This is a genomic window from Spirosoma sp. 48-14 (assembly GCF_001898575.1).
Lineage (GTDB): Bacteria > Bacteroidota > Bacteroidia > Cytophagales > Spirosomataceae > Spirosoma.
The window spans coordinates 46,350-103,179 of record NZ_MKUD01000044.1; the positions used below are offsets into that span (position 1 = coordinate 46,350).

Here is a 56,830-nt window from a genome sequence, read left to right on the forward strand (position 1 = left end):
GAAAAAACGACGTCCGAAACGGCCGTAACGGCCGACCCAAAAGCCGCTGGCGTGTCGATCAACACAGTGACTGTCAAGAAAGAATATACCGACGGCACCAAACTGACGGAGGTTACCAAAACTAAAATCCTGGCCGACCCATCTGCCGAGCCAGCCAAACCGGAGATCAAGAAAACCATTACCATCAACGATAGCGATCGCTGGACGCTGATCTGGCTGGTATTTGTTCAGGTCATTTTTGTGACGATGGTGTACGGCCCAATCGCGGCTTTCCTGGTCGAAATGTTCCCGACCAAAATCCGGTACACGTCCATGTCGCTTCCGTATCACATCGGTAATGGCGTTTTTGGCGGATTGCTTCCCGCTGTGGCAACCTATCTGGCAACTAAAGCGAAGGACGCTAACACGGCCGCCGAAAAAGCCGGTGAACTCCTTCCTAATGCGGCTCCGTATCTGGAAGGGCTTTGGTATCCGATCATCGTAACGGCTGTTTGTCTGGTTATTGGGGTCTTCTACATCAAAGACAAACGAGTAACGGATTAAGATTTACCCCTCCCCAACCCTCCCCTGAAATCAGGGGAGGGAGGCTTTCCGATATTGTCAACATTACATAAAATCATTTACAAAATCCTCGTACCGATAATCATCATGAACGCGATAAAACGAATTCTGGGTATTGTATGGCTGGCGATAGCTGCGCTGGCTGGTTATTTCGGTATTTTTCAGTTTGGGCTGCCCAAGCTGGCTACCGGCAAGCAGGAAGACCTTGTCTTTGGTATCATTATTCTATTTGTACTGATGCCGATCATTGTCGGCGGACTGGCTGTTTTCGGCGTTTACGCACTCCAGAACGAGTATGCCGACGAAGCGTAACCTCACCCCCGCCCCTCTCCAGTTTTAGGAGAGGGGTTTCAAAAACGGGTCTCTGTTAATTCAACACTAGCCGTTACAGAGTCCACTTTTTCAGCTTCCCACCGTGAAACGTGCCCGCCTTATTTTTTTAAGTCTGCTATTTGTGCTGCTGTTCAATGAGCCGGTGATTTCCATTGTCAACCAGCCCGTTCTGGTAGCCGGGTTGCCCATGCTGTATGCTTATGTGCTGGGCGTTTGGGCCTGTATGATCGGCTTGATTGCGCTGGTACTATACCGTTCACGTTCGGCCGACGACCCGTCCAACTCCGATGAATAGCCTTACGATAGTTGTCTGCTCGCTGTTATATCTGGGGCTGCTGTTCGGCATTGCCTTCTGGGCCGAACGTCGGGAGCGGACACTGGTCGCCCGGCAGAAACAGAGCCTCCTCAACAATCCCTACATTTACGCCCTGTCGCTGGCCGTTTACTGTACGGCCTGGACGTTCTATGGGAGTGTGGGGCAGGCGGCCACGCAGGGTATCAACTTTCTGTCGGTCTACATAGGCCCAACGCTGGCGGCTCCACTCTGGTGGATTGTGCTTCGGAAAATCATTCGCATCTGTAAGATTCACCGGATCACCAGTATTGCCGACTTTATTTCGGCTCGTTACGGTAAAAATCGGGGGCTGGGGATTCTGGTAACCGTTATCTGTGTGGCCGGTATTATTCCGTATATCTCCATCCAGCTAAAGGCTACAGCCGTCAGTTTCGCCCTGCTGTCGGGCCAATCGTCGGCTACGCACGCACCCTCGTTCCTGACCGATCAGGCGTTTTACATGACGCTGCTGCTGGGCGCATTCACCATTTTGTTTGGTACGCGGAAGCTTGAAGCCACCGAACGGCACGAAGGACTCGTAACGGCCATTGCCTTCGAGTCGCTGGTGAAGCTGATTGCGTTTCTGTCCGTAGGTTTGTATGTCACGTTTGGTCTGTTCGATGGGCCAGGGGATATTTTTGAACGAGCCAGCCAACAACCTGCCTTACAGGCCAGCCTAACCTTTGGTCCGGGGCATTCGTCGGCCGACTGGTTCTGGTATACGCTTCTATCCATTCCAGCTATTCTGTTCCTGCCCCGGCAATTTCAGGTGGCGGTTGTCGAAAATGTGGAGGAACGCCACCTCAATAAAGCCATGTGGCTGTTTCCACTCTACCTGTTTCTGATTACGCTGTTTGTATTGCCCGTAGCGTTTGGCGGTAAATTATGGTTTGGCAATACAGGGCTCGATGCCGACGGCTATGTTCTTTCGCTCCCGTTGATGACAGGCCAAAAGGGCCTGGCGTTGCTCGCTTACATCGGTGGGTTGTCGGCCGCTACGAGCATGATTATCGTGGAAACCACGGCCCTGAGCGTTATGATTAGCAATAATGTGGTGATGCCCTGGCTGGTTAGCCGCCCGGCCTGGCAACTGAAACTGGGCAATCAATCGAGTCGGTTTGTGGTGTACACTCGTCGGCTGGCCATTCTGACCCTGCTGCTGATTTCGTATGGGTATTACCGCGATGTATCGGACCGATTTTCGCTGGTTTCGGTGGGTATGATTTCCTTCGCGGCAGTAGCCCAGTTCAGCCCGGCCATTATTGGTGGCATCTGCTGGAAAAATGGGGCTCAGGCTGGGGCACGACTGGGCCTTATTGTCGGTACCGCTATCTGGTTTTACACCCTGATTGTGCCCACGCTGATCCCGGTTTTATTACCCGAATCATTACTGACCGACGGCCCATTTGGGCTGAGTTTTCTGAAACCACAAGCCCTGTTTGGACTGAACAGCCTAACCCCTATTGCTCACTCGGTATTCTGGTCGCTGTTTTTCAATGTGGGTTGTTATGTCTGGGGCTCCATCAACCGACCTCAAACGGCACTCGACCACAATCAGGCTATCCTGTTTGTCGATGTGTTTCAATTCAACCGCCCGTCCGAAAATACCGCCATCTGGAAGGGAAAAGTATCCGTCGATGCCTTACGCAAGCTGCTGATCACATTTTTTGGACCTGAACAGAGCCAGCAAACGCTGGAACGATTCGCTCGGCGCAACCGCCTGATTGATCGTCAGTCGTATGCCGATCCGGGGCTGGTAACGTTCACCGAAACAATGCTGGCCGGGGCCATTGGTACCGCTTCGGCCCGGATTCTGGTATCGTCTATTGCCAAAGAAGATCCAATTACGGTCGATGAGATTATCCGAATTCTGAAAACATCGCAGGAGCTGATGACCGTCAATAAAGAGCTGGAACGCAAATCGAATGAGCTGCAGCAACTGACCCAGCAACTTAGCGAAACCAACGAGCGGCTGAAACAGATGGACCAGCAGAAAGATGAGTTTTTGTCGACCATCACCCATGAGATTCGCACACCCATCACCTCCATTCGGGCGTTGACTGAGATTCTGCACGATAACGACGATGTCGATACCGCCACCCGGCAACAATTTCTCGGAACGGTCATCAAAGAATCGGAACGGCTTACCCGGCTCATCAATCAGGTACTGGACCTCGAACGGTTCGAATCAGGCCGAATGCGGCTTCACCTGGAACCCCTGCTCCTGCGCGACGTGATTAAAGATGCCGTTGAAGCCACCGCCCAACTGGCTTCGGAAAAATACGTGACGGTTCAGTTCCTGGCCAATTGCCCGCCTACGCCCGTCGTGGCCGACCGTGACCGGCTCATGCAGGTGCTGATCAACCTGTTATCGAACGCCATCAAATTCTGCGAACCCGAAAAAGGCCACATTATTGTCCGGCTGATTGTGGAAGGGGCTACCTGTAAAGTAAGCGTATGCGACAATGGCGCGGGCATTGATCCGGCACTCCATTCGCTCATTTTCGAGAAATTTTACCAGGTGCAGGGCGATCATCGAAAACCGAAAGGCAGCGGGCTGGGATTGGCGATCACGAAAAAAATCATAGAATTGCATAACGGTAGTATCGACGTAGACAGCCAGCCCGGACACGGTTCGGTGTTTACCTTCCAATTGCCGTTATCCACAGGGTAGCCCTTCCGGTTTTCGGTATCAGTCAGCGTAGTAACGCCCTGTTCCTGACTACCGACGGGAACCGTAAATCGAGCGTTATGGCTAATGTACTGATCGCCGACGATGAGCCGAATATTCTGCTGTCGCTGGAGTTTTTAATGAAAAAAGAAGGGCATAAGGTGTTCATTGCCCGCGATGGTGGTGAAGCGTATGAGTTGCTGCAACACCACAAACCCGATCTGCTGATGCTGGACATTATGATGCCCCGCATGAACGGACTCGAACTGTGTAAGTATGTAAAAAGTACCGATGGGTTTCAGCATAGTAAAATCATTATTCTGAGCGCCAAGGGAAAAGAGATCGATATACAACGCGGATACGAATCAGGGGCCGACCTCTATGTAGCCAAACCCTTTTCGACCCGCGACCTGGTTGCCAAAGTAAATCAACTTCTGTCGGCCTGACCCCTGGCCCACTACGTCTGTTTGTCATGGCGTTACCTGGGGAAGCTGTCAGAAACTAAACCCCAATGACCATGGAAACGCAGACGCTTTCCTATCTCAACGAGTACCGGCGTAGCCTCGACGACCCAGCCGCCTTTTGGGCCGAACAGGCCGGTGAAATCCCCTGGTTTCGCAAGCCGGGCCGCATCTTATCGACCGACTCGGCCGGACTGACCCGCTGGTTTGCCGGGGGGAAACTCAACACCTGTTATGCCGCTGTCGATTACCATGTCGAAAATGGCCGGGCCGATCAAACGGCCCTGATTTATGACTCGCCCGTTACCAATACCGTCCGTCGATTCACCTATACTGAACTCCGCGACGAAGTAGCCCAACTAGCCGGTACCCTAAAACGATTAGGTGTGCAACGGGGCGATACGGTGGTGATTTACATGCCGATGGTGCCCGAAGCGGTGTTTGCCATGCTGGCCTGCGCCCGTATCGGTGCCATTCATTCGGTAGTGTTTGGCGGATTTGCCCCACACGAACTAGCTTTACGCATCGACGATGCTCATCCCAAAGTAATCCTGTCGGCATCCTGCGGTATCGAGTTCGACCGGGTAATCCCCTACAAACCCCTGCTGGACGAAGCGCTACGGCTGGCCTCTTTTTCGCCTAAACACTGCCTGATTTTACAACGTCCCATGCAGGAAGCCGAACTAACCCCCAGCCGAGATCTGGACTGGGCGACGGCGGTTCGGCAATCGCTTATGGCTAATATCGTTCCGGTCAATGCGACCGACCCGCTGTATATTCTGTACACATCCGGCACTACGGGTAAGCCCAAAGGGATCATCCGCGACAATGGTGGTCATGCTGTGGCGCTGAAATACAGCATGCGGGCTGTGTACGATGTCCAACCCGGCGATACGTTCTGGGCCGCTTCGGACCTAGGTTGGGCTGTTGGGCACAGCTATATTGTTTATGGGCCTTTACTCCACGGCTGTACGACTATTCTGTTCGAAGGCAAACCCGTTCGCACACCCGACGCGGGTACGTTCTGGCGGGTGATCCAGCAACATGGAGTCAAGGCTTTTTTTACGGCGCCAACGGCGTTTCGGGCCATCAAAAAAGAAGACCCGGAAGGTTTACTCCGCCAGCAATACGACTTATCATCCCTGAAATACGTGTTTGTGGCCGGTGAACGCTGCGACCCACCCACGCTACATTGGCTGGAACAAACGGTAGGGGTTCCAGTCATCGACCACTGGTGGCAAACCGAGTCAGGCTGGCCGATGGTTGCCAATCAGATGGGCATTGAATCGGTCCCCGTCAAGGCTGGTTCGTCGACTCGTCCGGTAGCGGGGTTCGATTTACAGATTCTGGACGAACATGGTCAGCCACTCGGCCCCAACGAAGAAGGATACGTTTGCCTGAAACTGCCGCTGCCCCCCGGTTGCCTGCCAACACTGTGGAACGACACGCCCCGTTTCCGTCAATCGTACCTCAGTCGGTTTCCAGGCTATTACCTCACGGGCGATGGTGGATTTGTCGATGCCGACGGGTATGTGTTTATTATGGGCCGTGTCGATGATGTGATTAATGTGGCCGGGCATCGACTATCGACCGGCGAAATGGAAGAGATAGTGGGTAACCACCCAGCCGTCGCCGAATGTGCGGTAGTCGGTATTGCCGATGAACTGCGCGGACAGCGACCGATTGGCCTGGTTGTCCTCAAAGACGGTATCTCGACGGAAGAAGGCACATTGGAGAATGAATTGGTAACCATGATTCGCGATACGATTGGAGCCGTTGCGTATTTCCGGCAGGCAACCATCGTCAAGCGATTACCCAAAACGCGCTCGGGCAAAATCCTGCGAAAAACCATTCGCCAGATTGCCGATGGCGAACCCTTCACAATGCCTTCTACGATTGATGACCCGGCCATTCTGGATGAAATCAGGAACCGCTTATCGGAACGGAGCATCGGCAATGCCTTCGCGTTTGCCGGTTTGTAACTACCGAGAAAGGCTTTGCCCAACGCATTCTATCAGACTAGTGACTGATTCTATCAAAACGCGTATATCTATAGCAATTTAGCAATTTTCGACTTCAGAAATTCCAACCGTTTGGCTGTATCTTCCTACTTTTACTTGTCCTTAGTTATTCCGGCCGGACGGTATCGGCGATCGACCAGCCAGCATAAACCCTTTTGTACCCATGCGTATCAGAACCTTTGACGAATATCAGTCAGCATACAACCACAGTGTTGAAGACCCGGAGAGCTTTTGGGCCGAAATTGCCCAGGAATTTCAATGGCGCAAGCCCTGGAAAAAAGTACTACAATGGAATTTCCAGCAGCCCGATGTAAAATGGTTTTTGGGCGGTAAACTCAACATCACCGAGAATTGCCTGGACCGCCATGTGCACGAAAAGCCGAACTATCCGGCCATTATCTGGGAACCAAACGACCCGGCTGAGCCAAGTGTTACGTTTACCTATAAAATGCTACACGAGTATGTGTGCCGTTTTGCCAACGTCCTGAAGCGCAATGGTGTACAAAAAGGTGACCGGGTTTGTATCTACATGCCAATGGTGCCCGAACTGGCTGTTGCGGTACTGGCCTGTGCCCGTATTGGTGCTATTCACTCGGTGGTGTTTGGCGGGTTTTCGGCCCAGTCCATTGCCGACCGCATCAATGATGCTAAATGCTCGGTGGTGATTACCTCCGATGGTGCGTTACGGGGTAACAAAGCCATTCCGATGAAAGATACGGTCGATGATGCGCTGATCGGCTGCCCTTCGGTGAAACGAGTTATCGTGCTCACCCATACCCGCACCGCCGTTTCGATGCTGAAAGGTCGCGATGTGTGGTGGGAGCAGGAAATGAAGCAGGTCACTTCCGACTGCCCAGCCGAAATCATGGACGCCGAAGACCCACTATTTATTCTATATACTTCAGGGTCAACGGGTAAGCCCAAAGGGGTAGTTCATACCTGTGGAGGCTACATGGTATTTGCCGCCTACACCTTCCAGAATGTATTTCAGTACGAACCCGGCGATGTCCATTTCTGTACTGCCGATATTGGCTGGATTACGGGGCACAGCTACATAGTTTATGGCCCGTTGCTGAACGGAGCTACCTCACTCCTGTTCGAGGGTGTACCGACCTGGCCCAATGCCGGACGGTTCTGGGATATTGTCGACCGTCATCGCGTTAATATTCTGTACACCGCCCCAACGGCTATCCGGTCACTGATGGGATTTGGGTTGGAACCGCTGGAAGGTAAAGACCTGAGTTCGCTCCGGGTTTTAGGCTCCGTTGGCGAACCGATCAATGAAGAAGCCTGGCACTGGTACGACGAGCACATTGGTAAAGGCCGCTGCCCGATTGTCGATACCTGGTGGCAGACCGAAACGGGCGGCATTCTGATCTCTCCGCTGGCGGGTATCACCAAAACCAAACCAACCTTTGCCACGCTACCGTTGCCGGGTGTGCAACCTGTTCTGGTGGACGAAAATGGCAAGGAGATCGAAGGCAATGGCGTGAGTGGGAACCTGTGCATGAAATTCCCCTGGCCAGGTATTTTACGAACGACCTGGGGCGACCATGAGCGATGCCGCACCAATTATTTTGCTACCTATCCGGGCTTATACTTTACCGGCGACGGCTGCCTCCGCGATGAAGATGGCTATTACCGCATCACAGGTCGGGTTGATGACGTACTGAACGTATCAGGCCACCGGATTGGGACGGCTGAGGTCGAAAATGCCATCAACATGCACACAGGTGTAGTGGAAAGTGCCGTCGTCGGTTATCCGCACGACATCAAAGGACAGGGCATTTACGCTTATGTGATTACCGAAAGTGATCCCGATCATAGCTCTGACCTGATCCGCCGGGATATTCTGGCTACGGTAAGCCGCATTATCGGTCCCATCGCCAAGCCCGATAAAATTCAGTTTGTCAGTGGGTTGCCCAAAACTCGCTCGGGCAAAATCATGCGTCGAATCCTGCGTAAGATTGCCGAAGGCGATGTCTCGAATCTGGGCGATACCTCCACCCTACTCGACCCCAATGTAGTGGAAGAGATCAAAGCGGGAGCGCTAATTGAAATAAAAGCCTGACCGGGCTAACCGAGTCATAAAAAATGGGCGTTGAGATTGATCTCAACGCCCATTTTTTATGATTGTAATTCCTGTTCTTAGGGATTCGGAATCGCTTTTACTTCGATCTTGGCACCATTGGCCGTCGAGAACCCGTACGATTTGATAAGAGCCAACCAGCTTTGATCGCTCGGGTCAGTAGAATTACCAGCAATCTGGCGGCTGAAGTTTAGGTTGGTTTCGGTCAGGTTATCAAGCGTCCAGGTGTCAACCGATCCTGACGAACTGGTAAGAATAAATGCCGTTTCACCGGTGTTGAATTTCCAGGTTCCTGTTGTCGTCGTACCGGGTAAAATCACCTGCGAAAACGACTTATCAGATTTGAAGTTCATATACGACGACGAAAAATCGACCAGGTTACCAGCACCGCCCCCTTTTGTGTAAGCCGTTACGGGTATCGTTCCTAGGGTGACCGACGCCGTCTGGAACTGCCAGTTACGCGCGATCAGATCCGATTTGGTTTTCGCGGCAGGTGTATCATCTTTTTTACATCCCCAAAGAAGCGTTGCGCTTACGAAAAATAGAGCAAAAAGCTTTTTCATGATTTGGTTACTAAAGAGAAGTTTAGTGAATTCTTTACCCAAAGTAAGTGAATAAATAGGAAACCTACTGTGCTTTAGTGAGTAAAAAAATAGCCGAGCACTCCAGAATTACACACAACTCGTTCAGAAACTCTCCTACACTATTGATTATGAACCTTTTTTCATACAAATCAACTCCTTACGCAGTCGCTAATTCACGCGGTTTGTGCGTGGTGTTCTGGCGGTAGAATATCCGGTAAATGATTGGAAAAATCAGCAGTGTCAGAACAGTTGCGGTTATCAGCCCACCAATCACTACGATAGCCAATGGTTTCTGAGTTTCAGAGCCAATACCGGTCGAGATAGCCGCTGGAAGCAAGCCAATGGCCGCCATCAACGCCGTCATTACGACCGGGCGAATACGCGTCTGTACTCCTTCGCGAATGGCTACATCAAGCGGCATTTTCTGTTGGCGGTTATTATTAAACACCGAAATCAGGATAACGCCATTCTGTACACAGATGCCAAACAGCGCAATAAAACCTACCCCGGCCGAAATACCGAAGTTCATACCCGTAACGTGCAGGGCCAGAATGCCTCCAATCAGGGCGAAGGGCACGTTAAGCAGCACCAATCCGGCATCTTTTGCATTGCCAAAGAGAACAAACAGAATGACAAAAATAGCCGCCAGACTCAGCGGAACCACCTGCCCAAGCCGCTTGGTAGCCCGAACCTGATTCTCAAACTCGCCCGTCCAGTTGATTGAATACCCTTTAGGCAAATTTTTTAAAGCGGCATTGACCCGCCGTTGGGCATCGGCAATCGTGCTCCCCAGGTCACGCTCGCGCACCGAAAACTTCACCCCGATGAACCGTTTATTATTATCACGGTATACAAAAGCCGGGCCGGTAACTTCCCGAATCGTTGCAATTTCCCGCAAAGGAATTTTGTTGCCGCGCAGGGTGGGCACCATGAGTCGCATGATATCGTCTTCGGTTTTTCGATAACTTTCGCCGTAGCGTACCCGAATATCGAATTTGCGCTCTCCTTCGTACAGAATCGACGCGGTTTTACCCCCAATTGCCATTTCGATCACGGCCTGGGCGTCGGCCGTCGAAACGCCATATAAGGCCATTTTCTGATCGTGAAACAAGACACTGATTTCGGGCTGGCCAATATTGCGGAGAATACCGACATCTTTTACACCGGGCACATCGTGAATAGCGGCCAGGACGGTGTTGGCCAGTTTGTTCAGCTCGTTCAGATCATCGCCAAAGATTTTTACGGCATTGCTGGCATTCATTCCGGCCACGGCTTCGGCCACGTTGTCGATGATCGGCTGAGAGTAATTGTAGTTGATCCCCTGAAACTGTTTCAGCTTCGCATCCATTTCTTCAATCAGCTCATCGGTCGTAATTTTTCGCGTCCAATCGTCTTTGGGCTTGAGATTCACCTGCATCTGCACATAGTAAAACCCCGACGGGTCCGTCCCATCATTGGAGCGGCCCGTTTGCGACAAAACCCCATTAACCTCTGGAAATTCCATCAGTTTTTTACGCAGTATCCGCACCATGCCAACCGTTTGATTCAACGAACTACTCATCGGCAATTTAGCCTCTACCCACAATGCCCCTTCGTTGAGTGTCGGCAGGAATTCGGTACCCAGGAATGTGGCGGAGAAAAACGTAGCCACCATAAATGCGATAGCCGCCAGCATACTTACCCAACGATTTGTGTAGCACCAGGAAAAACCCGCCATCACAATCCGGTTGAAGAAATTGACCAGCGGATTGTTTTTCTCCCGCACATTTTTCTTCAACAGGATCGAACAAAGGAGCGGCACCAGCGTCAGGGTAAATAGCAGGGCACCCAACAAAGCGAAACCAAGCGTCCAGGCCAGTGGAGAAAACATCTTGCCTTCTACTTTCTGGAACGAGAAAATGGGCAACAAAGCGGTGATAATGATGAGTTTAGAAAAGAAAACAGCCTTCCCTAACTCGCCACCCGTTTTCTTGATGAGCCCTAGTTTACTCATCCGATTGAACCGGGTCATACCCGCCTGATGAGCCAGGTGATCGAGCGCCACAAAAATCCCTTCGACCATCACAACCGCACCATCAATGATAATCCCAAAATCGACCGCACCCATCGACAGTAAGTTTGCCGACATACCCCGCATCCGCAGACACATAAACGCGAAGAGCAGAGCCAGCGGAATAATGATCGACACAATGACTGTCGTTCGCCAGTCGGCCATGAACAGGAACACAATGACCGTGACCAGTATGATGCCTTCCGTGAGGTTGTGCAAAACGGTTTTCGTACAGAAACTGATCAGGTTATCACGGTCGTAAAACGTCACCATTTTCACATCCGATGGCAGGATACGGGTATTCAGCTCGTCAATTTTGGCCTTGACTCTTGCCAGTACCTCACTCGGGTTTTCGTTCTTCCGCATCACAACGATCCCTTCGACCACATCGTCATCGTCGTTAAGGCCAACCTGACCAACACGCGGGAAATTTGATTCGGCTACTTCGGCCACGTTTTTCACCAGTACCGGGTTCCCGTCCAGATCTTCCACGATCAGGTTTTCGATATCCTGAATGGACGTAAGCAGGCCAATTCCCCGCACGACATACGCCTGTCCGTTTCGCTCAATGACATCGCCCCCTACATTAATGTTGCTACGGGTGACGGCCTGATATACTTCGAGTGGCGTAATGTCGTATTTAGCCAGTTGCGTTGGGTTAACCCGGATTTCGTAGCTCTTATCCCGTCCGCCAAAGGCCACCACATCGGCCACGCCCGACACCGAACGAAGCTGACGGTCGATGACCCAGTTGTGGAGCGTGAGCAGTTCGCGGCTGTCGCGGGTAGCGGATTTGAGGGTAAATCGGAAAATTTCGCCCGTTGGCCCGTAAGGTGGCTGTACCTCTGGCTCAACGCCATCCGGAAGCGACACGGTACGAAGCTGGTTGTTGACCTGTTGGCGGGCAAAAAAGTCTTCGACATCATCTTCAAATATGATTTTGATGATGCTCAGCCCGAACATGGTAATGGAGCGCACGTTGGTTTTACGTTGCACCGAATTCATCGATACTTCGATAGGCACCGTCACGAATCGCTCGATTTCTTCCGCAGAGCGCCCTTTCCACTCCGTCACGACAATAATCTGGGTATTGGTAACATCGGGGAAAGCTTCAATAGGCGTGTTCAGGTAGCTGGCAATACCGGCCACCACCAGCCCAAAAGTCATGAAAAAAATGAAGAAGCGGTTCTTGAGTGAAAAACCGACAATATTGCGGATGAATTTATTCATGAACAGCTTTTAATCGTTTATGGCGTCGTAAACCAGAAGCTGGTTCTGGGAAATAACCCGTTCGCCGGGTTTCAGGCCGGTTTTGATGTAGGCAATATCCCCAATGGTTTTCAGCACATTTACTTCGCGGGTTTCGATATCGGAGCGACTCTTGAACACCATAACGAAGTGTTTCGACTGATCGAAAATAACCGATCCTGCCGGTATAGTAGCCAGTTTACCCCCATCCTCATAGCGCAAGGTAACCGTTGCGTGCATTTCGGGCCGGAGTTTCAGCCCTGTATTCGTCAGCCGAATCCGAACGGTCATGGCTTTGGTTCCGGGGTCCAGCACGGTATACATTTTATCGACCTGCCCTTTAAACAACTGATCGGGATAACTCAGTGTCTGGATGGAGGCATCCATGCCAATCCGAACCCGACCGATATCGCTCTCATTAACATTGGCCAGTACCCATACTTCGGAGATTTGCCCAATGGTAAACAGGTTATCGGCATTGTCGGACCGAAGCTGCATACCCCGGTTCACATTCTTTTCAATGACATAGCCATCAATAGGTGCTTTTACGGTATAGATCGACGTTTTGCCCAAGCCGTAAATGCGAGCAACTTCTTTTACCCGATTGGCTTCCGCCTGCGCTTTTTCAACCTCTTTCTGAGCCGCCACCACTTCACGTTGCGATACCAGTTTGGTTTCGAACATATCCTGTGCTACCCGCAGGTTTTTCTCCGCCAGCAGTAAATCTGACTGAGCCTGAATGCCTTGCCGCTCAATATCAGCTACTTCGCCCGACCGGATCAATGCCAGTGTTTGCCCTTTACGGACGTAATCGCCCAATTCGACTTTTACATCCTCCACATTGCCACCCACCAGCGGGAAGACTTTGATAACCCGGTTTTCATCGGCCACGACCTTACCCACCAGCGTCAGTTCGCTCCGCACAGGCTGCATGACCGTGCTATCCAGGCGAATCCGATGCATCATGGTATCGGACAGCATAAAGGCTTTCTGTTCTTCCTGCGCAGGTTTGGGCGCACAGCCCACCAATACCGCTAATCCACTAACTAGCAGGAAACTAAGGCAAATACAGCGATTCATAAATAGTCTGTGGTTTTGTTGGTATTCGGTTTAGGCTGGTCCGACGCAGGCATTGCTACACGTCGGTCCTGACCTATCCCATTTATCGAAACAAATCGGTCCCGACCAGGTAATTTAACTCTTCATAGGCACTGATTCGGTCAGCCTTCAGTCGGTTAAGCTGGCGAATGCTATCGTTGTACGCTTCGATCAGGTCGACAAACTCAATCAGGCTGAGATTGCCTTTCTGAAAACTGGTAATGACACCCCGGTTCAGCTCATCAAATTGATTGGTGAATTGTCCTTCAACGGACTGCACCCGACGCTCAACTTCCTGTACTTTTTGCAAGGCAGTAGCCACATCGTTACTCACCTGAACGGCCTTCTGCTGATGCAGCTGTTTCTGATAACTGATCTGGCTCCGAGCCGCCCGAATGGCCCCCTGATTGCGGTTAAAAACCGGCACGTCGGCCGAAACAGACAATCCAACATAATTCTGGATATAACTCCCCGCCTGATCGTAGGTGCCACCCACGCGCAGGTCGGGCGTTGCCAGTGCGCGTTGCAGGTTGTAATTCAACTCAGCTTGACGGGTCAGGGACTCAGCGGCTTTCAGGTCGGGTCGATTACGGAGCGCCATTTGCTGAAGGGTATCCTCCGACTGATTGGGCAGGTGGTAACGGGGTAATAATTCGTTAAATACGCGTGGGCGAATGGGCTGATCCACAGATAACAGGGTTCTGAGTGCCCGCTGATCGTCCGCCAACTGAAACACGATTTCAGTCCGGTCGTTGCTGAGTTGAAAAAGAAGTGCTTTCAGTCGCAGCAGTTCACGAAGCGATATATTGTTTCGCTGGTACTGTTGTTCATACGCTGATACGGTCGTTTGGAGGGTAGCAATCTGCTGGTCGAAACGCGCTAATGTCTGCTCCTGAAAGTAAATGGAGAAAAATCGACTTCGGAGGTCGAAACGCAGGCCGCGCAATAGATCAAGCAGTTCAAATTCGGTCAATCGAGCCGCTTCCGATGCTAAGGCAATTCGTTTATTACGCTTTCCGGCCGTATAGAGCAATTGTTGAACCGAGATGATTTTCTCTCCCTGCCTTCCCACATCCAATACGCGACGGGCTTCGTTATTGTAAGCGCTGAGTTCAAGCGTTATGTTCGGATTATCGTATAAACTGGCCTGCAACACCTGCGCCTGACTGGCATCAATCCGAAAACGTTCGGCCAATAACAACAGATTATTTTTCAAAAACAGACTATCAGCCTGTCGAAGACTTATCCTGAGCGAATCCTGATGGGAAGTCGAAACGGTTCCAGGCTGGGCCTGAGTAAATTCCGCAGAAAGGAACACTAAAAAAGAAACGAATATCAGTAGCCGCATACGTTGACTGAACTTGGGCTACAAAGGTCTTTAATCCAAATTAATACAGAATTAAAGAAAGATTAGAGCAGCTTTAAAAAGAGATTAGAAAAACATTAGAAACACTTACGGTTTAGTTATTTATACTCTATCTATTTCGCTTAAGAATGGGCCTATAGTCACCTATTTGTCATTGATAATCAGAGCTATTTGAATCAATCTGAGTTAAATATAGCTGGTTACCTTTCTGCCTGGTCAGCATTAAAATCCTTTTAAACTAGATTAATCGTATGCTTTAATAACTTGATCAATAAGGTAAGTAGTCTTTATCTCGATTGCTTAGTAGGGTTTCAATTTGATTACAAATGAGGCAACGAAATGGTAAATGTACTCCCCTCTTCCACTTTACTCTCAACCGCCAATGTCCCCTGGTGAAGCTCAATCAATTTGGCACAAATGGACAAGCCAATACCAAACCCCTGGTAATCAAGCGCATTAGACGCTCTATAAAACGGCTCAAAAATATGAGCTATATCCTGCTCCGAGATGCCAATGCCCGTATCGCGGACTGTGATCCGACAAAGATGACTATCGGTGCCAATACGAACCTGAGCCGTTTGATTGGCCGAATACTTGCAGGCATTGTCGAACAAGTTTACGAAAACCAGTTTCAGCAGTTCCTCATTGCCTTCAATCAGCGTCTCCGTTTCGGTTTCCGGTATATTGTCGTAATCAACACTAATCTGATAGTGCGGTTTAGCGCTTACCAATTCGTCCTTTGCCAAAAAAATCACATCGTCGATTCGAATGGGTTGCCGGGTCACCTGATTGCTGGTTTCCAGGGCTCGCGCCAGGAAGAGCAAGCCATTGGTTAAGCCAATCAGGCGATCCGTATCCGATAGCAGATTGGTTAGAATATCCTGGTGCTCGTCTACGGTCAAAGGCCGACGCAACCCCAACTGAATTTCTGATTTGAGCGCAGCCAGGGGCGTCCTCAGTTCATGCGATGCGTGTGATACAAAACTTCGTTGCTGCTCAAAGGCCTGCTCAAGCCGGTACAGTACATCGTTGAAGTTCATCGCCAGCCTCGCAATTTCATCCTGCCGATTCCCTTCATCCAGACGCTGCTGGAGATTACGGGCCGTAATCGTGGAAACCTGCTGGTTAATCTGGCTAATCGGTTGCAGCGACTGCCCGGCAAAGAAAATACCCAGGCCGATGGTGATGCTAAGCCCAACCAGTAGTCCCCAACCCAGAGTAAGCTTGAGGTTTTCGAGTTTACTTTTACCAAACTGATCGTAGGCCGACGCTAATACGACCAGGTCACGCCCATTTTGCTGGTACAGCAATCCAACCAGTTCGTTGGGGCCACTATGCGTTTCAATTTCTTTTTTGTGCCGAACCTCGCTCAGAAAGGTAGATCGGTAGTAGATAACCTGATCATCAACGCTGGAATAAATCAGGTGGTTTTGGCCATCGAAAATCAGAACCTTCTCATCGAAAAGGGCTGTCAAGGTATTACGGTCGATAATTTTCAATAGCTCTCGATCCACCTCTTTTACCTCGATCAAAAAGCGCACCGTGGTTCGTGCTTTATTTTTCAACCGTTCGTAAAACTCCTCCTGCCGATACGTAGCCGACACCCAGTAAATAAGAATTGAAAAGAAAATAAGAATTGACGCTACAATTAGCGAGAACTGAAGGGCGATGCGGTTGCGGATGGTCATACAAAAGCGGACTTTATTCCTCTTTTAACACATAACCCAATCCCGGACGGGTGTGAATTAGCTTTGGCTCGAAATCGCGGTCTATTTTCTTACGAAGGTAATTGACGTATACCTCAACCACATTCGTTCCCGGATCGAAGTTAAGACTCCAGACGGCCTCAGCAATATCGGCTTTCGACAATACTCGGCCCCGGTTGCGCATGAAATAGTCAAGCAAAGAAAATTCACGAGCCGTCAGGTCGATCGGTGTTGCCCCTCGTCGAACCTCTTTGGTCGTTACGTTAACGGTCAGATTAGCGACCTGCCAGATTTCCTGACTCGACGGATTAGCGCTGAGTGCCGTCCGGCGAAAGCAAGTTGACACGCGAGCAAGCAACTCCCTGAAATCGAATGGCTTAACCAGGTAATCATCGGCACCCAAGGCCAGACCTTCTACCTTATCTTCAATTTCGCCTAGGGCCGTCAGCATAATGATGGGCAACTGGGGTTTCTCCGCCCGAACGCTCCGGCATACTTCAAACCCGCTCAACCCAGGCAGATTAATATCCAGGATAATCAGATCGACACCCGGCTGTAAAGCCATCTGCCTCCCATTGAGGCCTTCATAGACTACCTGCGTAGCGTATCCTTCTTCCTGAAGGCCCCGACTAATATTCTGAGCAATGCGCCGATCATCTTCAATAATCAGGATATTTTTCATGGTACCAACGGAGTAAACAAGCGAAACGCTTATGTAAATGTATAAAGAAAAGCTCCTCTGCCACGGTGGTCGCAACAGAGGAGCTTTCGATAAAACCGTATTGGTTTAGCCTTACTTGGTACCGTAGCGCTTGCGGAACTTGTCCACACGACCAGCAGTATCGAGCAGCACATTCTTACCCGTGTAGAAAGGGTGCGACTGCGAGCTAACTTCAATTTTTACGAGTGGGTAGGTTTTCCCTTCGAACTCGACACTATCTTTGGTTTGAACCGTAGAGCGCGTCAGGAATTTATAGTCGCTCGACAGGTCGTGGAATACCACATCGCGGTAATCCGGGTGAATGCCCTTTTTCATGATAAATCGCTGTTTCTTGTCATCTTCTCGGTTTCCGACCGAAAAGGACTGCAAAGGTAAGGTCTTTTTACGGGGAAAACAAAGACTTTTTACGGCTTCTTTAAAGCCAGCGAATCAATAGCCTAGATTGGTACCGTTGGGTAATAATCGTGTACTAAACGCTTGTTTTTGAGGTCATTTTTTCATATATTTCTACACCATTACGCTTCTTCTACGGCTTAGTCGAATCAATAATCGGCCATAAAAACCGTCAAATAAAAATTACTTTTTTTATTTATTAGAATATCATTTTAGTAGGCTATTGTTAAGTGATTCAGGATGATGGCTTAACAATTTCTTAACCTACTTACCAGAGTTGCACGTTTCAATGATTCCGTAAAATGGGCGAACCTTCTTGGTTGCTTTTCCGTCTATTTCAACAGAACTTTAACGTCTCGTAACAGGCATGCTTCTGGATAAATGGATAGCTCAATGAAGCGATTCATTATTTTCAATCTGGACAAGCCCACCACAAACACCGTAACTAAGTATAGCAATTCCGTAACACCACGTTCACTTTCATTTGTATCTAATCATCTCTCTTTACATAACTAGCCCAAACTTATCATGTTCGTAATCAAACGTGATGGCCGCCGGGAATCTGTCAAATTCGACAAAATCACGGCTCGAATCGAGAAGCTATGCTATGGCCTCGATCCAGCTTATGTACAACCCGTCGAAGTCGCCGTAAAAGTTGTCAGCGGCCTCTACGACGGCGTTAAAACGACAGAGCTCGACAATCTGGCGGCCGAAACAGCTGCTTCGATGACCACCAAACATCCGGATTACGCCATTCTGGCGGCCCGGATTGCCATTTCCAACCTCCATAAAGAGACCAATAAATCGTTTTCGGGCACGATCAAAAAACTGTACCACTATGAAGACCCCAAAACCGGCGAGAATGCATCGCTGATTTCGCGGGAAGTGTACGAAGTCGTTCGCCAGAATGCGGCTCTGCTGGACTCTACGATCATCTATGATCGCGATTACGGTTATGATTATTTTGGCTACAAAACCCTCGAAAAATCGTACCTGCTGAAGATTGACGGACGCATTGCCGAACGCCCACAGCACATGCTGATGCGGGTAGCCGTTGGAATTCACCAGGAAGATATTGACTCGGCCATTGAGACCTACAATCTGCTGTCGGAAAAGTGGTTTACCCACGCAACCCCGACGCTGTTCAACGCCGGTACGCCCAAACCCCAGATGTCGAGCTGTTTCCTGCTCACCATGCAGGACGACTCCATTGATGGTATTTATGATACCCTGAAACAAACGGCCAAGATTTCGCAGTCGGCCGGGGGGATTGGTCTGAGCATTCACAACATCCGGGCAACAGGTACATACATTAAGGGGACCAACGGAACCTCGAACGGGATCATTCCGATGCTGCGCGTGTTCAACGACACGGCCCGCTACGTGGATCAGGGCGGTGGTAAGCGGAAAGGTTCGTTTGCCATTTACCTGGAGCCCTGGCATGCCGACATTTTCGAATTCCTCGACCTGAAAAAGAACTCGGGCAAAGAAGAAGTCCGCGCCCGCGACCTATTCTATGCGCTCTGGACGCCCGATCTGTTCATGAAGCGGGTAGAAGCTGATGACGTTTGGTCATTGTTCTGTCCGCACGAGTGCCCCGGTCTGGCCGATTGCTATGGCGAAGAATTCGAAGCGTTGTATGAGCGTTATGAGCGCGAAGGCCGCGCCCGTCGGACCGTGAAGGCTCAGGAATTGTGGTTCAAGATTCTGGAATCGCAGACTGAAACCGGCACGCCATACATGCTCTATAAAGATGCGGCCAACAAGAAGTCGAACCAGAAGAACCTGGGAACGATCAAATCTTCGAACCTTTGCACCGAAATCATCGAGTACACGGCTCCCGACGAAGTAGCCGTTTGTAACCTGGCGTCGATTGCCCTGCCGAAGTTCATCAAGCGCGATCCAGACGGCATCATGCGTTTCGATCACCAGAAGTTGTTCGAGATTACGAAGGTAGCCACCCGCAACCTGAACAAGATCATCGACATCAACTACTACCCGGTTGAAGAAGCCCGTCGGAGCAACATGCGCCACCGGCCAATCGGTTTGGGTGTACAAGGTCTGGCCGATGCGTTCATTATGCTGCGGATGCCGTTTGAATCGGAAGAAGCGCGTCGCCTGAACGAAGATATTTTCGAGACGATCTATTTCGGAGCCATGACGGCTTCAATGGAGGCCGCTAAAGAATTCGGTCCCTACGAAACCTGGAAAGGCTCACCGATTTCGCAGGGTATATTCCAGTTCGATATGTGGGGGGTAAACCCAAAATCAACCCGTTGGGATTGGGAAAGCCTGCGCAAAAATGTGATCGAACACGGCGTCCGGAACTCGCTGCTGCTGGCTCCGATGCCTACCGCATCGACCTCGCAGATTCTGGGCAATAACGAGTGCTTCGAGCCGTATACGAGCAACATCTACACCCGTCGCGTATTGTCGGGCGAATTTGTCGTCGTGAACAAGCACCTGCTGAAAGACCTCGTAAAACTGGGTCTGTGGAACGATACAATGAAAAACAACCTGATTCTGGCCAACGGTTCGATTCAGGCGATTCCAGGCATTCCGCAGAACATCAAAGACCTGTACAAAACGGTTTGGGAGATCAAGCAGAAGCACATCATCGACATGGCTGCCGATCGGGGTGCATACATCTGTCAGTCGCAGTCGCTGAACATCCACATTCAGGATTCGAACTTCGGCAAGCTGACGTCGATGCACTTCTACGCCTGGAAAGCGGGCCTGAAAACGGGTATGTATTACCTGCGCACGAAAGCGGCTACCGATGCGGTGAAGTTCACTGTGGTACAGCCTCAGGCCGAGCCCCAACTCGAACCCGTAATGGCCGAAACAGCACCCGTCGAGAAACCCCTCAACTACGTACAGTACGCCAAGGAGCACGCCCAGAACGTAGCGCCTACTCCTGTACCAATGGTGACCGACCTCGAACAGCAATATGCCGCCATGACCTGCTCACTGGACGATCCAGAAGGTTGTGAGATGTGTGGTTCCTAGTAGCGTTTTAAACTATATGGTTAAGTTTTCGCTCCCGGCTGTGGTTAACATGGCCGGGAGTTTTTATTCAAATCATTTCAGAATTTTCAAGTCAAGGCTCATCCAAAATTCTATCAGTTTCTATAGCTATCCATTCTAAATCTGCGCTATATGGATTATCCTTAAGGTAACTAACCCAAAATGAAAGAACTTTCAAATAACGCGACTGTTTCTTCTTTATCTCTTTAAATAATTGTTGAAAATTTGCTGAATGTGGATCGTCATTTTCACTTTTGGATGTTTTTGTAATATCCCTGAGTTGATTAAAATCATGAGGCAAATTAAATTCAGTAAGTGATAATCCAACCTCTTCAGCTACAGCAATTATCCATTTCTCCTGAGCAGGCGAAATAAATATCAGATAATGATGTCTACTCGGATGTTTTAGCAGTTCTAATCTGTCTTTTACCTCAATAACGGTATCGAATTCTTCGGTATATTTTAGAATCTTTTTATCCTTATCAATCAGTCCTAAGGCAAAATCACCAGACAGCTTCTCCTGCATCTGCTTTACGACATTAGTGCATCCTTTTTGATGATTGTACCTACCCCGTGGCGGCACAGCTATTTTAAGAAGTTTCGTATCGATATAACATTCAGGAATAACGTGCAAATCCATTAGGATAAATAAGCTTCATTATTAAAAAATAAGTCAACGCCATATTGATGTACTTCCTTAATTTCATCCCTTGTTAGTGGCTTTGCCACTGTCTGGCCATCTTTAAAATCAACCATAAATATGGCTAAATCATCAATAGACCCTTCAAGAAAATCATTGACAATCAATGGACTATGCGTAACAATAAAAAACTGATTCGTTACTGACCGAATTACTTCCTGCGTAAACTCAGCAATGTAGGGAGGATAAGCATGAGCTTCTGGCTCCTCAAAAAGCAACACTGAATTTTCATTAGAAGCAACAGCTGTTTTATAAAATATAATACGTTGTAAAGTGTCAGCTATTGATGAATAAGGTAATAGAAAAACTTCATCGCCTTTATCTTTTAAAATCTTCAACGATTGACTGGATAAATCAGAAACTAGTCTTAATCCATATTGGCGAAACCATTGTGCATAAACCTCTTTAAGCTTAGGCATTAACTCCAAAACATAAAGCATGTTAGATCCAAATGGAGGCTGTAAAAAAGGAATTTTCAACTCTTTATATTTAACTCTTGGAGAGAATTCATATCGTTTAATATAGTTTATAAAATGGCGACTTTCTGTACCAAAATAATCAGAGAGTTTAAATTTTTGATCAATAGTATATTGTACAATATATGAACTATCCGGACTAAATCCACTATGGCTTCTATACTCATCAAAATTGAGTTTATTATTATCTCTTCTAGAAACAAATATTTCAGCATTTAGTCCTCCTGTTTGGCGATTGAAATCAATATGACAATTTTCTCTAATATCTTGTATCCCCATCAGGCCAACTCTAATAGAAATACCCTTACTGGTATCACCTTCATAAAAAAGCTCACGCTGACTCTCTAATCGAATAATTTCAGTCAACTTTCTTGGTGAATTCTCCCAAAGATATGGAAGGCTAAATAACGAAAGCGCTTCTAGTAAATTCGATTTACCGACATTTGGTCTACCTATAAACAGATTTATTCTTTTGAAATCTGACAACTCCAAATGGCGAATCGATTTGAAGTTATTGATCTCGACATAGTTGATAAAGTTATCCATATATGGCTGACGATTACGTGCTAAAGTTAATAACAAAAAAGACGGTCGCTTACACAACCGTCTTTTGCACTATAGATGTTTAACGCTAGGCATCATAGCTCAGTACGGGAGCCAGCCATCGTTCGATCTCGTCAACCGGCATATCTTTCCGCTGAGCATAATCCAGAATCTGGTCTTTGTTGATTTTACCGACGGCAAAATACCTCGATTCGGGGTGCGAGAAGTAGAATCCACTGACCGACGAGGCTGGGTACATGGCATAACTTTCGGTCAGTTCGATACCGATCTTACCAGCGTCCAGTAACTCAAACAAGGTGCCTTTTTCGGTATGATCGGGACAGGCTGGATAACCTGGTGCAGGCCGTATACCCTGGTATTCTTCCTTAATGAGTTGGTCGTTCGAGAACGTTTCACCCATTGCATAGGGCCAAAATTCCGTCCGTACGCGTTCGTGCATCCGCTCAGCAAAGGCTTCGGCCAGACGGTCGGCAATGGCTTTCACCATGATGCTGTTATAATCGTCGTGGTCGCGCTCGTATTTTTCCAGCAACGCTTCGATACCGATACCAGCTGTTACGGCAAACCCACCCAGGTAATCTTCGCGACCACTTTCGAGGGGAGCCACAAAGTCCGACAGGCAGTAGTTTGGCAAGCCCGGTGCTTTCTGGTTCTGCTGACGCAGGAAATGCAGGACCGTTTTGGTATCGTAAATTAATTCACCAACCGGACTTACCGCCGTTTGCGACTGCGTTCGACTGATTTTATACTCAATGTGTCGGTGCGATCCATGCCGTTCGCAGGGAATTTCGCGAACCTGTTCTTCAAACTCATGTAGCAGCACATCATCATCGGCAGCGTTGGCGGGGTAAAAACCGACTACCGCTTTTGCTTTCAACAACTTGCCGTCAATAATTTCCTGCAACAGTCGGTTGGCATCATCAAACAGTTGCCGAGCTTCTTTTCCCACCGTGGCATCCTCGAAGATGGCGGGGTATTTACCGTGTAGCTGCCAAGTCTGGAAGAAGGGCGTCCAGTCGATGTAACTTCGCAGCTCGGCCAGATCATAATCGTCAAAATAGCGGTTACCCAGGAAATTGGGTTTGGTCGGCTCAAAATTCCGCCAGTCGATGGGCGTCCGGTTCTGGCGTGCTTTGTCAATCGTCAGGCTGGCTTTCTCCTGCCGACGACGGGCATGATCATCGCGGAGTTTGCTATACTCTGCTTTTATTTCCTTAAATATATCCTGACGCGTTGCCAACTGTTCACTGGTCAGGCGCCCCGCCACCGGAACACTACGGCTGGCATCGAGTACGTGAACAACCGGCCCCTCGTAATGCGGATCGATCTTGACAGCCGTATGGGTCCGTGAGGTTGTAGCGCCACCAATCAGCAAAGGCAGTGTAAAGCCCTGACGCTGCATTTCTTTGGCCACACCAACCATTTCATCGAGCGAAGGGGTGATAAGACCGCTCAGGCCAATGATATCGACGTTGTGTTTGCGGGCTTCGTCCAGAATTTTCTGTGTTGGCACCATCACCCCGAGGTCAATGATCTCGTAGTTATTACAGCCCAGCACAACACCGACGATATTTTTACCAATATCATGGACATCACCTTTCACGGTTGCCAGCAGTATTTTACCCGCCGAGGACGATCCTTCACCCGATTTTTCAGCTTCGATGAATGGGGTTAGATAGGCGACGGCTTTTTTCATCACCCTTGCCGATTTGACCACTTGGGGCAGAAACATCTTCCCTTCCCCAAATAGGTCACCAACTACGTTCATGCCATCCATCAACGGCCCTTCAATCACATGTAGCGGGCGTTCGACTTGCTGACGGATTTCCTCCACATCTTCGTCAATGTAATCGGTAATACCTTTTACCAGCGCATACTTAAGCCGTTCGCGAACGGGTTCCGCCCGCCAGCTTTCGTCCTGAACAACAGCTTTTCCTTTCGCTTTTACAGTCTCGGCAAACTCAACGAGTCGTTCGGTAGCATCATCCCGCCGATTCAGCAGCACATCTTCGCAACGCTCCAACAAGTCTTTCGGGATGTTGTCGTACACTTCCAGTTGGCCCGCGTTTACGATGCCCATGTCCATACCTGCCCGGATGGCATGGTACAGGAAAGCGGAGTGCATGGCTTCACGCACCACATCGTTGCCACGGAAGCTGAATGAGATATTCGAAACCCCACCACTCACCTTCGCCAGCGGCAGATTTTCCTTGATCCAGCGAGTAGCATTGATGAAATCAACAGCGTAGTTATTATGTTCTTCAATACCCGTTGCAACGGTTAGGATGTTCGGGTCGAAAATGATGTCCTGTGGGGGAAACTCCACTTTATCGACCAGAATGCGGTACGCCCGCTCACAAATCTCAATCCGACGTTGGTAGGAATCAGCCTGCCCGGTTTCATCAAACGCCATCACGACCGTAGCGGCACCGTAGCGCTTGATGAGTTTTGCCCGTTCAATGAACGCTTCTTCGCCTTCCTTCAGCGAGATGGAATTGACGATAGCTTTGCCCTGAACGCATTTCAGACCTGCCTCAATCACTTCCCACTTCGACGAATCGACCATGATCGGAACGCGGGCGATGTCGGGTTCGGAGGCAATCAGGTTCAGGAACGTGGTCATGGCTTCAACCGAATCGAGCATGCCTTCGTCCATGTTCACATCAATCACCTGCGCTCCCCCTTCAACCTGTCCACGAGCGATGCTAAGCGCTTCGTCGTAATTCCCCTCTTTGATTAGTCGGGCAAACTTTTTCGACCCCGTCACATTGGTCCGTTCACCGATATTCAGGAAATTAGTTTGTTCCGTGACTTTTAACGGTTCCAGACCACTCAGTTTCTGATAGGGTTCAGCCTGTGGACGCTGGCGGGGCTTGTGTTTAGCGGCTGCCTGCGCAATAGCCTGAATATGGTCGGGCGTAGATCCACAGCAACCTCCAACGATATTTACAAAACCATCCCGGATAAAGCCTTCCACCTGAGCCGCCATTTCGTCGGGCGTCTGGTCATATTCACCAAACTCATTCGGCAAACCGGCATTCGGATAGGCAGAGGTAAAAAATGGCGCTTCTTTCGCTAAGGTCTGGATATATGGGCGCATCAGCTCGGCTCCCAGAGCGCAGTTCAGCCCCACACTCAACAACGGCAAATGCGAAACGGAGTACAGGAAAGCCTCCGTCGTTTGCCCGGAAAGGGTTCGTCCACTGGCATCCGTAATCGTCCCCGAAATCATGACGGGCAATACAGGGCGCTGTGGATTCAGATTAAAATACTTGTCGATGGCGAACATAGCCGCCTTCGCATTGAGCGTATCGAAAATCGTTTCGACCAGCAACAGATCAGCTCCTCCTTCAACCAGCCCACCGACCTGCTCATAATAAGTATCGACCAGTTCATCGAACGTAACCGCCCGGTACGCAGGATTATTAACATCGGGAGAGAGCGAGGCTGTACGGTTGGTGGGCCCCATAGCGCCCGCAACGAACCGAGGTTTATCGGGATTCTGACGGGTTACTTCTTCCACTACTTCCTTCGCAATCTTTGCTGACTGGTAGTTCAGTTCATACACCAGGTCCTCCATGTAATAATCGGCCATAGCAATGCTCGTGGCGCTGAAGGTATTGGTCTCGATGATATCGGCTCCTGCATCGAGATACTGGCGATGAATTGCCTTGATCACGTCTGGTTTCGTGATCGACAACAGATCGTTGTTGCCTTTTACATCGTGTGGAAAATCCTTGAATCGCTCACCCCGGTAATCGGCGTCAGTCAGTTTGTACCGCTGGATCATGGTGCCCATTGCACCATCGAGAACGAGAATCCGCTCGTTCAAAAGGTCGTATATCGTCTTCAAAGGCAGTTGTATAGTGCGATTGTCAGGAATACCAACAATCCGTGTCCTTAAAAAAGTCCAAAACCGCAAAAAGCTTAGGCACAAAAAGACAGGTAGCGGAGTGCTAACTTATCTGGCCCGGTTAGTTTACCGGGAGGAAATTGGCACCGAGTTTCAATAACCTCTTGGTTTTGAAAGGGTTGCCAAGACTTCATCGGGTCCGTCCCTCCGTCTTTCTGGATAAGCCTATAGCAAAAATAGATAAAAATAGGGTACACTCTACCTAAGTGTACCCTAAGATTCAGCAAATTATGTAGCGTGTACGAATTCTAAAATGGTTTAGCACGCTCAACAATCCGTTTATGGCGGCTACCCAATTACCAGGTTTGTTCTAAATCCTCTTTGGTATACTTGTGATTTCGTTCGTTGTAGAACGATTTTTGATCAGTGCGCTTAATAGCCAGCGGATTCTTGGCACTTAGCCGATAGAGTAACGCAATGGGCCATAAAAAGACGAAAAACAGAATGGAAAGAATGATTTTGCCGTTGATGTTTCCCAACACCTCCGCCAGTTTAAACCATGCTTTCACGATCAAATCACCTGCCGCCGGAATTGCCAGACTCAAAACACCAACCGCTGCAGCAGCATACAGCAACCAGGGCGACTTAACTATAAAATACAGTACTACCAGTCCAGTTACGATAACCAACTGCGCCTTTACCTTTTCAGAAACGTCCATGCCTAGAACAGCGTGTAAATGAACGGTGCAACGGCCGATCCGCCACCAATAACAATCAGAATACCAATCAGCAGCAACAGAATAATCATTGGTGCGAGCCACCACTTCTTACGCTGCTGCATGAATTTGATAATGTCCTGCAAAAATTCCATGATCTAATTTGTGTTTAGTTACTTGTATACCCGATTGATACGCTAACAATCTACCGTTTAGCCGTACTGTCGGCCGAAGCCATATGCCCCGTACCCGAATTGGACTGAACAAGGCTGAACAAAGCCTCTCCTACACGCTGATTCACCAACGCACTGGCATGACCATCATTGCGGCCAACTACACGGTCTTTCGGTTCAATATCACCCATCAATTTACCCGCTTCCAGCACAGGTACATTATTCTGCTGAAAGAATGACACAACGGGCTTAACGTATTCCGTTGTTTTTTCCAGGTTATGCGAAAATGGGAACAGTACAACGTAAAAACGAGCCTTGTTCTCTTTCGCATATGTCACAAATTTAGCCAGATCGCTCAAATGATCGTTAATAATCGCTGGCGTTCCATAAGCTGTACGGGCGTACGTATCGAACGGGGCAAAATTACCATGCGGAAACTGCCAATACAGATAATTGAGCAGATACGATTTAATGAACAGCGACTGAAATACCCGGGGGACATCAGAATAGGGCTCAAACGAAGCTGGTACCAAACCGTGGTCATGGGCCACCTTTTCAATATCGTTCGGGAAATACTGTAAAACGAGTATATCAGGCTTTTTGCCAAATTTAATCAACCGCTCGTATTCGTTCCGGGTATCGGAGCCCGATATTCCCAGGTTATAGGTTATATACTGATTGCCCAGCTTTTCGCCCAGAACGTTCCCGTATCGTTCTTCTGCCCGTTTCAGACCGTGGCCTGATGTAAACGAATCACCCACAACCAATACAACTTTTTTACCCAGTGTATCCGTTCTGGGCGTATCGCGGTAATCGCCAACCATGGGTGGCCAATACCGCTCGAACCAGATGTGCGAAGCCAACGTAAGCCCTCCCTCCTGGCTCTGGGCAATGAACATGAAAATAATTTCAACGAACACCAGCAGGAGCGCAGTTGGCACCAGCAGCGTAGCCAGATTACCGATCAGCTTAGGTGGATTCGGGTTCTTCACCACTCCGTAATAGTACAACCGGACTAGTTCCATCATCACCAGAAGCAGAACGGCGATTTTGGCAAGTCGGACGTAGATATTATCGAAAAGCCCTCTGTGCGGATAATCCAATACCACGTGGATTCGATCTCCGTAATACAGCAGAAACGCTAAGAACGCCAGGAATAGTAAACGAATACCACTCGACACAAATTTTGATTGCATTAATTCAGCACATTCGGCGGTAAGCGCCTGTTAGTCTAAAACAAACTCTTCTTTCCAGTTGTCGGTGTCTTGCCATTCGGGTTGCTGGCGCTTATCGAACAGGTAATTTCCGACAACCAGGTAATCCATTTCGGTACGCATAAAGCATCGATATGCATCATCAGGTGTAGAAACGATGGGTTCGCCCCGCACGTTGAAACTGGTGTTTACAATGACACCATAGCCCGTTAGTTGCTTAAACGCATCAATCAACTGGTAATAACGCGGGTTGGTATCTTTGTGTACCGTTTGAATCCGGGCCGAATAATCAATATGGGTAATCGACGGCAAGTCGGACCGCTGATAGTACAGCTTTTCGCGCAGGGGAAAACTGGCATAATCGGCCGGTACGGGTGTACGACGCTTTTGTGCTACCGGATGAACCAATAACATATAGGGCGAAATACCGTCGTAGTCGAAATACTCGGCGCAATCTTCAGCCAGTACCGATGGCGCAAACGGCCGGAACGACTCCCGGTACTTGATTTTCAGATTCAGCTTTTTCTGCATCTCGGCATTGCGCGGATCGCCCAGAATGCTGCGGCCACCCAATGCCCGGGGGCCAAACTCCATGCGGCCCTGCACCCACCCTACTACATTGCCTTCGGCCAGCAGTCGGGCTGCTTCCCGGCTTAACTCGTCGAAATTGTCGAAGTGTTTGCCAACAGCTTTATATTTCAACGCCATCAGTTCAACGTCCAGATCGGAGAAGGTTGGCCCCAGATACGAGCCCCGCATGGCATCGCGTTCTTTCGTAACCTCGCGCTCTTTTCCGAAATAAATATGGTAAGCGGCTAAGGCGGCACCTAAAGCCCCCCCGGCATCACCGGCAGCAGGCTGAATAAAGATATCTTTATACAGGCCGGCTGCCTGAAGTTTCCCGTTCGATACACAGTTCAGGGCTACCCCACCGGCCAGCACCAACGCATCGGCATTGGTCAACCGTTTGGCTTCGCGGGCCATGTTCAGGACCACCTCCTCAGTCAGGTACTGAATCGCCAGACCCAGGTTGCAATGATGCGCCTGAAGCTCATCTTCCGGCTGACGTTTCGGAAAGCCAAACAGTTCGGCCCATTTCTGTTCATGCACCATGGTAAGCCCGGTGGCATAATCGAAATACTCCTGATTGAGCCAAACGGACCCATCGGGCCGTAGATCAGCCAGTTTATCCTTGATAATAGCCATGTAACGAGCTACATCGGGCGAAGTAGGATCGCCATACGGAGCCAGCCCCATTAACTTATATTCACCGGAGTTGACCCGGAAACCCAGGAAGTAGGTAAATGCCGAATACAAAAGCCCCAGCGAATGAGGGAACCGTAATTCTTTCAGGATCGAAATATTTTTCCCTTCGCCCAGGCCAATCGACGCCGTTGCCCATTCGCCTACCCCATCGATGGTCAGAATAGCTGCCCGTTCGAAGGGCGAAGGATAAAAAGCACTGGCTCCATGCGACAAATGGTGTTCGGGAAACAACAGCTTTACTTTGCTGGATGACTTATAGCCTATCTTTTCCAGCTCTTCGCGAATCAGGCGCTTCAGAAACAGTTTTTCTTTCAGCCAGACCGGAATCGACATCAGAAACGACCGTATCCCTTTGGGAGCAAAGGCATAATACGTTTCGAGCAACCGCTCAAATTTCAGCAGTGGTTTGTCGTAAAAGACAATGGCATCTAATTTATTAAGGTCTGCCCCGCTGTATTGAAGGCAGTATTGAATTGCGTGAGCCGGAAATCCTGGGTCATGCTTTTTACGCGTAAATCGCTCTTCCTGAGCTGCGGCAATAATACGGCCATCTTCGATTAGCGCAGCCGCTGAATCGTGATAAAAAGCAGAAATACCTAATATGGTCATGAACTATAGTCCTGTTCAAACAGGCGCCAAAATTAACTGATTTTTTGGTAAACGTATTATTAAGCTTTCCACGACTTACTCAGTGGTCAATCTACACGCACCTGCCAATAGGCTGTAGGGTGGCAAAAAAGCGTATCTTTGGCCAGTCATAAAGAGTGAATGAGCGAAAGAGTGAATGAGTGAAATGATCTGTAGAGATCTTCTTACCAAACTTAATTTCGCTCTTTCACTCTTTCACTCTTTCACTCTTTACTGAATGAAACTAGCAGCTATCGACATCGGCTCTAACGCAGCTCGTCTGCAAATCTCAACGGTATTATACAACGACAATCAGGTTAGTTTCAAACGGGTGGAATATGTTCGTTTTCCGCTCCGACTGGGGCATGATGTATTCAATTTCGGGGCACTTACGCCTGAAAGCGAAGCCCGTACCACCAAACTCATGCAGGCTTACAAACTGCTCATGGAGCTCCATGAAGTAGAAGATTATTTAGCCTGTGCAACCTCGGCCATGCGCGAATCCTCGAATGGACATGAAGTAGCAAAGCGAATTGAATCGACAACAGGAATAAAAATTAATATTATCGACGGACGGAAAGAAGCAGAACTGATCAATAATGTAGTAGTACAGGCACTTGATGATAAACAGTATCTGCACATCGATGTAGGGGGTGGTAGCACCGAACTGAACGTCTATGAGAATCGGCAGAAAATTAATTCTAAGTCGTTCAAAATAGGATCGGTTCGATTGCTGGAAGGCAAAGAAACGAAAGGAGCCTGGCGTAAAATTGAGGATTGGGTTGAAGAGAATATCGACTCATCGCGGGAAGTTGTGGCGGTTGGCACGGGCGGTAACATCAGCAAGCTCTTTAATCTGGCCTCTAAAATATCAGAGACGGAAACCACCCGCGACGAGATTGAACGCATACGGAATTATATTGCCGGGTTCAGTCTGGACGAACGTATCAACCGACTTCGCCTGAATGCAGACCGCGCCGATGTAATCGTGCCAGCTTCCGATATTTACATTTCAGTGATGAAGTGGGCAGGGGCCAATCGCATTATTGTACCCGATTTGGGCCTAAAGGATGGGATTATTCAACTCGTATATGCCCATCTGGGCAAACGAAAACCTATCAGTTACTAAACATACAGACGGCTATCGTTCCGTAGTTATGGTCTATTTCTCGGCTGGTTACTCGCGTAGCTTACCATTACGTTAGCCATTAATTCCATTTGGTTTATTTTTTGCTTATAATGCACATTAAATGTCTATCCTCAATACCGCTCTAAAGCAAGCTTAACCAAAACACCATGGACGTGACACCCACCGTTCCGTTACAAGAACAAATCGACACACTTATCCGGGAGAATAGCCGACTGAAATCACAGTTGGAACAGCAGGAAGTTGATCAACGATTCCTGATCGAATTCTCCGACAAGTTTGCTACGTATACGGTTGGTGATGAGTTTTTTCACTCCTTAGTCAGATACATAGCTGAGCAAACCCGTCTGGATTTCGTCTTCCTGGGTGAACTGATTGAACCCGCTCCCAATCATTTTGCCATTCGCACCATTGCCCTTACGGCCTACGGTCAGACGGTTGGCAATATCCAGTACGACTTGCCTGATGGACCTTGCGAGCAGGTTATTCAGGGACAGCTATCAAAATACCCAAGCCAATGCCGCCGACTGTTTCCTAAAAACCAGACCCTGGTTCAATTCAATGTTGAAGGCTACATCGGTTACCCCTTGTATGATACGAAAGGAAACGCATTTGGGATATTAACGGTCATGCACCAATCGGCCATCGATCAGCCCGAATACATTGCCTCGTTGTTAAAGATTTTGGCCAAACGAGCTGAGTTTGAGTTGGAGCGCACAAAATACGAAGCCGATCTGAAGGCCGTCAATGAAGAACTACTGGCTAAAAATCAGGAGTTAACGAACCGGAATGCCGAACTGGCCTCCTTCAGTTACGTAGCTTCGCACGATTTGCAGGAGCCACTTCGCAAGATCCGCTCCTTCGGCGATCGACTGAAAGTAGCCTATGCGCCCAATTTAGATGAGGAAGGTGCCGATATTATTGATCGAATGGTGCTGGCAGCAAAGCGGATGTCGCTGCTGATTAAAGACCTGCTCGATTACTCCCGACTAACGCTACAGTCGGATACATGGCGCCCTCAGCCGTTAGGCGAGATTGTCGAATCGGTCGCGAATGAACTGGATATCACCATTCAGGAGTCTGGCGCACAAATAGACATTGATGAGTTGGCTACTGTGCCCGGCGATGAGAGCCAGCTTCGGCAGTTATTTCAGAATTTACTCTCCAATGCGCTCAAATTTACAAAGCCCGACTGTGCTCCCCACATCCGGATTCGGAGTACCCAGATAAAACGCTCTGATTTGCCAGCCGAATTTTTACTACTGGCCGCTCCATCCGACTATGCGCTGATTGAAGTGACCGACAACGGGATTGGTTTCGACGCACAACATGCTGAACGCATCTTCGGAACCTTCCAGCGGTTACATGGTCAGGGGAAATATCCAGGTACGGGTATTGGGCTGGCTATTGCCAAAAAGATTACCGAAAACCACCGGGGGTATATTAAGGCCAGCAGTCACCCTGGTCAGGGCGCTACGTTCTTCGTATACCTACCGACGCAACACATAGCCTGACGACAGCATTTGCGGATTGAATGGTCTGACGACCTGCCTTTATTTTCCGGCCCGTCCGCTTCTTATTTTACGAACGAAGATCGGTACACATTTGGCAGGTAGACAGGCACAGGAGGTATTTAACAAGGTAATAGACCGTTCGACGAAACAGCCAAAAGCACTGTATAGTCTTACTGCGTACGTTTCTGGTTTCCCTGTCCGTTTAAGATGCTGGATCACTACGCCATCTGTAGGAATCGGTTGGCTATTCCCTGAGAAGATACCTTTATTGGCCACCTCGTAGGTATCGGTTGGGGCAACGTTATTGATGCGTACCCAACCATCGGCCAGCGATACCGAATCCTGACAGGTTGCTTCACGGGCTAACAGGGTGGCGATGGGCGCTGGCTTCACAATCACAGTTACCAGCGCAAAGGGTCGGCAGGTAGTATCGGAGGCCAACGGAATCAGACGACCATAGACATAATAGGTTTTATCTGAAACGTCGGTATTTGGCGGAAAGGCAACTGTCCGCATCGTAGCAATCCCGTTCGATGAAATCAACTCCCCCAACGATACGCCACCCTTATAAGGGTTTACCTGTGGGGTATCAAAACGCACCAATTCAATTTTATCTGGCCAGAAAGCGGTCGTTCTAACCTGTAGACTATCGACAAGTGACCCCGAGCAAACCGTTACCGATGTCTGGGTCGTATTGGTAATCGATGGGCATTGCGCCTTCACCTTTTTTGTAGATAATAAACAAATAAAAACCAGCCAAAAGAGGATGGTAACCTGCCGAAACGTAGTATCTGTTAGCCAGGCAATTATGTTCCTGAACCTACCTGTATAAGCTGCTTTCTTTCTATAAACCATCCCTCTGTCCGAACCTCGCAAGCTAAGTTACACTTGATTTATAAATCAAAACAACCAGGTACTCAAATTCTAATCCGTTTGGGCCAGGTTACTTTTTCCATGCTACCCTCGTCTTGATGTGCCAATCGGTCATCACATGGAATCTCATCGATTTTTACTTCAGCACAATCCACATCATGTTGCCACACCGAAATTCCATCAGGACGGCTTTTTCTTTAATGAAATCGATCACCTCGGGCAACAGGCCGATGGGCATTTTTACTTGCTAACCGCCGTAAACCAGCTCACGCAACAGGCTGACATTCGGTGTGCTTTTTTTAGTCAACGTAATCAGGTCATCAGTCCGGCAGAAGCTCCGTTTGGCTCGATCGAATTTGCCGAAACTCTCCCCGACTCCGTGCTAGACCAGTTTTTAGAAGTCCTTCTTTCGTCAGCCAGGCTCTTCAAAAAGCCCACCCTACGACTTGTAAACTACCCTGATTGTTACGCCCCTCAACAAGCAAACCGCCTTACGGCCAAACTGTTCAGACATGGGTTCCGTCTAGTGGCAAGCCATAAAAACGCTTATTTACCCATCAGCAATCGGCCTTTCGAACAAGCTATTCAACCCCAGGAACGCCGACGGCTGCGTGCCTGTCAACGAGCTAATTTTCATTTCCACCACTGGGTCAATCCTGTACTAGCCGACGTAGTAAATTTCATCACCGATACCCGAAAAACACTGGGCCATCGCTTAACCCTATCACCCGAACGACTCGCCAAGTTACTGGATACGTTCCCCGATAAATTTCTGGTTTTCTGCGTTACGGATGGTTCAAAGCTGGCAGCACTTGCCATAACGGTGCACGTTCGTCACGACATCCTCTATTATTTTATGCCCGCATCAAATCCCGACTATCGAACATTCAGTCCGATGGTTATGCTGGTGAATGGTTTGTTTACCTACTGCCAGCAACACAAAATTCAACTGCTGGATCTGGGTGTATCGCTCGACAACTTCCACAATCCTAAACCGAGTTTAATGCGCTTTAAGCGGAATCTGGGCGCTTCTGAATCACCGAAACTCATTTTTGAGAAAACTCTTTAGCTTATCTTTCAGAAAGGTTGACTCGTTCAGCAAGTTTCCGCCCAACCATTCCAATATGTGCTCGCATAAGCCAACTGTGTCGGTCTGCTAATTTCTTTGTTATTTTACAGGAAAAAAGGAGCCCTCGCCCGGAGCCGACGGCATGATTGAAACAGTTTTTAATTCGGTTAGTCAATTTCTGAATGCATTATTCGCATCGCTGGTATCGCTGCTGAAAGTAGCCATGCGTTTCCAGCATGCCACTCGCCTGCCTGCGCGTCAGCGGCCGGTTTGTTCGGTTTTAGGCAATGGTCCGTCACTAAACGAATCGCTGGCCGAGCAGTTTGATTTTATCAAACAAACCGAAATTGTCTGCGTCAACAACTTTGCCCACGCCGATATTTTTACCCGATTACAGCCGCAGGACTATATCATTTCAGACCCGAACTATTTCGTTTTTACCGAACAAACCACCGACCGCGACGACATCCGACAGACTTTGACCGTTTTCCGCGAGCGAGTCAATTGGCCCATGACGTTGTATGTTCCTCATTTTGCCAAGGGCTCCTACCTGCTGAAAACCATTGAACAGAGTAATCCGGCTATTTCAGTCGTTTATTTCAACTATACCGTTGTGCGAGGCTTCCAAAGGCTGGTTCACTGGCTGTATGCCAGAGGATTAGGCATGCCACAGGCACAGACGGTCATCATTGCCGCATTGGCCCTGATGATCAACCGAAAGTTCGAACGAATTTATCTGTTCGGGGCCGATACATCCTGGCATGAACAAATCCGTCTCAACGATCAGAACCAGTTGCTGATTAAGCAGATTCACTTCTACGATAAACCGAAAGATGTTACGCATCAGCCAGTATACTCCGATGCGCAACGCCAACGTACCTTTTCGATGGCTTCGCAGTTTTTATCGCTGCATAAAGTATTTCGGGGCTATGAAGTTCTTAGGGACTATGCCGATGATCAGGGCGTAAAAATTATCAACGCCAGCGCGAAAAGCTATATCGACGCTTTCGAGCGTGAAAAGCTTCCCCAACCCATCACTACCCCATGAACCAGCGCCGTTACCAACAACTACTATCTCTGTGCTTCAGCGTCTGGATGATTAGTCTGGAAGCGGTGGCCCAGCAAAAACCCAATATCGTACTGATCTATGCCGATGATTTAGGCTACGGTGATCTCAGTTGCTATGGGGCCACCCAAATCCAGACGCCCAATATTGACCGAGTTGCCCGCGAGGGACTCCGCTTTACCAATGCCCATGCATCGTCCTCAACCTGCACGCCCTCACGCTATACACTGCTGACCGGCTCGTATGCCTGGCGGAAATCGGGAACGGGTATTGCCCCCGGTGATGCCGCTTTATTGATCCCAACCAATCGCCTAACACTGCCTGGTATTTTACAAAAAGCAGGTTATAAAACAGGCGTTGTGGGTAAATGGCATCTGGGGTTGGGCCCACAGGGTGGCCCCGACTGGAATGGCGATATCAAACCCGGTCCGCTCGAAATCGGCTTTACGTATTCTTACCTCCTCCCCGCTACCGGCGACCGTGTGCCCTGCGTGTATGTGGAGAATCATCGGGTGGTCGGGCTAGACCCCAACGATCCCATTCAGGTAAGCTATACAACCCCCATTGGCTCCGATCCGACTGGCAAAGCAAATCCCGAATTGCTCAAAATGACCTATTCCCACGGCCATGACCAAACCATTGTGAATGGCGTGAGTCGAATTGGGTATATGAGTGGAGGCAAATCGGCCCGGTGGGTCGATGAAACAATGACCGATGTGCTGGTAGGCAAGGTGAATCAGTTTATTGAAAATAGTAAAGCTGGGCCGTTTTTCGTTTACTTTTCAACCCACGACATTCACGTACCACGTATGCCGAATCCTCGATTTGCGGGTAAAAGCGGGATGGGCCCACGGGGCGATGTGGTTCTGCAACTGGACTGGTGTGTGGGCGAAGTCCTGAAAACACTCGACCGATTGGGCCTTAGCCAGAACACGATGGTCATTATAAGCAGCGATAATGGCCCTGTCGTGGATGATGGCTACAATGATCAGGCGGTTGAAAAACTGGGAAACCATAAACCAGCTGGACCACTTCGCGGAGGTAAGTACAGTGCTTTCGATGCCGGAACGCGCGTACCATTTATTGTGCGCTGGCCCGGTCAGGTCAGGCCGGGGGTTAGTGATGCGCTGGTAAGTCAGGTCGATCTGATGGCATCGTTTGCGGCACTCACGGGTCAAACGTTGTCTAAAACTGACGCTCGGGACAGTTTCAATTCACTGGACACCTTTCTCGGAAAATCGAAAAAGAATAGAGACTATGTTATTGAACACGCACTTAACGGAACACTTTCGATCGTTCAGAACGACTGGAAATACATTGAAGCACACGCTGGCCCTCCACACATGCAGGAAGTCAACATTGAAACGGGCTATGCACCTAATGCTCAGCTCTATAACTTAAAAAATAACCTCGGCGAAACGGTTAATCAGGCCTCTCAGCAACCAGCGCTTGCTACCAAACTAGCTGACCTGCTGAAGGCCGTCCGCGAAACCGAAGGGTATAAGAATGGACAATGAAAAATGGGTAATGCATAATGAACAATGGTTTTCCGCATTATTCATTTTACATTATTTATTGTTCACTATGCATTAATTAAAACACGACTATGCTTGATCTAACCAATAAATCGATTCTGATTACGGGCGGTACTGGCTCATTTGGCAAGAAGTTTGTCGAAATGATGTACCAGCGACACCCGAATCTTAAACGCTTAGTTATTTACTCCCGCGACGAACTAAAACAGTTCGAAATGTCGCAGCATTATCCGCATGCCCAGTACAAATCTATCCGGTTTTTTATTGGGGATGTGCGCGATGCCGAACGGCTCAAACGGGCGTGCGAAGGGATAGACATCATTGTCCATGCCGCTGCTCTAAAACAGGTACCAGCCGCCGAGTACAACCCGATGGAGTGTATCAAAACAAATGTATTCGGTGCCGAAAATGTCATCAATGCCGCCCTTGACAATGGTGTTCAGCGCGTTGTAGCCCTTTCTACGGATAAAGCAGCCGCCCCTATCAATCTCTATGGAGCTACCAAGCTCTGCTCCGATAAGTTGTTTGTAGCCGCTAACAACATGAAAGGCAGTCGCGATCTACGGTTTTCGGTTGTTCGCTACGGCAACGTAATCGGTTCGCGGGGCTCGGTTGTCCCGTTCTTTCTCGAAAAGCGAAAAGAAGGTGTACTCCCGATCACCCACCCCGACATGACCCGTTTCAACATTTCGCTGGAAGAGGGGGTCGAAATGGTATTTCATGCACTCGAACATGCCTGGGGAGGAGAGATTTTCGTACCCAAAATTCCATCGTACCGAATCACGGATGTTGCTACGGCCATCGGTCCCGACTGCGAACAGAAATTAGTGGGTATCCGTCCAGGCGAGAAGCTACACGAGGAAATGATTACCGAAACCGACTCGCTTAATACTGTCGAGACGGATAAATATTATGTCATTACACCGTCTACGCCTACCTGGAGCATCGACGACTATATGAAAGCATTCAACGGTCGTCAGGTAGAAATGGGCTTCAAATACAACTCCGGCACCAATACCGACTGGCTTACCATTGACCAGCTCCGAGACCAGATTCAGCAACACGTTGATCCAGATTTTAATGTATAATGTAAAATGAAGAATGCATAATTGGCTAGTCCCATTTCATTGTTCATTATTCATTAACCATTATTCATTTTATGAATCCTATTCCCTACGGCCGCCAGCATATTACGGACGACGATATTAATGCCGTTGCCAACGTTTTGCGCGGCCCTTTTCTGACGCAGGGGCCGCACATTACAGCGTTCGAATCGGCCTTTGCAGCGTATATCGGATGTCAGTATGCGGTTGCCGTCGCTAACGGAACGGCTGCGCTGCACCTGGCTTGTATGGCGTTGGGAGTTACCGAAGGCACACGGGTCATTACAACGCCAATCACATTTTCGGCCTCTGCCAACTGCATTCGTTATTGCGGGGGAGAGGTGTATTTCGCCGATATTGACCCCAAAACCGCTGTACTCGACATACATGCCGTAAGGTCGCTTCTTGAGCAACATCCCAAAGGATACTTTTCCGGTATCATCCCGGTCGATTTTGCCGGTTATCCGGTCGATTTAGCTGAGTTTCGGGCGCTGGCCGATGAATACGGTTTATGGATTCTGGAAGATGCCTGTCATGCGCCGGGTGGTTCATTTACCGATCCAGCCGGTACAGTGCATCGGTGTGGTGATGGGTCGCTGGCTGAGTTAGCCATTTTTAGTTTTCACCCAGTCAAACATATTGCGGCTGGCGAAGGTGGTATGATTACTACCAACGACGAAGGCTTGTACAAACACCTGCTTCGGCTGCGCACCCACGGCATTACCAATAAACCTGACGAACTGGTTGAACCCTACCTCGGTGAGCCAGAGCGGGGAGGCTGGTACATGCAGTTACAGGAGCTGGGCTATAACTACCGACTGACCGATATGCAGGCAGCGTTAGGGATGAGCCAGTTGAACCGGGCCGATAGCATGATGACCCGTCGGCAGGAGATTGCCAAACGTTATGACGAAGCCTTCGCCGGAACCGGAGTGACTACAATAGAACCTCCAGCCAACGGCATCCATGCCTACCATCTGTACGTTATTCAGGTAGACGACCGCAAAGGGTTGTACGACTTTCTGCGGACAAAACAGATCATGGCACAGGTCCATTACATACCCGTACACCTGATGCCCTACTACCGGCAGTTTGGCTGGAAACCGGGCGATTTCCCCAAAGCCGAACATTACTATGCCCGCTGCCTAAGCCTACCCATGTTCCCGACCCTAACCGATGCGGAACAGGAGTATGTCATTGCCTGCGTCAACGAATTTATGGGCTTATGAGCGCGGTGGCTATCATTACGGCCCGAGGTGGCAGCAAACGGATACCCCGCAAAAACATCCGCTCTTTTCTGGGCAAACCAATTATCGCGTATGCCATTCAGGCAGCGCGCGAATCTGGTTTGTTTGATGAGGTGATGGTGTCGACCGATGATACTGAAATTGCGTCTATCAGTCAGGAATGCGGTGCATCAGTTCCCTTTTTACGCCGAGCCGAAACAGCCGATGACTATGCGACAACAGCCGATGTGCTGCGGGAAGTCCTAAGCCAGTATGAAGACCAGGGGCGATCCTTCGAGTATGCCTGTTGCCTATATCCTACGGCTCCGTTTGTGACGCCCAGGCTGCTTAAACAGGCATTTTCAAAGCTTACCGACCATCCGTTCGATACCGTCTATCCGGTTCAGCCGTTCAGTTTTCCCATTCAACGGGCAGTCCGGTTGCACGACTCGAAAGTGGCCTGGTTTCATCCTGAGTACGCCCTCACCCGCTCGCAGGATTTGGAACCTGCTTATCATGATGCCGGCCAGTTTTATTTTTTCAACGTGACGGCCTTTCAGCAAAACCATCGACTCATCACCGACAACTCAGGGGGTATTGTCATTTCAGAACTGGGAGCCCACGACATCGATAACGAAGCGGACTGGCAAATCGCCGAGATAAAATTTAAAATGTATAATGAACAATAAACAATGTAATGTTAGGATTCACTACATTATCCATTGTTCATTATGCATTGATTTATGAGTCGACTACTTTTTCGAGCGGATGGAAATGCTCAGATCGGGCTTGGGCATGTGATGCGTTGTCTGGCGCTGGCCAATATGCTTAAAGACGATTTTTCGATACGTTTTGCCATCGTGGAGCCCACTTACGCCATCCAAAGTCAGATCGAAGCGGCTGGCGTTGTTGTTTTATCATTGCCAGCGTCAGACTCCCAGTTGGCATTCATCAACCAGATTGCAGCAGATGAAATCGTCGTGCTGGATGGCTACACATTTGATGAAGCCTTTCAGCGTTCAGTGCGTTCAAAAGCCCGTAAACTGGTGTTTATCGATGATCTGGTTACGGGCCGTCAGGTAGCGGATGTGGTTATCAATCATGCAGGTGGCGTTTCGCCTGATGAGTACGATGCTGAACCCTATACGCAATTCTGTCTGGGTCCGCATTACGCCATGCTGCGACCCGAGTTTCTTAGACTAGAAGGGTTTGCTAAACCTTCCGTCGATGGACCTATTTTTGTCAGTCTGGGTGGTGCCGATCCTGAAAACCGATCACTTACAGTTTTGCAGGGTATTCAAAAAGTAGATGACCATTTACCTGTTCAGATCGTTTTAGGGCCACTTCACCCTAATCGACCAGCGATTGAAGCGTTTCAGTCGCAGCTACCCAATCTGACCATTCTACAAAATCGCAGTGCCAGTCAGATGGTTGATACGTTACAAGCGTGCAGTCTGGCCATTACGGCTAGTAGTACCATCAGTTATGAAGTGTGCGCTATGAACCGCCCATTGATCGCTGTCGTAACAGCCGACAACCAGGCCCGTCTGGCCCGGTTCCTGTCTGAAGAAAAACTAGCCGTGTCCGTACTTTTTACCACCTATCTGACAACTCAGATTCCCGTTCTGGGCCTGGACGAGCAAATTCGATTAGCCATTCAGTCTATCCAGCCGACCAGTGAAATCGTTAGCAATTCCCTACTGGCTCAACGTCATTTTTTCGATGGGCAATCACCCAGTCGTTTTCGTGCATTATTTCGAAATTTAAGTGCTTAATTCGAGCAAACGTTTGCGAATCAGCTATGCTTACTTATCGCACTGCCCGCCCTACCGATGCCCAGCTTTATTTCGACTGGGCCAATGATCCTGATACCCGGCGGCAGTCGTTCAATTCAGCCCCGATTTCATTGGAAACGCATACGGCCTGGTTTACGCATAAATTAGCCGACCCCAATGCCCTGCTGCTCCTTTTTTTGAGCGATACCGGACAAGCTGTTGGTCAGGTGCGCTTCGAGCGAACGCCCGTGGCCGATATGCCCGACGAAATCATCATTAGCCTCTCGATTGACGCAAATTACCGGGGGAAAGGCCTGGCTCCTCAACTCATCCGCCAGGCGTGTTTTATTTGCCGGGAACGCTGGGAAGCCGTTACCATTCATGCATACATTAAACCGGATAATCAGGCCTCCATACGAGCCTTTGAACGGGCCGGTTTCAGATTGTCAGGTGAAAACGGTAAATTTGGGGATTCCAGCCCATCTTCATCAGGCCGGATCACATCAGGCCAGCCAACGCAAAGCCTGCTTTATATAAACAGTCAATGAGTAGTACTCAACCGATTCAGGTTGCCCACTATACAATCAGCCCCAAGCATCGTCCGTTTGTTATCGCCGAGATGTCGGGTAATCATAACCAGTCGCTGGAGCGGGCGCTGGAAATTGTCGATGCCGTAGCCGATGCGGGTGCCCATGCGCTTAAACTCCAGACCTACACCCCCGATACCATCACCTTTAATGGAGGGTCGGAGGAGTTTTACATTCGGGATGCCAAATCGCTCTGGGCCGACAAAAATCTGTATAAGCTGTATAAAGAAGCCTATACGCCCTGGGAATGGCACAAGCCTATTTTTGAACACGCCCAGCAGCGAGGGATGATTGCGTTCAGCTCGCCCTTCGATACGACCGCCGTCGATTTTCTGGAATCACTAAACGTGCCCCTCTACAAAATCGCATCGTTTGAAAATACCGACCATATCCTGCTCAAAAAAGTAGCGCAAACGGGCAAGCCAGTCATTATGAGTACAGGTGTAGCTTCGGTAGCCGATCTCGACGAATCCGTTAACGTACTCCGGGCAAACGGTTGCAAAGACCTCGTGCTGCTCAAGTGCACCAGTACCTATCCGGCCACGCCCGAAAGTACCAACCTACTCACCATTCCACACATGCGTGACCTGTTCGACGTACCAGTAGGGCTGTCGGATCACACAATGGGCATTGGTGCAGCCGTAGCGGCCGTTGCTTTGGGAGCGGTAGTCCTCGAAAAACACGTTACGCTACGCCGGGCCGACGGTGGTGTCGACTCCGCTTTTTCGCTGGAGCCCGACGAGCTAAAAAGCCTGGTCATCGAAACCGAACGGGCGTATCTGGCTATGGGACAGGTGAGTTATACACTTACCCCTAAAGAAGAGAAAAGCCTTCAATTCAAACGGTCGCTGTATGTCGTACACGACATGAAAGCGGGCGAGCAGTTCACGTCTGAAAATGTCCGTAGCATTCGTCCGGCAAACGGCCTGCATACACGCTATTACGAAACCATCCTCGGCAAAACCGCCACACAAAACATCACCGCAGGCACAGCCCTTAGCTGGAATTTAATTGCGAAAGAGTGAAAGAGTGAAAGAGCGAATTGCTGCCGGATGGCATTTCGCTCTTTCACTCTTTCACTCTTTCGCTCATTGAAAAATGGGTATCATTAAACGGCAAACCATTCAGAGTTCCATTTATGCCTACGCGGGTGTAGCCGTTGGATTTTTGACGCAGGGGGTTTTCTTTCCGAATATATTTCAGGGGACGCAGGTTGTTGGGCTGTTAACGTTATTGATTTCGCTATCGCAGGTTCTCGCTCAGGCCTCTAATTTGGGACTAAATGGAGCAGGAGGCCGCTATTTTCCTTTTTTCCGAAATACCGAGCGCCAACACAATGGGTATCTGCTCATCGCCTGTCTGACTACACTAGCTGGCTTCTGTCTTTGTGCATTCGTCCTGTGGCTGGCTCGTCCGTGGGTCATTGAGTGGTATCAAAAAGATTCGGCTCTGTTCGTTGAATATTATTACCTGCTGATCCCACTGACGCTGTTTACCGTCTATTTCACCGTATTCGACAACTATGCCCGGTTGCTGTACGATCCAGTTACGGGCACCATTCTGCAACAGTTCGTACAACGGATTCTCATCCTGCTGGCCGGTGGTTTATATTGGTTAGGCTGGGTTACGTTACCACAATTTCTGGGTGTGTGGCTGTTATCGTTTCTGGTTCCGCTACTCGTCATGATGATCAGCGTTGCCCGCGACGAAGCTCTGTTTTTTAGCCGTCGGTTCGTCGCTGTAGATGCAACGTTGCGTCGAAATCTGATGCGCTATGCGGGTATCACGCTTACGTCGGCTCTATCGACTCAGATCGTCTGGACCATCGACAAAGTGATGATTAATAGCAAACAGGGTTTGGGCGACACGGGTATTTACGGAACGGCCTCGTATTTTGCGGCTGTGATTGCTATTCCAGCTACGATGCTCTACAAGGTTTCGGGAACCCTCATTGCCGAATCCTGGAAAACCAACGATCTGCAAAACATAGCTATGATTTACCGCAAAAGCTGCCTGAATCAGCTTATTGCAGGTTGCCTGGTATTTGTTGGGGTAGCGGCTAATCTGTCGAATGTATTTCGATTTCTCCCTGCCGATTATGCCGCTGGTTACTATGTCATCTTGTGGTTGGGGCTGGGTAAACTGATCGATATGGCTACAGGTGTAAACGGCATTATTCTGAATACCTCGCGCTTTTACGCCTACGACTCGGCTTTTTTTGTTGTACTCATTTTTATTACCATTGGCGCGAATATCTATTTAATACCTCGTTTTGGCATCAATGGAGCGGCTATTGGGGCTGCGCTGGCTACGTTTCTGTATAATTTTGTTCGGACGCTGTTTGTCGGCATCGCCTTTAAATTACAGCCTTTTACCTGGCGAAATTTGGTCGTTATTATCCTGGCGTTGGTTGTTTGGTGGGTATCGTTACAAATCCCCTACCCGACTGCCGATGCTCCCAAATGGAAAGTCATTCTCGACGTAGCCTGGCGTTCTACGCTGATTACTAGTCTGTTTGGTGGATTCGTTATTGGGTTGAAGTTATCGACGGATATCAACGAAACAGTAACCGGATTGCTAAAGCGATTTATACCTAAGTAAATGTTATAACACGGAGATTCATCGAGAAAAGGAGATACACAAAGAAAACGCTGTGCTTCATCCATTCCTCAAAGAACCTCTGTGCAACCAGATAGCTTATGTGGTTTTTTAAATTCTTATTCACCGAAACGGCCCGGCTCCTGCGCTCGGCAGAAGGTCGTCGGTTACTGTGGCTGGCTATTCAATATGGCGACCGACCGCGTAATCAATCCGGCGATGTAACGTTCGGTCAATACCATTTTCGTGTCCCCGATGCGCTGTCGTTCGTCTGGCAGTATCGGGAGATTTTCGTCGATGAATTTTACCGATTTACCCCGTCAACACCCAATCCGGTCATTTTCGATTGTGGCACCAACATCGGCACCAGCGTTGCCTATTTCCGCGAGCATTACCCGACAGCCCGCATCGTCGCGTTTGAAGCCGACGAGCAGATCAGCGCTACCCTGCAAGACAACCTAAGCCGGAACCAGATTTCGGGCGTGGAAATCATTACGAAGGCTGTCTGGACCAATGAAGAGGGCATCTGGTTTGGTAGCGATCAGGCCGACTCGGCTTCTATTTTTTCGCAGACAGACCGTAAGCTTGTTCCCTCCGTTCGATTACGAGATTACTTGCTGCGTGAAACCCGAATCGATATGCTCAAAATGGACATCGAAGGAGCCGAAACTGCCGTACTGACCGACTGCCATGATGCGCTGGCTCACGTCCAGAATCTGTTCGTTGAATTCCATGCTTACCTTGACCATCCACAAACCCTGGCCGACGTGATGAAAGTTCTGGAAAATAGCGGTTTCCGGTATTACATCAACACCAGCCAATATCGCCCGGCCCCGTTGGTCAACCATCGCTACAAAGGCAACGACAGCATGGACTTACAATTGAATATCTTTGCGTACAGAAACTAGTTATTGATGTCATTTAATGGTCGTCGGTAGTCAGTATTTGTAAGCAACAAATGACAATCTATGACTACTGATGACAATCAATGACCATTACTTAGATGATCGACAAAATTCTTTCCCGCCCTGAGTTCCAGACTGAACCGCCTGTGCTGGTGGATATTGGTGCATCGGGGCAGCTACATACACGCTGGAAATCTTTTGCCAAATACGCTATCTGCATTGCCTTCGATGCCGACGACCGGGATTTTGGCTATGTCGAAAGCGAATCCAGCCATTTTCGGAAACTGTATACATTTAACCACATTGTTACGGAAACCGATACGGAAACCGCCAACTTCCACCTCACGGTTTCGCCACACTGTTCCAGCTTATTAAAACCCCGGCCCGACTGGATTGAGGAATACGCGTTTGCCCCAAAGTTTGAACCAACCAAAGTTGTTCAGTTGAAAACGCGCAGCCTTCGCTCTACCCTGGATAGCCTGACTATTGGCCAGGTCGACTGGTTCAAAACCGACTCGCAGGGAACCGACTTACGGCTGTTTCGTAACCTGGGCGACGACCGGGCTCGTCGGGTACTGACGGCCGAATTCGAACCCGGTATTGCATCCATTTATGAAGGCGAAGACAAGCTCTACACCGTTTTGCAGTACATGGAAGAAATGGGTAGCCACTGGCTGGCCGAATTACTGCCGAAAGGTTCCCCACGCATCACCCCTGCCCTACTCGACAGTTTTACGAGCCAGCCACTAGTGAAAAAATTCGTTCTCTTTTCATTGAAAAACAGTGCAGTATGGGGCGAAATGACCTACCTGAATCGTTTTGCCGATGAAGCCACGTTAACGCAACGAAATCTGCTCCTGGGTTGGGTATTTGCGACCATCCTCAAACAACACGGATTTGCCTTAATTCTCACTCAGAAAGCAAAAAGCCGTTTCAAAGACCCAATTTTCGGTGAGATGGAAGCCTACTCCCGTCGGCGGATATGGGGACGGATAGTCGGATTAGGCTTCTGGCCTGAAGTAGTAAAAAAGTTCGATAAACTTCTGGGACGGTGAGAGTTACGCACCTGAGCACGTATCATCTGTTTGGAGGAGCGGCCGTAGCCGCCACACGACTTCATCGGGCCTTGCAAAAACAGAGCTGGGGCAATGTACCAGTCGAAAGTACTATGCTGGTTGGTACTGCCAATCGGCTTGAAACGCATCGGCCCGAATCAGGTGTACTCTATCTGGCCAACAACTTTCTGGCGGAACAAACGGCATTCGGGCGATTTGCAGCCGAACGACTATATTTTCTACCTCACGAACGTGACCGCTCCGTTCGGTTTCAATTTTCGCCCGCCAAATTTGGAGCTGCACTGGATTTTCATCCGGCCATTCAACAGGCCGATGTACTGCACCTGCACTGGATTAATTTTGGTTTTCTATCGCTCAATGGCCTTCAATCGCTTTTCAATCTGGGCAAACCGATTGTCTGGACGATGCATGATCAGTGGGCATTTACGGGCGGATGTCATTACTCGCGCGGCTGTGAGCATTTTCTAAATTATTGCCATCGGTGTCCGTACCTGAAAAAGCCATCCGAAAACGATTTATCACACCGGGTATTTAGCCAAAAGAAAACCATCTTTGGTAAGGCTCGTATCCATTTTACCCCACCCAGTCATTGGCTGACTACTGAAGCGCAACGGAGTGCGCTCCTGCATGAATTTCCATTTTCGGTGATTCCATACGCCATCGACCAAACCATTTTTAAGCCTATTGATCGAGCCGAAGCCAACGCTCATCTCGAATTACCAACTACAGATCAGCCACGGTTGCTATTTGGCAGTGCTAATGTGACCGATGTGCGAAAGGGATTCAGGTATTTTGCCGAAGCGTTAACACTGCTTCATCAGCAACACCCCGATGTAACCCCCGAAATTCTGATATTTGGAAAAGGACGTTCGTACTTGTTTGATGAACTCCCCTACCCAATTCGGCATCTGGGCGTGTTGACTTCAGCAGAAGACATTGTAGCAGCCTACAATGCGGCCGATGCGATGGTTGTCCCTTCATTGGAAGATAATCTACCCAATACGGTTATCGAAGCCATGGCCTGTGGAACACCCGTCGTGGGGTTCCGAACGGGTGGCATTCCCGAAATGATTGATCATCACCACAATGGCTATCTGGCCGACGTCGGTTCAGCCCAGCAACTTGCCGATGGGCTAGCTTTTGTACTGGAACATAGTTCGCCCGAAGTCCTTCGTCAGAACGCACGCCAATCCGCCGAAAATCGTTTCTCCGAAGACGTTGTAGCGAAGCAACATATAGAATTATATCAGACGTTAATGAGTGAAAGAGCGAAAGAGTGAAAGAGCGAAATGCCATCCGGCAGCATTTCACTCTTTCACTCTTTCGCTCTTTCGCTCTTTCAAACTATGCCATCCGTTTCCATCATCACCATTACCTACAATGCCGAGCGGTTTCTGGAGCGCACGATACAGAGCGTGCTAGCTCAACAGGCGACCGATTTTGAATACCTTGTAATTGATGGTGCCTCAACAGATGGAACACGGACTATTATTGAGCGCTACGAGCAGGGTATCACCCAATGGATTTCGGAACCTGATCAAGGCCTTTACGACGCTATGAACAAAGGGCTTCATCGGGCAAAAGGCGAATACGTTTGGTTTATGAATGCGGGCGATGAACTGTACGATTCCCAAACGCTGCCGAATCTGTTAAGCCGAATCAAGGCGACCCAAGCGGATGTGTATTATAGCGATGCGCTTTTTGTTCAGGACGATGGCGGTCGTAGTTCTGGAACGGCTATTGGCTTACGAAGTCAGGTAACTCCGCATACACTCCCGCAGCACATAACCTGGCAGGATATGCAGATGGGCATGAAAATTTGCCATCAGGCTTTTGTGGCCCGACGAGCCATTGCGCCTGATTATCCGGTTGATAATCTAAGCGCCGATCTGGATTGGGAAATTCGTTGCCTGAAGGCGGCCCAAAAAATTGAGTTTCTTCCTTTTGTTCTTTGTAAGTATCTAATGGGTGGCCTATCGGTTCAGCAGCATCGGCGCTCACTAATTGACCGATTCCGGGTGCTAGTCACTCATTTTGGCTGGCTAAAAACGATATGTAACCATATTCAGATTTTTATACGTGCCCGACACTTTCAACAGCAATGACTAACTGTATTTAAGTGAATTGCAGACAAAATCTATCGTGAAAATTGAGTAACCTAGCTGATCTGAAATGCTTTCTCTGGCAAAAAACGTATTTAACTATTTTGTAAAATTTAGCTGGAAACAATGGGATTATTACCAGTTTAATGCCTTTAGATTGCGAAATGCGGATAAATTTGCGGGGTTTATTTCAGTACCCTACCAACCTTTTTGTGAAATTCCGTTAAAAAATTGTTCTAACCTATGAAACGAATAGCTGTTTTTACCTCGGGTGGCGATGCGCCGGGTATGAACGCCTGCATCCGGGCCGTGGTCCGGGGGGCGGTCTATCACGGAATCGAAGTATTCGGTATCCGCCGAGGGTACAGCGGTATGATAAATGGCGATATCTTTCAGATGACATCTCATTCGGTGAGTAACATCGTGCAACGCGGTGGTACCATTCTGAAATCAGCCCGCAGTAAAGAATTTATGACGCCCGAAGGCCGTGCCAAGGCTTACGACCAGATTAAAAAGTTTGGTATTGAGGGCTTAGTCGCCATTGGCGGTAACGGTACGTTCACAGGCGCAACTCTTTTCTTCGATGAATATGGCATTCCAACCGTTGGCGCACCCGGAACCATCGATAATGACCTTTACGGTACCGACTACACAATTGGTTTCGATACGGCCGTAAACACCGCCCTGGAAGCTATCGACAAAATTCGGGATACAGCCGATTCACACGACCGGATTTTCCTCATCGAAGTAATGGGCCGCGACTCTGGGTATATAGCTATTCAGTCGGGTATTGCTGGTGGAGCCGAAATGGTGATGGTGCCCGAAGTGCTGACGCCAATTTCGGAGGTGGTTGAAGCCCTAAAATCGGGTTGGAGTCGCCAGAAATCGTCGTCCATCGTTGTCATTGCTGAAGGCGAAGAAGCTGGTAATGCGACCGAGATTGCCGAAAAAATCCGTCAGCAGGTCGCTTCTGACATCGACATGCGCGTAACCACATTAGGCCATATTCAGCGCGGGGGGATTCCAACAGCCTACGACCGTATTCTGGCCAGCCGTTTAGGCCTGGGGGCTTTGGAAGGACTTATGAATGGCGAGAAAAACGTCATGGCTGGAATTGTCAATAACGAGTTGGTTTATACACCTTTCCGTGATACCATCCGTCTGCCTAAGCCTATCAATGAAGACTTGTTGAGAATGGTGAAGATTTTAAGTGTTTAACCAGCCTTGATAGATGCCTGGTTGAAGGGCTGTAAATATCCCTTCAACCAGGCAATCCTTACCCTGAAAATAGCTTTAATCAGCCTTTTATAAGGCCCTGGTTTTCAATTGAGTCTATTCTCAATGACTTGAACCAGCAACGATTGAAGGCCTAGTTATCTATTTTTTTCGCTTCTCCGCTAATAGCCCGTCCGGTTGCTTTAGTCGCCTTGGTAACCGCACGACCAGTTGCTTTCGCCCCTTTGGCAACAGCTTTCCCAGTGGCTCGGCCAGCCGTACCAACAGCGTGCGCTCCATCGGCAACCCCATTTTCGACTTTATCACCAACGCGTTTTACATCTTCTCTGGTTTTTTCTTTACGAGCTGCACGCGTAGCCGCTGGGTCGTCCTGAGCCAATGCCCCCGTTGTTAAGGCTGCACAAAGGGCAATCGATAAAAGCATTTTCGTTTTCATAACGTTTTTTGTGTGATGGTAAAGGAGCCTTGCTCCAACTATGTTAAATACTGTCACAAATAACCGCTTCTCCGGCAATTTGTTTTTTTGGAGCTACACATGATAGCATCTTCCCTTCACAATTACGCTTCGGCTGGCTCCAATCTTGAACTGCATCTTAGCTTTAGGATTGCCTCAATTATCAAATGTAGCCCGCTACCCAATAGGCCACATAACCTACCAATTCACGGGTTAGGTAATAGGCATTGAAGAACTCTTCTTCGTGTGGCAACAGCCAGTCGCCCGGCGCAAACGATCGTTTATTGCTCAGAAAACAGGCAGGGAACGGTGTAACTAGCACACCCTCCTTCTGAAAACAGGCCACAGCCCGACGCATATGCCAGGCCGATGTAATTAATACACACTGATTCTGCTGAAAACGCTGGCGGAGCAGTTGAGCCGTAAAAACCGCATTTTCGTGGGTATTACGGGATTTTGTTTCCAGTATAATATCGTCGGGCCGAACACCGCCAATGGTCAGAAACCGAGCCGTCATTTGACCTTCGTCGTTTACGCTGGTGGATCGAAAAGGTATAGCCGCAACTCCTCCACTAATCAGAATCTTCTGTACAGCCCCTACTTTATACAAAAATAAAGCCTGTGCTGCCCGGTCGGCTTCCCGCCAGAGCAGGAATTGAATTGTATGCGCAGAATCAGTCTTGGCATCTGGAATCTCTTTCCGACCATTTGTCATTCCACCAGTCAGTACAACGGCCACCCGCGTTGTCGAATCCGTAGAGGCAGTTGGCACTTTTTGAATCGGATATTCCCACCATAACGCCAGTTCGTTCGTCAGAAAGGGGTTTCCAAATATCCAGAATATTCCCAAAGCTACACCTACCAATCGACGGCGGAGCTGCGATTTTTTTGTAAAAAACGCCCATATTAAGGCCAATACGAGCCAACCGGCAGGGGTTAATACAAAAGATATGGTTTTAGAAAAGAAATAAAACATAGACTACGAAAGGTATGGCAAGCGTTTTGTATAGGTTGAAGTCGGTTGAAAGTCTTCGGTTTATGGTAACTCAACAGCCAGTCCTACACTGAAACCATCAATGGCATACCGAATTCTTGCCGTAAATTTGTCTTTATTCATTTGCGAAGATACGCACCCATTTTTATGAAAAACCCTCTCCTGACCGCGCTGCTTGCCCTATTTCTGCTTCCGGCGGCATGGGCTCAGTCAACCACCGATACGCCTACCGACGGCTTTAAAATTACGGGGCATATCAAAGGATTAAAAGATACGACCTGCATTCTGGCCCACTATTTCGGAGCTACGCAGTACATTCCAAAAGATACAGCCCGCGTCGACGCTGCCGGGAATATGACCTTTGAAGGCAAAAAGAGTCTGCCTCAGGGTTTATATATGGTGGTGATTCCGACAAAAAATCCATACATCCAGTTTTTGATTACTGCCGACCAGGAGTTTTCGTTCGACACCGACACGGCTGGTGTTGCGAAAAACATGAAGATAGCGGGCTCGAAAGAAAATGAACTCTTTTATGGCTACCAGCAGAAAATGGGGCAGCTCTCCGAGGAAGCGCAGGTACTGAACCTTCAGAAAAAAATAAAGAACGATGCGGTTTCAGTAGCGCTGCTCAACAAGCAAATGGTCGATCTTCAAAAACAGGCAGCCGATTACCGAACGCAGTTTTTAAAAGATAACACGGGTACGTTTGCCGTTAAATTATTTAATGCAACTGCTGAACCCGACGTACCTACGGCCCCGAAGGCAGCCAACGGTCGGCCCGATTCAACCTGGGTATTTAATTATTTCAAACGCCATTTCTGGGACAATTTCGATTTTTCGGATGAACGCTTTGTCAGAACGCCGTTTCTGCAACAAAAAATCGAGCGGTACATCAAAGAGTTAACCGTTCAGGTGCCCGATTCGCTCATTAAAGAAGCTGACTTCCTGGTCAATAAGGCAATCACTGGAAAAAACACCGAAGTAAAATACTACACCATCTACTATATCACTAAAGAATACGAACAGCCTAAAGTGATGGGTACAGATGGCCTTTTTGTGCACATGTTCGAGAAATACTATGCCACCGGGGTTATGACCGTTTCGGATTCATCGACGCTGAAGTCGATAGGCGAACGAGTAGCCACATTGAAGCCAAACCTCGTTGGTAAAACGCTTGTTCCACCCGTCATGAGTGATACCCTTCGGCGGCCTATTAACTTCTCGACCCTGAAATCTGATTACACCGTAGTGTTCTTCTATTCGCCCACCTGCGGCCACTGTCGCGAAAGTGCGCCCAAGGTTCAGAAACTGGCCGATACCTACAAAGGGAAAGGTGTCGACGTAGTGGCCATTGCCATTGACCAAAGTCCTGAAGACTGGAAGAAGTTCATCAAGGAGTTCAAACTCGGCAATGCCATCAATGGCTATGATTTTACTTACCGAACGGATTATCGCCATCAATACGACGTTTGGACAACGCCAACGATTTACATACTCGACAAAAACAAGAAAATTATTGCCCGTAAACTTCCTGTCGAGCAAATGGAAGATTTTATTCAGTTCCACAAACGCCAGCAGGCCGCTCAGGCAGCTAAAAGCCCTGTAGCAGCACCCGCTAATGCGAAGGCGAGTGTGAAGAAATAGTATTAGTAGCGAGGATTGCGTATTAGGAGTTGCTGACGCAAGAATATATGAATACATTAGAAACTCCTAATACGCACTCCTCACTTCTCATACTTCTTACTTCATCTTCGTCCGTTTCACCAGATACGCTGTCAGAATCTGATCGAAGCCCTGGGCGATATCGGCTTCAATGAAGTCGATTTTATATTGGCCACACCGCATCTTTAATTCCTGAAAATACGATTTAACGGCCTGCTGATAGGTTTCGCGTACTTGCCCAGGCTGAAGTTTTACTTTCTCTCCCGTTTCGAGGTCTATAAACTCATAAGGCCGTTCGTCGAACGCAAAGTCTTCTTCTGTTTTCTTGTCGGTAACGTGAAACAACAACACCTCATGCAGGTTATGGCGCAGGTGCTGAAGGGCCGAAAACAGTGCATCCGACTTTTCGGTACTCTCGAACATATCACTAAAAATTACGACCAGTGAACGCTTGTTAATTTTTTCGGCTACCTGATGAATCACATCGGCTGCCGACGTTCGACGCAACGGTTTAGGCTGCTGCATCAACAGATCCAGTTGCGTAAACAGTTTGTGAACATGTGAGGGAGTCGACTTGGTGGGCGTTTGCAGGTCAATCTGATCGGCAAAGGTGGTTAGGCTTACCGCATCCTTCTGACGTTGTAGCATATACGCCAGGCAGGCAGCCGCCATTACGCTAAACGTTATCTTCCCATAATTGGCATCGGGGTAATACATCGACGACGATGTATCGACCAGCAGATGACAGCGTAAGTTTGTTTCTTCTTCATACCGTTTCACAAACAACTTTTCAGTCTTGCCAAAGACCTTCCAGTCGATATGGCGCGTTGTTTCACCCGTATTGTAGAGACGGTGTTCGGCAAACTCCACCGAAAAACCATGAAACGGCGATTTATGCAGCCCAGTAATAAATCCTTCGACCAACTGACGGGCCAGAAATTCAACGTTACCAAACGAACGGACCTGACTAAGATTAAGGGGTTGCTTCATGTATTAAAGAGCGAAAGAGTGAATGAGCGAAAGAGCGAAGGGCCGACGCGTCAGCAAAAACCATCCGGTAGGTTTCCACTCTTTCACTCTTTAGATTTGCTCTTTAAACATAACGCAAAAACCGAACCGTTTGACATCTCCCACAGGAATTGCACAGGGAAATTCAAACGGTTCGGTTGGTACAGCTACCAGGTAGGTTAGAGTACAGGTTCCAGCATAAACTGATAATCGATAGGGGTATCAAATGCTGTAGGTGCCAGCGCAATAGCCCGACCTTTTCCTACAACCCGAAGCGACACATTAGCGATTCCTTTCGAAACCATACCCAGTGCACGCGCTGCCGCATGGGTAAGATCGATGACTCGCCCTTTGGAAAAGGGGCCTCGATCATTGATTCGTACAATTACCGAACGGTTGTTGTCAAGGTTTGTAACTTCAACCAGGGTATTGAGTGGTAGGTGGAGATGAGCGCCTTCGAGGGCTTCGGAGCTAACGCGCTCACCGTAATAGGTCTTCCGACCATTAAACTTCTTGGAATAAAAAGACGCTTTGCCTTTCTGTATGAGGCCTGGAAGGGCCTCCGCCGGTTTTATGTTGCTAAAAAACAACATAATGGACATGATCAAACTCATACAGCTATTGGTTACGTGAAAAAAATAAACGGGGTATATGCAGATAAGCATCTCACACACCGCCCGTCCCCAAAAAGTGCAATTCCTGTATAACAAAGATAGCTCACAGGGACTTAATAACCAAGCGTTTAGCGAAAAAACTGTGGAATGGCCTCCACAACCTCCGTTTCATTTTGTGGCAATTCTACCCCAAAATATATTTGTTGGCTTTGTTTTTGTTCTTTGGTTTATGACCGTACTTTAGTGGTTGTGAACTCACTAAACCTATTTAATTGTGGACGACAGAGACCGCGAGAAGATCTATTCCAGGCGTGTTCGGGCGGGAAAACGAACCTACTTTTTCGATGTTAAATCGACCCGAACCAACGATTATTATTTAACCATTACCGAAAGTCGCCGACATCCGCAGGGCGAAGGCTTTATCTATGAGAAGCACAAAATGTTTCTCTACAAAGAAGACTTCGACAAGTTTGTTGAAGCGTTGCAGGAAACTGTCGAGCATGTGAAAACCGAACTAATGCCTGACGTAGACTTTACGCAATTCATCCAACGCGAACGTGACGAGCAGGACGACTTTGCCAGTGAACTGAAGTGGGAGTAAACCAGCGATTTCCAACAATCCACCGTTGCTACTGTTGCATTACACATTACTGTATGACGTAAACTTTACATCTCAACAATCTGCGGCCTGCTGCCCAACTCACCCTTAGCCATCGGCACTCCGCCGAAGGCTTTTTTTGCGGTCCGCCATTACGAGTGTATTTTTGCAAGAAACTAAAGAGTGAAAGAGTGAAAGAGTGAAAGAATGAAAATCCAAACAATAGGTTTCACTCTTTCGCTCTTTCGCTCTTTCACATTTGAACTATGGGTTTACAATGTGGAATCGTGGGTTTACCCAATGTGGGTAAATCGACGCTGTTTAATGCGATTTCGAGCGGAAAGGCCGAAGCCGCCAACTATCCGTTCTGTACAATAGAACCAAACGTCGGTGTGGTAACCGTTCCCGACGAACGACTGGATATACTCGAAGGGCTGGTAAAACCACAGAAAGTGGTGCCAACCATCATCGAGTTTGTTGATATTGCCGGGCTCGTAAAGGGAGCAAGCCAGGGCGCTGGTTTAGGCAATAAGTTCCTGGCAAATATCCGTGAAGTCGACGCCATTGTGCATGTGATTCGGTGCTTTGAGGACGACAACATCGTACACGTCGAAGGCAAGGTCAATCCAATCGCTGACAAGGAAATCATCGACGCTGAATTGCAACTGAAGGATTTAGAATCCGTTGACAAAAAAATTCAGCGCATTTCGAAAGCCGCTCAAGTGGGAGATGCCAAAGCCAAAGCCGAGCTGGAAATTCTGAAGCACTATAAAACTGCGCTGGAAGCTGGCAAAAGTGCCCGGACGGTGGCCCTTTCGCCCGAAGAACGCGAAGCGGCCATTGGCGATATTGCACTGCTGACTGTCAAGCCGGTAATCTACGTGGCAAACGTTGATGAGGGTTCATTGCCGAACGGAAATGCTTACTCAGACGCCCTTCGCGAGGCTGTGAAAGACGAAGGTGCCGATGTGGTTATTATTAGTGCAGGTATCGAGTCGCAAATTGCCGAAATGGAAGACCCCGAAGAACGTGAGATGTTTCTGGGCGAATACGGCCTGACCGAATCGGGATTGAGCAAGCTGATCAAAGCATCGTATAAGCTGCTGGGCCTGATCACCTACTTCACGGCGGGTGTAAAAGAAGTTCGGGCCTGGACCATCCACCGCGGCTGGAAAGCTCCTCAGGCAGCGGGCGTAATCCACTCCGATTTTGAGAAAAAATTCATCCGGGCGCAGGTCATGAAACTACCCGATTTTCAGCAATTTAAAACTGAATCAGGCGTTCGCGAAGCTGGCAAACTGGCCGTTGAAGGGAAAGAATATATTGTGCAGGACGGCGACATTATGGAATTCCTGCATGGGGCGTAAGTAAAGTAAGGCGGGTGGAAACCCGCCTTTTTTGTTTGACATAATTGGCGGGTTTCCACCCGCCTTACT

At 48.9% G+C, this 56,830-nt stretch carries 46 protein-coding genes, 1 pseudogene and 1 riboswitch; of the genes and pseudogenes, 28 read left to right on the top strand and 19 right to left on the bottom strand.

Annotation, left to right across the window (positions count from 1 at the left end):
• The 7 genes and pseudogenes from BGO59_RS21835 to acs all read left to right on the top strand — a co-directional run.
• A pseudogene (locus BGO59_RS21835) lies at window positions 1–543 on the top strand (MFS transporter); the annotation flags it as partial.
• A 105-nt stretch (window positions 544–648) separates the two neighbouring features.
• Window positions 649–873, top strand: coding sequence for a DUF6814 family protein (locus tag BGO59_RS21840; RefSeq protein WP_293686718.1), 225 nt, complete (start codon window positions 649–651; stop codon window positions 871–873).
• A 103-nt stretch (window positions 874–976) separates the two neighbouring features.
• Window positions 977–1,189 (top strand): hypothetical protein, encoded by a 213-nt coding sequence (locus BGO59_RS21845; protein ID WP_293686720.1) that lies wholly within the window; start codon window positions 977–979, stop codon window positions 1,187–1,189.
• Complete coding sequence (locus BGO59_RS21850; protein ID WP_293686722.1) at window positions 1,182–3,902, top strand: sensor histidine kinase; 2,721 nt, start codon at window positions 1,182–1,184, stop codon at window positions 3,900–3,902. The genes BGO59_RS21845 and BGO59_RS21850 overlap by 8 nt, the downstream gene beginning before the upstream one ends.
• Before the next feature lie 77 nt (window positions 3,903–3,979).
• Entirely contained in the window at window positions 3,980–4,345 is a 366-nt protein-coding gene (locus BGO59_RS21855) for a response regulator (RefSeq protein ID WP_293686724.1), read from the top strand.
• 71 nt (window positions 4,346–4,416) lie between these two features.
• The gene (locus tag BGO59_RS21860; protein ID WP_293686726.1) at window positions 4,417–6,342 is read left to right on the top strand and encodes a propionyl-CoA synthetase; all 1,926 of its coding nucleotides are present in this window, start codon (window positions 4,417–4,419) and stop codon (window positions 6,340–6,342) included.
• Window positions 6,343–6,544: 202 nt separating this feature from the next.
• Entirely contained in the window at window positions 6,545–8,452 is a 1,908-nt protein-coding gene (gene acs / locus BGO59_RS21865) for an acetate--CoA ligase (protein ID WP_293686728.1), read from the top strand.
• Window positions 8,453–8,529: 77 nt separating this feature from the next.
• Here the strand turns inward: acs and BGO59_RS21870 are convergent, their stop codons facing one another.
• The 7 genes from BGO59_RS21870 to BGO59_RS21900 form a co-directional block, all read right to left on the bottom strand.
• Window positions 8,530–9,033 carry a hypothetical protein gene (locus tag BGO59_RS21870; RefSeq protein ID WP_293686730.1) on the bottom strand — a complete coding sequence of 168 codons (504 nt, stop codon included), beginning with the start codon at window positions 9,031–9,033 and terminating at the stop codon, window positions 8,530–8,532.
• A 178-nt stretch (window positions 9,034–9,211) separates the two neighbouring features.
• Window positions 9,212–12,334, bottom strand: a complete 3,123-nt coding sequence (locus BGO59_RS21875) for a CusA/CzcA family heavy metal efflux RND transporter (RefSeq protein WP_293686732.1) — start codon at window positions 12,332–12,334, stop codon at window positions 9,212–9,214.
• A gap of 9 nt (window positions 12,335–12,343) precedes the next feature.
• A complete protein-coding gene (locus BGO59_RS21880) occupies window positions 12,344–13,432 on the bottom strand; it encodes an efflux RND transporter periplasmic adaptor subunit (RefSeq protein WP_293686733.1) in 1,089 nt (362 codons plus the stop codon).
• Between the two features lie 82 nt (window positions 13,433–13,514).
• Window positions 13,515–14,798 carry a TolC family protein gene (locus BGO59_RS21885; RefSeq protein ID WP_293686735.1) on the bottom strand — a complete coding sequence of 428 codons (1,284 nt, stop codon included), beginning with the start codon at window positions 14,796–14,798 and terminating at the stop codon, window positions 13,515–13,517.
• 338 nt (window positions 14,799–15,136) lie between these two features.
• Window positions 15,137–16,504, bottom strand: coding sequence for a HAMP domain-containing sensor histidine kinase (locus BGO59_RS21890; protein ID WP_293686737.1), 1,368 nt, complete (start codon window positions 16,502–16,504; stop codon window positions 15,137–15,139).
• Window positions 16,505–16,517: 13 nt separating this feature from the next.
• Complete coding sequence (locus BGO59_RS21895) at window positions 16,518–17,204, bottom strand: response regulator transcription factor (RefSeq protein ID WP_293686739.1); 687 nt, start codon at window positions 17,202–17,204, stop codon at window positions 16,518–16,520.
• 111 nt (window positions 17,205–17,315) lie between these two features.
• Complete coding sequence (locus tag BGO59_RS21900) at window positions 17,316–17,558, bottom strand: type B 50S ribosomal protein L31 (RefSeq protein ID WP_080059834.1); 243 nt, start codon at window positions 17,556–17,558, stop codon at window positions 17,316–17,318.
• Window positions 17,559–18,164: 606 nt separating this feature from the next.
• On the opposite strand from BGO59_RS21900, the gene BGO59_RS21905 reads away from it, so the two are divergent.
• Window positions 18,165–20,645: a ribonucleoside-diphosphate reductase subunit alpha gene (locus BGO59_RS21905; RefSeq protein WP_293686742.1), complete on the top strand. Its 2,481-nt coding sequence runs from the start codon at window positions 18,165–18,167 to the stop codon at window positions 20,643–20,645.
• 91 nt (window positions 20,646–20,736) lie between these two features.
• On the opposite strand, the gene BGO59_RS21910 is transcribed toward BGO59_RS21905, so the two are convergent.
• The 7 genes from BGO59_RS21910 to BGO59_RS21940 form a co-directional block, all read right to left on the bottom strand.
• Window positions 20,737–21,303, bottom strand: coding sequence for a hypothetical protein (locus tag BGO59_RS21910; protein WP_293686744.1), 567 nt, complete (start codon window positions 21,301–21,303; stop codon window positions 20,737–20,739).
• A complete protein-coding gene (locus tag BGO59_RS21915) occupies window positions 21,303–22,385 on the bottom strand; it encodes an AAA family ATPase (RefSeq protein WP_293686746.1) in 1,083 nt (360 codons plus the stop codon). Before BGO59_RS21915 ends, BGO59_RS21910 begins: the two co-directional genes overlap by 1 nt.
• Before the next feature lie 85 nt (window positions 22,386–22,470).
• Window positions 22,471–26,256 (bottom strand): methionine synthase, encoded by a 3,786-nt coding sequence (gene metH, locus BGO59_RS21920; RefSeq protein WP_293686748.1) that lies wholly within the window; start codon window positions 26,254–26,256, stop codon window positions 22,471–22,473.
• Window positions 26,257–26,361: 105 nt separating this feature from the next.
• A riboswitch (SAM riboswitch) is annotated at window positions 26,362–26,482 on the bottom strand.
• A gap of 130 nt (window positions 26,483–26,612) precedes the next feature.
• Window positions 26,613–26,975, bottom strand: a complete 363-nt coding sequence (locus BGO59_RS21925; protein WP_293686750.1) for an SxtJ family membrane protein — start codon at window positions 26,973–26,975, stop codon at window positions 26,613–26,615.
• A gap of 2 nt (window positions 26,976–26,977) precedes the next feature.
• Window positions 26,978–27,127, bottom strand: a complete 150-nt coding sequence (locus BGO59_RS21930) for a DUF5989 family protein (protein ID WP_020600213.1) — start codon at window positions 27,125–27,127, stop codon at window positions 26,978–26,980.
• 50 nt (window positions 27,128–27,177) lie between these two features.
• Window positions 27,178–28,341, bottom strand: coding sequence for an SGNH/GDSL hydrolase family protein (locus tag BGO59_RS21935; RefSeq protein WP_293686754.1), 1,164 nt, complete (start codon window positions 28,339–28,341; stop codon window positions 27,178–27,180).
• Between the two features lie 30 nt (window positions 28,342–28,371).
• Window positions 28,372–30,234, bottom strand: a complete 1,863-nt coding sequence (locus BGO59_RS21940; RefSeq protein WP_293686756.1) for a carbamoyltransferase — start codon at window positions 30,232–30,234, stop codon at window positions 28,372–28,374.
• A 256-nt stretch (window positions 30,235–30,490) separates the two neighbouring features.
• Here BGO59_RS21940 and BGO59_RS21945 point away from each other — a divergent pair, with 256 nt between their 5' ends.
• Complete coding sequence (locus tag BGO59_RS21945; RefSeq protein WP_293686757.1) at window positions 30,491–31,381, top strand: phosphatase; 891 nt, start codon at window positions 30,491–30,493, stop codon at window positions 31,379–31,381.
• A gap of 167 nt (window positions 31,382–31,548) precedes the next feature.
• Complete coding sequence (locus BGO59_RS21950; RefSeq protein WP_293686758.1) at window positions 31,549–32,913, top strand: ATP-binding protein; 1,365 nt, start codon at window positions 31,549–31,551, stop codon at window positions 32,911–32,913.
• A gap of 39 nt (window positions 32,914–32,952) precedes the next feature.
• Here BGO59_RS21950 and BGO59_RS21955 read toward each other — a convergent pair whose 3' ends face one another.
• Entirely contained in the window at window positions 32,953–33,636 is a 684-nt protein-coding gene (locus tag BGO59_RS21955) for a hypothetical protein (protein ID WP_293686759.1), read from the bottom strand.
• Window positions 33,637–33,904: 268 nt separating this feature from the next.
• On the opposite strand from BGO59_RS21955, the gene BGO59_RS21960 reads away from it, so the two are divergent.
• The 15 genes from BGO59_RS21960 (at window position 33,905) to pfkA (ending at window position 50,046) form a co-directional block, all read left to right on the top strand.
• A complete protein-coding gene (locus tag BGO59_RS21960) occupies window positions 33,905–34,855 on the top strand; it encodes a GNAT family N-acetyltransferase (RefSeq protein ID WP_293686760.1) in 951 nt (316 codons plus the stop codon).
• Between the two features lie 142 nt (window positions 34,856–34,997).
• Complete coding sequence (locus BGO59_RS21965; protein WP_293686761.1) at window positions 34,998–35,903, top strand: hypothetical protein; 906 nt, start codon at window positions 34,998–35,000, stop codon at window positions 35,901–35,903.
• Window positions 35,900–37,438, top strand: coding sequence for an arylsulfatase (locus BGO59_RS21970; protein WP_293686762.1), 1,539 nt, complete (start codon window positions 35,900–35,902; stop codon window positions 37,436–37,438). The genes BGO59_RS21965 and BGO59_RS21970 overlap by 4 nt, the downstream gene beginning before the upstream one ends.
• A gap of 89 nt (window positions 37,439–37,527) precedes the next feature.
• Window positions 37,528–38,544 carry a UDP-N-acetylglucosamine 4,6-dehydratase (inverting) gene (gene pseB, locus BGO59_RS21975; protein ID WP_293686764.1) on the top strand — a complete coding sequence of 339 codons (1,017 nt, stop codon included), beginning with the start codon at window positions 37,528–37,530 and terminating at the stop codon, window positions 38,542–38,544.
• A 71-nt stretch (window positions 38,545–38,615) separates the two neighbouring features.
• Window positions 38,616–39,788, top strand: a complete 1,173-nt coding sequence (gene pseC / locus BGO59_RS21980; RefSeq protein WP_293686766.1) for a UDP-4-amino-4,6-dideoxy-N-acetyl-beta-L-altrosamine transaminase — start codon at window positions 38,616–38,618, stop codon at window positions 39,786–39,788.
• Window positions 39,785–40,474 carry a pseudaminic acid cytidylyltransferase gene (gene pseF, locus BGO59_RS21985; protein WP_293686767.1) on the top strand — a complete coding sequence of 230 codons (690 nt, stop codon included), beginning with the start codon at window positions 39,785–39,787 and terminating at the stop codon, window positions 40,472–40,474. The genes pseC and pseF overlap by 4 nt, the downstream gene beginning before the upstream one ends.
• Before the next feature lie 54 nt (window positions 40,475–40,528).
• Window positions 40,529–41,560: a UDP-2,4-diacetamido-2,4,6-trideoxy-beta-L-altropyranose hydrolase gene (gene pseG / locus BGO59_RS21990; protein ID WP_293686768.1), complete on the top strand. Its 1,032-nt coding sequence runs from the start codon at window positions 40,529–40,531 to the stop codon at window positions 41,558–41,560.
• A gap of 26 nt (window positions 41,561–41,586) precedes the next feature.
• A complete protein-coding gene (locus tag BGO59_RS21995) occupies window positions 41,587–42,108 on the top strand; it encodes a GNAT family N-acetyltransferase (RefSeq protein WP_293686769.1) in 522 nt (173 codons plus the stop codon).
• On the top strand, window positions 42,105–43,172 hold the full coding sequence (gene pseI / locus BGO59_RS22000; protein WP_293686771.1) for a pseudaminic acid synthase: 1,068 nt from the start codon (window positions 42,105–42,107) through the stop codon (window positions 43,170–43,172). Before BGO59_RS21995 ends, pseI begins: the two co-directional genes overlap by 4 nt.
• Before the next feature lie 73 nt (window positions 43,173–43,245).
• On the top strand, window positions 43,246–44,748 hold the full coding sequence (locus BGO59_RS22005) for a lipopolysaccharide biosynthesis protein (protein ID WP_293686772.1): 1,503 nt from the start codon (window positions 43,246–43,248) through the stop codon (window positions 44,746–44,748).
• Window positions 44,749–44,846: 98 nt separating this feature from the next.
• Window positions 44,847–45,653 (top strand): FkbM family methyltransferase, encoded by an 807-nt coding sequence (locus tag BGO59_RS22010; RefSeq protein ID WP_293686774.1) that lies wholly within the window; start codon window positions 44,847–44,849, stop codon window positions 45,651–45,653.
• A gap of 95 nt (window positions 45,654–45,748) precedes the next feature.
• Complete coding sequence (locus BGO59_RS22015) at window positions 45,749–46,705, top strand: hypothetical protein (protein WP_293686776.1); 957 nt, start codon at window positions 45,749–45,751, stop codon at window positions 46,703–46,705.
• Window positions 46,702–48,006, top strand: a complete 1,305-nt coding sequence (locus BGO59_RS22020; protein ID WP_293686778.1) for a glycosyltransferase family 4 protein — start codon at window positions 46,702–46,704, stop codon at window positions 48,004–48,006. The genes BGO59_RS22015 and BGO59_RS22020 overlap by 4 nt, the downstream gene beginning before the upstream one ends.
• Window positions 48,007–48,072: 66 nt before the next feature.
• Entirely contained in the window at window positions 48,073–48,831 is a 759-nt protein-coding gene (locus tag BGO59_RS22025; protein WP_293686780.1) for a glycosyltransferase family 2 protein, read from the top strand.
• A 240-nt stretch (window positions 48,832–49,071) separates the two neighbouring features.
• Window positions 49,072–50,046, top strand: coding sequence for a 6-phosphofructokinase (gene pfkA / locus BGO59_RS22030; RefSeq protein WP_020600233.1), 975 nt, complete (start codon window positions 49,072–49,074; stop codon window positions 50,044–50,046).
• Between the two features lie 151 nt (window positions 50,047–50,197).
• Here pfkA and BGO59_RS22035 read toward each other — a convergent pair whose 3' ends face one another.
• Window positions 50,198–50,500, bottom strand: a complete 303-nt coding sequence (locus BGO59_RS22035; RefSeq protein WP_293686784.1) for a hypothetical protein — start codon at window positions 50,498–50,500, stop codon at window positions 50,198–50,200.
• A 181-nt stretch (window positions 50,501–50,681) separates the two neighbouring features.
• Complete coding sequence (locus BGO59_RS22040; RefSeq protein WP_293686786.1) at window positions 50,682–51,494, bottom strand: YdcF family protein; 813 nt, start codon at window positions 51,492–51,494, stop codon at window positions 50,682–50,684.
• A 165-nt stretch (window positions 51,495–51,659) separates the two neighbouring features.
• Here BGO59_RS22040 and BGO59_RS22045 point away from each other — a divergent pair, with 165 nt between their 5' ends.
• A complete protein-coding gene (locus BGO59_RS22045; protein WP_293686788.1) occupies window positions 51,660–53,156 on the top strand; it encodes a TlpA family protein disulfide reductase in 1,497 nt (498 codons plus the stop codon).
• Window positions 53,157–53,252: 96 nt separating this feature from the next.
• Here BGO59_RS22045 and BGO59_RS22050 read toward each other — a convergent pair whose 3' ends face one another.
• A complete protein-coding gene (locus BGO59_RS22050; RefSeq protein WP_293686789.1) occupies window positions 53,253–54,164 on the bottom strand; it encodes a DUF58 domain-containing protein in 912 nt (303 codons plus the stop codon).
• Window positions 54,165–54,361: 197 nt separating this feature from the next.
• On the bottom strand, window positions 54,362–54,796 hold the full coding sequence (locus tag BGO59_RS22055) for a septal ring lytic transglycosylase RlpA family protein (RefSeq protein WP_293686791.1): 435 nt from the start codon (window positions 54,794–54,796) through the stop codon (window positions 54,362–54,364).
• 274 nt (window positions 54,797–55,070) lie between these two features.
• Between BGO59_RS22055 and BGO59_RS22060 the strand changes: the two genes are divergently transcribed.
• Together BGO59_RS22060 and ychF are read left to right on the top strand one after the other, a co-directional pair.
• Complete coding sequence (locus BGO59_RS22060) at window positions 55,071–55,397, top strand: DUF3276 family protein (protein ID WP_293686793.1); 327 nt, start codon at window positions 55,071–55,073, stop codon at window positions 55,395–55,397.
• 263 nt (window positions 55,398–55,660) lie between these two features.
• Window positions 55,661–56,761: a redox-regulated ATPase YchF gene (gene ychF, locus BGO59_RS22065; RefSeq protein ID WP_293686795.1), complete on the top strand. Its 1,101-nt coding sequence runs from the start codon at window positions 55,661–55,663 to the stop codon at window positions 56,759–56,761.
• The last annotated feature ends 69 nt before the right edge of the window (window positions 56,762–56,830 follow it).

What these genes read in the sequence shown, in the direction of transcription:
- BGO59_RS21840 (WP_293686718.1), top strand. Translation starts at nt 649, where the DNA reads ATGAACGCGATAAAACGAATTCTGGGTATTGTATGGCTGGCGATAGCT.
- BGO59_RS21850 (WP_293686722.1), top strand. Translation starts at nt 1,182, where the DNA reads ATGAATAGCCTTACGATAGTTGTCTGCTCGCTGTTATATCTGGGGCTG.
- BGO59_RS21855 (WP_293686724.1), top strand. Translation starts at nt 3,980, where the DNA reads ATGGCTAATGTACTGATCGCCGACGATGAGCCGAATATTCTGCTGTCG.
- BGO59_RS21860 (WP_293686726.1), top strand. Translation starts at nt 4,417, where the DNA reads ATGGAAACGCAGACGCTTTCCTATCTCAACGAGTACCGGCGTAGCCTC.
- acs (WP_293686728.1), top strand. Translation starts at nt 6,545, where the DNA reads ATGCGTATCAGAACCTTTGACGAATATCAGTCAGCATACAACCACAGT.
- BGO59_RS21870 (WP_293686730.1), bottom strand. Translation starts at nt 9,033, where the DNA reads ATGAAAAAGCTTTTTGCTCTATTTTTCGTAAGCGCAACGCTTCTTTGG.
- BGO59_RS21875 (WP_293686732.1), bottom strand. Translation starts at nt 12,334, where the DNA reads ATGAATAAATTCATCCGCAATATTGTCGGTTTTTCACTCAAGAACCGC.
- BGO59_RS21880 (WP_293686733.1), bottom strand. Translation starts at nt 13,432, where the DNA reads ATGAATCGCTGTATTTGCCTTAGTTTCCTGCTAGTTAGTGGATTAGCG.
- BGO59_RS21885 (WP_293686735.1), bottom strand. Translation starts at nt 14,798, where the DNA reads ATGCGGCTACTGATATTCGTTTCTTTTTTAGTGTTCCTTTCTGCGGAA.
- BGO59_RS21890 (WP_293686737.1), bottom strand. Translation starts at nt 16,504, where the DNA reads ATGACCATCCGCAACCGCATCGCCCTTCAGTTCTCGCTAATTGTAGCG.
- BGO59_RS21895 (WP_293686739.1), bottom strand. Translation starts at nt 17,204, where the DNA reads ATGAAAAATATCCTGATTATTGAAGATGATCGGCGCATTGCTCAGAAT.
- BGO59_RS21900 (WP_080059834.1), bottom strand. Translation starts at nt 17,558, where the DNA reads ATGAAAAAGGGCATTCACCCGGATTACCGCGATGTGGTATTCCACGAC.
- BGO59_RS21905 (WP_293686742.1), top strand. Translation starts at nt 18,165, where the DNA reads ATGTTCGTAATCAAACGTGATGGCCGCCGGGAATCTGTCAAATTCGAC.
- BGO59_RS21910 (WP_293686744.1), bottom strand. Translation starts at nt 21,303, where the DNA reads ATGGATTTGCACGTTATTCCTGAATGTTATATCGATACGAAACTTCTT.
- BGO59_RS21915 (WP_293686746.1), bottom strand. Translation starts at nt 22,385, where the DNA reads ATGGATAACTTTATCAACTATGTCGAGATCAATAACTTCAAATCGATT.
- BGO59_RS21925 (WP_293686750.1), bottom strand. Translation starts at nt 26,975, where the DNA reads ATGGACGTTTCTGAAAAGGTAAAGGCGCAGTTGGTTATCGTAACTGGA.
- BGO59_RS21930 (WP_020600213.1), bottom strand. Translation starts at nt 27,127, where the DNA reads ATGGAATTTTTGCAGGACATTATCAAATTCATGCAGCAGCGTAAGAAG.
- BGO59_RS21935 (WP_293686754.1), bottom strand. Translation starts at nt 28,341, where the DNA reads ATGCAATCAAAATTTGTGTCGAGTGGTATTCGTTTACTATTCCTGGCG.
- BGO59_RS21940 (WP_293686756.1), bottom strand. Translation starts at nt 30,234, where the DNA reads ATGACCATATTAGGTATTTCTGCTTTTTATCACGATTCAGCGGCTGCG.
- BGO59_RS21945 (WP_293686757.1), top strand. Translation starts at nt 30,491, where the DNA reads ATGAAACTAGCAGCTATCGACATCGGCTCTAACGCAGCTCGTCTGCAA.
- BGO59_RS21950 (WP_293686758.1), top strand. Translation starts at nt 31,549, where the DNA reads ATGGACGTGACACCCACCGTTCCGTTACAAGAACAAATCGACACACTT.
- BGO59_RS21960 (WP_293686760.1), top strand. Translation starts at nt 33,905, where the DNA reads ATGGAATCTCATCGATTTTTACTTCAGCACAATCCACATCATGTTGCC.
- BGO59_RS21965 (WP_293686761.1), top strand. Translation starts at nt 34,998, where the DNA reads ATGATTGAAACAGTTTTTAATTCGGTTAGTCAATTTCTGAATGCATTA.
- BGO59_RS21970 (WP_293686762.1), top strand. Translation starts at nt 35,900, where the DNA reads ATGAACCAGCGCCGTTACCAACAACTACTATCTCTGTGCTTCAGCGTC.
- pseB (WP_293686764.1), top strand. Translation starts at nt 37,528, where the DNA reads ATGCTTGATCTAACCAATAAATCGATTCTGATTACGGGCGGTACTGGC.
- pseC (WP_293686766.1), top strand. Translation starts at nt 38,616, where the DNA reads ATGAATCCTATTCCCTACGGCCGCCAGCATATTACGGACGACGATATT.
- pseF (WP_293686767.1), top strand. Translation starts at nt 39,785, where the DNA reads ATGAGCGCGGTGGCTATCATTACGGCCCGAGGTGGCAGCAAACGGATA.
- pseG (WP_293686768.1), top strand. Translation starts at nt 40,529, where the DNA reads ATGAGTCGACTACTTTTTCGAGCGGATGGAAATGCTCAGATCGGGCTT.
- BGO59_RS21995 (WP_293686769.1), top strand. Translation starts at nt 41,587, where the DNA reads ATGCTTACTTATCGCACTGCCCGCCCTACCGATGCCCAGCTTTATTTC.
- pseI (WP_293686771.1), top strand. Translation starts at nt 42,105, where the DNA reads ATGAGTAGTACTCAACCGATTCAGGTTGCCCACTATACAATCAGCCCC.
- BGO59_RS22005 (WP_293686772.1), top strand. Translation starts at nt 43,246, where the DNA reads ATGGGTATCATTAAACGGCAAACCATTCAGAGTTCCATTTATGCCTAC.
- BGO59_RS22010 (WP_293686774.1), top strand. Translation starts at nt 44,847, where the DNA reads ATGTGGTTTTTTAAATTCTTATTCACCGAAACGGCCCGGCTCCTGCGC.
- BGO59_RS22015 (WP_293686776.1), top strand. Translation starts at nt 45,749, where the DNA reads ATGATCGACAAAATTCTTTCCCGCCCTGAGTTCCAGACTGAACCGCCT.
- BGO59_RS22025 (WP_293686780.1), top strand. Translation starts at nt 48,073, where the DNA reads ATGCCATCCGTTTCCATCATCACCATTACCTACAATGCCGAGCGGTTT.
- pfkA (WP_020600233.1), top strand. Translation starts at nt 49,072, where the DNA reads ATGAAACGAATAGCTGTTTTTACCTCGGGTGGCGATGCGCCGGGTATG.
- BGO59_RS22035 (WP_293686784.1), bottom strand. Translation starts at nt 50,500, where the DNA reads ATGAAAACGAAAATGCTTTTATCGATTGCCCTTTGTGCAGCCTTAACA.
- BGO59_RS22040 (WP_293686786.1), bottom strand. Translation starts at nt 51,494, where the DNA reads ATGTTTTATTTCTTTTCTAAAACCATATCTTTTGTATTAACCCCTGCC.
- BGO59_RS22045 (WP_293686788.1), top strand. Translation starts at nt 51,660, where the DNA reads ATGAAAAACCCTCTCCTGACCGCGCTGCTTGCCCTATTTCTGCTTCCG.
- BGO59_RS22050 (WP_293686789.1), bottom strand. Translation starts at nt 54,164, where the DNA reads ATGAAGCAACCCCTTAATCTTAGTCAGGTCCGTTCGTTTGGTAACGTT.
- BGO59_RS22055 (WP_293686791.1), bottom strand. Translation starts at nt 54,796, where the DNA reads ATGAGTTTGATCATGTCCATTATGTTGTTTTTTAGCAACATAAAACCG.
- ychF (WP_293686795.1), top strand. Translation starts at nt 55,661, where the DNA reads ATGGGTTTACAATGTGGAATCGTGGGTTTACCCAATGTGGGTAAATCG.